We start from the raw sequence: 57,671 nt of genomic DNA, 5'->3' as shown, positions 1-57,671 counted from the left end.
ATTAGCTGACAAAACGATTCCACTGTGACGAGAGAAGAATTTTACAGGTTCGGTCGTCAGTGAGTCGAAGATTTGTCTGTAGGTTGCGGTTTGGTTCGCGGATGTTCGGTTCTAGCGGCAGGTCTATAGGGAACGAGTCTACATGGGCGGTGGCGATGATGCAATTGGGGTTGGCTTGAAAATAGTTATCTATCTTGATGTTCCAAGTCTTGGGCATAGTAAATCTAGCGATGAAATTAATAGGTTAAGCCTAATCTATCTCTAATTATTCTCTTTCTTGAGTCATCAGAAGCTACCAGAATAGCCCAATAGTTGTCACCAAGGCGAAAAGTTTTTTTGTTTTGAGGGAACCTACCCCCTTGGAGGGTTACATTTAATTCTGGCATACCCAAAGTTTTTAACGCCAAAAATTATATGTTTCAGCTGAGGCCACTTGAGACTAAAGACTGATTTTTCAATTGATTTCCACCAATAGGATTAGAAAATACCTACATTTTTTTGTCTAGAAAATAACAGATTTTTCAATTGTTACCATGTCCAATAGTGTTTTACCTCAAGAGGGTTCTCAACAACAAGTAACATCCCAAACTAAAGTAGTATAAGAGGACTCTGCTGGTGGACTAGATCCAGATAGATTCGATTGGCCTTTTAATCTGGTTTGGTTTGGGCAAGTTAGAGCAACAGTTTTATCAAGGAGGGGAAATCCCACCTAGAAATCTGCCAGGGTAAGACATATTTTTGCCTCAAGCAATAGAATTTTTCCACTACCGATTTTTTCAGATGCTTGAAGTCAACTTTAATGTTTGGGGTAACGGTTCTATCAATCGTTCTGGGCGCATTACTTCTGAGGCACCAACCTATATTGTTATTCATGGCTATCAAAGCACTGGTGGCAATGCAAGCAATAACTACAAAGCCGCTGACTGGATGGAAAATATAGCCCAAACCATTCGGCAACGCGAGTCAAATGCTAATATCATTCTGCTAGATTGGGAAGAAGGAGCTGGTTCCTTGTGGTATCCCACTTCTGTCGCTAAAACACGCGATGTCGCTAATCAGCTGACTACCTACTTAATAAAAAATGGTGTAGATCCTGATTACACCAACCTCATCGGGCATAGTTTGGGAGCGCACATTGCTGGATTAACTGGTTCAACCTATTGTGAATCTACAGGGTGTTCTCTTGCTCAAATAGTGGGGCTAGATCCAGCAGGGCCTGAGTTTGAAGGCAAAGCAGCAAGCGAACGCTTAGATCCAAACGACGCCAATCGCGTTGTATCTATTCATACTAGTGAATCTTTAGGCTATGATGAGCGGTTGGCTACCCTGGATATCTATGCCAACTGGAACGATCTATTCCAGCCTGAACAGTGGAATTTTGCTGGCAATCACGGTTATGCCAATACTCTCTATACAAAATTACTCCAAGGCAATAGCTTTACCCAGTCCAACGGGATTCTCCTGAACTTGAATACAGTAGTCAATGCTGAATTTACTGGGCACAACGATGCCAGCACAAAAAATAATTTGGCTATTGTTGCTTTGAATCTTTTGGGTACTGCTAACAACGACACACAAGCGGGTGGTGCTGCCAATGATACCATCCGTGGTAATGCAGGAACTGACTACATTACAGGTGGCGATGGTGACGATTCCGTGTTTGGGGACGACGGTAACGATCTTCTCTATGGTGGACGTGGGAATGATTCTGCTTTCGGCGGCACTGGGAGCGATCGCCTGTTTGGAGATGAAGGTGGTGACATACTCACAGGAACAGATACAGCAGCAAGAGGTGTTGCTGAAGTTGACCTTTTAACTGGCGGCGCTGGCAGCGATCAGTTTGTGCTAGGTATTACTGTCGGTGTCTTCTACAGCGATAGTAATACTAGTACTTCGGGACTGGGCGACTACGCTCTGATTGCTGATTTCAATGCCACCGAAGATATGCTGCAATTGTCTGGCTCAAACTCCAGCTATAGCTTGGGAGCAGTGCCAAATGGTTTGGCTACAGGTACAGCTTTATTCTTGAATGAAACTAGTCCTGAACTGATTGCAATCATTCAAGGTTCTAGCAACCTCACCCTTAGTGCCAGCTATTTCCTAACTGTCTAATCTGGCGCATCAATGCAAGCAAGGCGAAAGTCAAAACAATTCAAAATTCAAAATTATTAATTCAAAACTGCACTTCTAGGGAGTTTGAAACCCACTACTGATTTAAAAACCAGTGCTTGCTCCGACTTGAAGGATAATTAATTCAAATTTTTTATTTATTTTTAATTTTGCATTTTTAATTTTTAATTTTTAATTTCATTAATAGCGATCGCCTGCTCCACACTCTCCACAATATAAACATTTTCTGGCGACAGTTTGTTAAAGAAAAGTTGACTTTCTTCATCATTATTCAACAAAATTACTTGCTTATTTGCTTTCAAAGCTAGAGCAATTTGTGAAGCGGTTTCTGCACCCAGACCGCAAGCAATTATCACATCACTGGTAAGAACATTAATATTGTTTCTAGAATTACCCATGTCTGTGAAAATAGCAATATCTACCCAAGAGGAAATACCATCTTTATTCTCACCTGGAAGAATACCAATAGTTAAACCATCAGCAGATTTTGCACCTTTACTTACTGCATCCATTACCCCTACATTTCTACCACCAGTGAGTAAAATCCATCCATGTTTGGCAATAAGTTGACCTAGTATATAAGCATTTTGTAAATCATTTGCTGTCGCATTTTCTCCCCGGTCCATAACCCCAATAATAATTTTTCGCATAAAATTTCAGATGATACTGGTTTTGGGTGACAAGTCATCTCCAATTCGCTTTTTCCCAATGACGCTCCTTCGTCGCTAACGCTGCGCTAACGCAATTACCAATTTCTTTCCCCATAACTAAAGTTAGGGGCTTGGATATTGATACTACGTCTAAGAGATTTTTTCATAATTGAAATTAGGGGCTTATACCCTAAATGCAGCAATTATTCAATTACGTCCGCAATTGCGTTAGCGACGAAGGAGCGTCATTGCGAATTGTTCGGTCAAAGCTCTCTCCCTAAAAGGGCGATTGCCTGAGACGTTGGGAAGATAGCAATCGCGCTCTTGGGGCGACCGAATCCTTTAAACATGGCAATATTGAGTAAACGCTATTTTAAAATGCTCAAAAATGCAAGAGCAATGACACTTGTGTAACATCTGCAATTCAACACTCACGCTTAATCCCTCCATTGCCCCATGCTGTCTGAAGAACCTTCATAGATCACCTTTTACACATGAGACTTGAAGTTACTGCAACAGGCAAATTTACCTTCTGGGTCGCGCAGTTAACCGATAAATTCTCCGATATTTGGAAAAAGCACTGATGATTTTCGATGCTTCCTTTTTGTCACGTTGGTCTTTGCTGCTACAGCATCTACTACTTCACATGAGTTCATAAATTCACTCCAGCATTGTAAAGTCAAGCTAGGAGCGTTCGCAACTTCTAAAAATGCTATCACTCACACATTGACAAATAAAACTAACAATAACGTCCTAGCATATACCTGGTTCAGGAAATTCGGGTTGCTCCAGATTTCAGGCATCTGAATATTCTCATCTGCGGGTAAGATTGTAGAACTTTTCGTTGTTAGTGAAATACTTACGTTGAATGTGAATTAAATGTTGAACCCCTTGTAATTTCGTTGATAACTCTAAAAGCATAATTTGTGGCAATTCTCAAAACCTTACAGGATAAAAAACGTTTTTAATTTACATTAGTCATTATTTATAATGAAGAGAGGCGTTACGCTTTATGTAAGGAAATAAACTTAGTTAAGATCCCAAAATGTCCTCACCACAAATCCAATCCTACGGTTGTAACAACTCTCTAGACCAGCCTTTATCAACTCTGCCGTCGTGGAAAATCAAATTGCTGTATGACGGCCAATGTCCCTTGTGTCTGCGTGAGGTTAACTTTTTGAAAAAGCGGGACGCGGGTCGAGGGCTGGTGGCGTTTGTAGATATTGCAGCTGATGACTACAATCCCCAAGCACATGGCGGTGTTGACTATGAAACTGCAATGGGGCGTATTCATGCTGTGTTGCCAGACGGAACGCTAGTTAAAAATGTTGAGGTTTTCCATCGCATTTACGAAATTCTGGGGATGGGTTGGGTCTATGCTGCAACTTCCTTACCAGTTATCGGTGCTATTGCCGACTTCCTATATGGGATTTGGGCATCTTGGCGACTTTTTCTAACAGGACGACCAGATTTAGCGACTATTGTACGAGAGCGTTCTTCTCAACTTGCTTGCAAGACCCAAAGCCGTTGTCGCTTAATGGATGGAGATGACTAAGCCCAGTTTCACAATAAATGATGTTCTACTAAAACTGAAGTCAAAGGTGAACAGGTGTAGCGCATCATTGAGGCGCTGCTGGAAGAAAAATCAGCAAAGGTAGCATGGCGTAAGTTTATTTTCGTTGCATTCGCTTCAAACATATCGTCAGTGATTTACCGAACTTAAAGCCCCCTCGCAGGATAATGGATTGTGGAACCCGTTGGCGTTGGCGTTTGCGAACGTGAACACCAATGAAAAGCACCGTTGGCAGTAGTGTTTCTTCATAGAAGGGCTTTCAGAGCCTTAATCCAAAGTCTAGCTCAAAATATATTTGATCCGGTGAGTCCTCTGAATATAGACGGGTTGAGCACGTTCTCTTAACTGGCTTTCCCGTTGGGCTGGGCATTTCCTAGTCTGGAAGTGCCATAAGCCATCGCTTATCAAACGGGTTGAGCACGTTCTCTTAACTGGCTTTCCCGTTGGGCTGGGCATTTCCTAGTCTGGAAGTGCCATAAGCCATCGCTTATCAAAGAAAAAATCAGCCTTTGAGCGAATCAAAACAATAGCTATCCCTGTCATTCAACCTTTGGATTACTTCTCTAACCTTTTAGGTTTTGATTGACATCAGATGTAGAATTTTAGTCGATTCAAAGGGAAGTAGTAGTAAGCTGAAATTAGAGGCAGACTACTGAATTAGGGATTATCTCTAACCACAACTGATTCAGCACACTCAATTGAAATTGTGACTCGTGAAGGAGCAAGAACAGTGGAAGCTTTACTACAAAAAACTTGTGTTCCCTGTAGTGGTGATTCGCTGCCAGTATCTGAGGCTGAAATTGCTGAACTTCAGCCTCAGATACCTAATTGGAAGATGATTGAGGAGAATGGTGAGTCACATCTACAGCGTGTCTACAACTTTCCTGATTTTCAGACAGCACTAGCCTTTACTCAACTAGTGGGTGAAGAGGCTGACAAACAAGGACATCACCCCGCTTTACTGACCGAATGGGGCAAGGTAACAGTTACTTGGTGGACACACGCGATTCAAGCACTGCATCGCAACGATTTCATTATGGCAGCTAAGACTGATGATATCGCTACTGGGTTTACTAACTAGAGCGGTGGCGCTTCAATAAGATTGTGCTTTCTTAATATTGTGACAATAAAGTAGCAATATGAAGCCATTGTGGAGAACTGCCATAATTTTAATTGCGAGCGCTGGTGTTACCATCAGCGCTATCTCGATTTTCCAAAGAACTAACCAGCCATCCATCGCACTCACCGAAGAATGGACAGCTACACAAGTGATAGATGGGGACAGCATCACAGTCCGTCAAACCGATGGTAGCCAAATGTCAGTTGAGCTTTGTGGTATCGATGCCCCGGAATTGAAACAAGGTGAAGTCCCAGGACAACCATTGGCTAATGAAGCAAAACAGAAATTGCTTAAGCTAGTCGCAGCTGCCGATAATCAACTGATAATAATTCCGGTGGAAAAAGCACAACCACGGGCGAACTGTTGCTGAAGTGATGGCTCACGGACAGGGTGAGGCTGAGATTAGTTTTCAGGAAGAACTGCTTAAAAGCGGCTTGGCTAAAACGCGACTTGGCGGGATGGAATTGTGATTTGAACGATAATTTGGTTCTTGGCAACTTTTGGTGATCTAGGTTGGGGAAAGGCAGAAGGCAGAAGGCAGAAGTCGGAAGAAGGAAATTATAGATTCAAACTTTGAGTTTGTTTAAACTGGCAACTAATATACTTTGCATTTCCTCAACTTCATTTAATAGGGGAATAAAAAGGTTTTTATCTGCCAAATCTACTTCTTTAGCAATGATTAATTGTGTATCGAGTTCTCTTAAAGAGCCTAAAGCAATATGCAAAAACTGTACGTATTCTTGCTTTGAACGTCTTCCATATCCTTCGGCTATGTTGGATGCTACAGATACAGAAGAACGTCGTATTTGACTAGTTAGACCATACAATTCTGACTGATGAAATAGGCGGGTAAATTTATAACAATTGATAGCAAGTTGAACCGCTCTTTGCCAGATAAACTGATTCCTATAACTCATATAATCAAGTGTAAATTGTCAAAATTTTGTCCTCAAATAGCCAACAAAAACCGTCGATCCAGTAAATCTATTTTGGCGCGACCATACATCTGCCGCATTAACATTTTCAGTCGATTAATATGCCCTTCAACTGGGCCATTACTAACTGACATAGTTACACCTGCTTTCACAGCATCGTAGTCAGACTCTAAACTAACAGCAAAGGAGCGCAACAAAGAAACCGAGCTGTTTTTAGCTTTGTTTAACCAAGCATCGAGCTGCTCGCTCAGACGTTGACGCACAACAGATGCAAACTGTTGAGCTAGTTCAATAGCTGACTTCAAATCAGAATGGGCTGTTTGTAGTTGAGCGATGATTTCACGCTCATTAGCTGTATTAATTCTGGTCGTCGCAAGACTAAAGCTGTGACGCGACTGAGGGTGAGAGGACGATGGGAGGAAGAACTAACCCTGGGGAACGCGTTTTTCTTTGAACACTTTGCTGGCTCAAATCCGGGCAAGGTCTTGAGATAACGAGTGAAGCGAGCGACCGTGGCATAACTACCGATATAGCCGCAGGTGCGAATTTCTTTAAACAGTTCTTGAGTGTTGTGGTTCCCGCTATTCCAGCGACTGAGGAGGTAATCATGATAAGGGTTGAGAAGACTCAGACCGTGGTCGCTACGTTCACGACGTTCGGTAAAAGTTGAGCTACGCAAGTAATTGAATACGGTAGTTTTAGAAACTCCCAGCTCTTGAGCGATTGCTAGCCCTGAGAAGCCAACAGACCGCAGTCTCCAAACTTGCTCATGGATTTCCCTCCGTCTATCCCGTGCTTTGGCGGATTGAACTTTTCTTTTTAAAGATGTGTTTTGGGGAAACCTTGGCACAACTGGGCTCTTATTAGCCTCAGTAATCAGGGAAAGGTTATCGGGGAAAGGCAGAGGGCAGACGGCAGACGGCAGACGGCAGAAGGTTGGTTTGAGGGTTTTCCTGTGCAGCCAATCCGTCTGTATTCTCTGCCAAAAAGGGTTTAAGACTAGGCTGTTGACTCTGTACTCTTTAGCCCACAAGACTTCATGCAGAAATTGTGTTTTTTATTTTGGCGTAAAGATGGCTTTTGCGGGCGCTTTCACACAAGCAAAAACCAGCACAAATAATTTTTTGGTAATTCCCCAAAAAATAGCCAAAGTCAACAGCCTAGTTTAAGACCCCCGCCCAAGTTTTGAATTTCAGTGGTCTGCAATTGGGTGGGGTATGTATCCCCATCCAATTCCCGAATGCCTTCTTCAAGTGCTGTTTCCACCTCTTTTAGCACTTTAGTATCAGTACTAAATACTTGTTTTTCCACTTCTTTAAGTACTTTGGCATGAATACCAAAGACTTGATAGAGCGTTTGAGATAAGTTCTGCAATAAGTGAAAACGGTCTGCAACTTGAATAGCTTCTGGTGCGCCTTGACGAATACCACTTTCATAAGTTTTTGACCGATCTCGTGAGACGACTTTGACACCATGGTGCGCTTTTAACCATTCTGTCAAGGTTTCAGCCTTTGCATCTTTTAGTAGAGCAATTGGTCGGCTGCGTTCGAGGTCAATTAGTGCTGTCCCGTAAGTTTTACATTTACGAAAGCAGAAGTCGTCTACCCCAAGAGTATGTGGCGTTACGATGGGTGGCAGTGGGATTGAGCGGACTAAATTTAACAGTGTGTTGCGAGAAACTTTTATCCCCCATTGCTGTAAGAGTCTTTCCCCTGCTGCACCACCATTAGCTAAACCAATCACACTCAGTCGTTGAGCTAAACGTAGAGTTTTTCTCGCCCAAGGTGCGGTTACATTGGTCAGCCTTTCTGTAAAAATGCGTCGTTTACACAAACTATTGATGCAAAAAAACTTCCTTACCCGTAACTGTAAGGTAATGCTGTAATCAGCCCAGGGTAAGTCTGCTAATAAGCGTTCATAGCGACTATGAATTTTGTGAGTTGGTTGGTTACAAACTGGACAGTTAACTACTCTACTGATTGCGGAAACAATCAAATTTATCTGAGTTTTTATCTTGTCAAGTTGGCAATTCTCAAGTCTCAGATTGCTTGAATCTGGTAATAGGTGAGTTAGCACCGACATAGAACTTGCTGAGGCTTATACCTCAAATGTTTGAAGGAGTGAAGTTTGAAGTATCTCGATTATATCTTTCTTCCTTCTTCCTTCTGCCCTCTGCCCTCTGCCTTTCCCCAACCTAGATCACCAAAAGTTGCCAAGAACCAAATTATCCTTCAAAATCAAGGTTTACAGGCGATTACTGTTTGTCCCAAGACCAAACGATGTTCACTCGACCAGGCACTGACTGTGTGTAAGGCTTTTAGCTTGGATTCTCGGTCATATGAACCTCTATGAGTTTTGCCATCTATGGCTACTACTTCTACTCCCAACTTCTCAACCAATGATTGAACCCACTGCCGAAAAATTGCTCAAATTCTTTTGGGTTAATTCTTTCAAATACCCTCCTAAAAGTATCGGGGCTGGGTATTCCCAATGGTAGTTCCAAAAACGTTTTCAACCACTCCTGTTTACTGATTCCATACTCCTCAATATCTTCCCAACCTGACGCTCCTGCTATTACTGCCAAAATCGCTATGGTGATGATATCTGTGAGTAAATGATATCTTGTCCTTTCCACTCTGGGGTCTTTTATTTGTGTGAAGTATTCCTGAAACTTAGTGGTAATGTCTTTGCTATTTACACTGGGTGTAAAAGATGCTTTGGTTTTGCTTTTCTTGTTCTCAAATCCTGCTGGCATTACTCGAACCTTGCACCTAAATGGATTAAATCTTACCCTAGCCCGGATAGTGCCACTTTGTTTCTAACTTGATTGCTGATCAGGTAAGTCCGCTTGTCAATAGGGTTTGAGACGCGCTGACCCTGCTTTGCTGTGGATGGCTTAGTAATCGCTCTGATAGAGATGACTGAAAATTATAGCGTGAACATTTACTCCTGTTTTAAAGATGGTGAATTTAAGAAACCACTACTAACGAAATATGATAAGTATTTATCTAGGAGTTTAACATCCATTTGTGGACAAACAATTGCAGAATCTGCCAATCCATTGAGGGTATTCTGATAGTCATAATCAACTGTATTTTGATACAACTCCATGATTGTCAAAGAATTTTGATATACTTTTTCAGACATCATCGGTAAAAGCGGATGTAAAACATTTTCCTGAGAGTGCCTGAAATTTGCAATTAGCTCATCTTTCCACTGAGTATATGGTAACTTCTTGAGTTGATAACCATAAGAACAAATAAACTCAAAAAGCTCGATGAGTCCAATATTTTGGTCTGGTGGGGGTACTATATGGAAAGCTTTTCCTAGAGATTCTTGCTTTTTGGATAAATGGACAATTGCTCTAGCTGCATAATCCACAGGAAGCAATTCTTCTTTTTGATCTATAAGTTCTGGATAACTACCAAGCTGTATGCATCCTTTAATAATTCTCGGCACATAAGCATCTTTTGTATGAGCAACACCTGTACTGCTATGTCCCATGAGAAATCCTGTTCTGTAGATGCTAACAGGTATTCCCCTAGACTTGGCAACCCATACAAGATTTTCGGCTACCCATTTGGTTTGAGCATAGCCAAGATCCAGAGCAACATAGTCTTTACAAGACTCGATGTTGTCATCTTCATAAACTACTTTTTGTCCTGTAAAATGGCTGATTGCACCAAAAACAGCAATGGTAGAAATGTAATGCATTGGTTTAATTTTGCCCATACAAGCTAATCTGAGAACTTCTTGAGTTCCGAGAACATTGGATTCCTTGATTACAGAGTATGGTTTAGCAAAATTTACTTGGGCAGCACTGTGATAAATAGCATCAATTTGCAGAGCCAGTTTTTCAAACTGTTTGCTAGAAAGACCCAAGTATGGCTGTTCTAAGTCTCCCGTAATTGCAATCACATGAGAACTAAAATTTGTGTGATGAAGGGCATATTTTTCTAGGTTTTGTTGAATCTTTTTTAACCCTTCATGCTCGTTTTTGGAACGCACCAGGCAGTATATTTTTGCTTGAGTTTGATGTAGCAGTTCATCAAGTAAAAAAGCCCCCAAAAAGCCTGTAGCTCCTGTAAGAAAAATATGACGCAATTCATTGACCTGAGCAACAGGCCTTCCTTGAGCATTGATCGCGGGATCGAGTACTACCTCAGATTTTAGATCGATGGCACTGGTTAAAGCAGAAACGCCATCTCGACGCACTGTCTCTATTACCTGAGCCAGTGCTTCTATAGTAGATTTTTCAAACAAGCTTTTTAGAGGTAAATCTACTTGAAAGGTTTCTCTCACAAAAAAAATCAACCGAGATGCTAGTAGGGAATTACCGCCAAGCTCAAAGAAATTATCATGAATCCCAACTTCTTCGATCGCTAGAACTCTGCTCCAAATTTTAGCCATTTGTTCCTCAATCGGAGTAGGAGGTGCGACAAATGCTGCTTCCAAATCGCTTCTACCCATTTCAGGCTTTGGTAGACTGCGAATATCTATATTGCCGTTACATACTCGCTTAGTTTGCCGATCACTAGGGAATGTTAACAGGGGTAAGTTGGAAATTGTCTGGTCTGGGTTAGAGATAATACTCTGTAATAGAGTAGAAAAATTTTCCACCATCAGAACGATTGTCTCAGCTTTAAATAGGTCAGTATTATATTCCAAATTGCCCGATAGCCCTGCTGCTGTCTCGCGCAGTTCCAGGTATAGATCGAACTTGGATGTCCCGTTATTAATTCCTAGACGGTTCATTGTTAATCCGGGAACAGTTAGCTTAGGCATTGGGGTATTCTGAAGATTAAACATCACTGAAATCAGTGGATTTTGGTTGAAGTCCCGTTTGATCTGTAAAGCATCAACTAGCTTCTCAAATGGTAAGTCTTGGTGAGTATAACCCGATAAAGCTACTTCCCGGACTCGACCTAACAACTGCCGGAAACTTGGGGAGCCGGACAAGTTGGTTCGCAATACCAAAGTATTGAGCAAAAACCCAATTAGTCCTTCTAATTCAGAACGGTGGCGGTTGCTAATCGGAGCAGCTACTAAAATATCTTCTTGCCCTGTGTAGCGAAATAGGAGTGTCTGGAATGCTGCCAACAAGGTCATAAACAAGGTAGTACCTTCTTGGCGCGAGAGAACATTGAGGGCATCTGTTAAGGATTTGGGGATAACGACCGATTGACGCGCCCCCTGATATGTTGGTTCTAATGGTCGTGGATAATCGGTGGGCAATTCTAATATAGGTAGACTGCTACTCAAATGTTGCTGCCAATAAGCAAGCTTATTATCTAAAATTTCACCTTGCAGCCACTGGCGTTGCCAAGCTGCAAAGTCAGCATACTGAATAACTAAGTCAGGAAGGGGCGAAGGGTTGCCAGTGGAGAAAGCTTGATAGAGGACTGACAGTTCCTCGAACAAAAGATTTAAAGACCAATCATCACAAAGAATATGGTGCAGGTTGAGGAGGAATATATGTTCCTCTGAACTCAATTGCAGCAATGTTGTTCGCAGTAATGGCCCTTGAATTAAATCGAAAGGACTTTGGGCTTCTTCAAGGATAACCTGACGCACTTGAGATTCCTGATCGTATGGAGGCAGCCCTTGGAGATTCACAACTAAGAGTTTGATGGGAAAAGTTGAGTGGATGACCTGTATGGGTTGTCCGTTCAAACTGGAATAGGTAGTTCGGAGGATTTCATGGCGGTTGATAATTTCATTCAAACTCTGTTCTAATATTGTGGCGTTGAGTACACCTCTGAGGCGAAAGGCTTCGGGAACATTGTAAAAAGCATGGTTGGGTACTAACTGATTAAGAAACCACAACCGTTCTTGCCCAAAGGAAAGCGGTAAATCGCCATCGCGCCCAATGGATTGTACTGGTACTACACAACATCCTATGTCTTCCTGTTGTGCTTGTCTAATGCTGTCAGCTATTTCAGAGATGGTGGGCGCTTCAAAGAAATGCCGCATTGGCAACTCAACTTGAAAGATATCGCGGATACGACAGAGGATCTGAAAGGCTAGTAGGGAATGTCCTCCCAACTCTAAGAAATTGTCATAAACGCCAATGTTTTTTAGACCCAATACATTAGACCAAATTTCTGCTACTCGTTCCTCAATAGGAGTGCGAGGAGCAACAAACTTCTCATTTGCATTCAAACTTTGAACGGATGCTGGGAGCGCTTTACGATCGACTTTTCCGTTAGCTGTTAAGGGTAAAGCACTCAATTGCACAAAGCGAGAAGGGATCATGTAGTCAGGCAATTTCTGTTTGAGAAAACGGCGTAAATTACCAACATTCGTGTCTGATGATTCGCGCTTGATAACTACGTAAGCTACTAGGCGTTGGTCGCCAGGGGAAAATTCTTTAGCAATCACTACAACTTCTTGTACATCAGGATGTTGCCACAGTGCAGTTTCAATTTCTCCTAGCTCAATACGGAAGCCGCGAATCTTTACTTGTTGGTCAATGCGCCCAATATACTCAATGTTGCCGTCTGGTAAGTAACGGGCTAAGTCGCCTGTTTTGTAGAGGCGTTGTTTTTTAACCATTTGCTTGGTGTCTCCACCAGGCTCACTAATGAATGGGCTGGGGATAAATCGTTGATCTGTCAGTTCTGGACGGTTGAGATAGCCTCTAGCTAGTCCCTCGCCGCCAATGTATAGTTCTCCAGAAACACCTGTGGGTACTATCTGCATTTGTTCGTCCAACAGAAGACAGTATGTGTTGGCGATCGCACGACCAATAGTCACGATACTGTCACCTTTTTTCACCAAGGCAAATGTGGAATAGGTTGTATCTTCCGTTGGTCCGTATAGATTAAAGACTTTTTGAATATTATCCAACGCATATATCTGCTGCACCAAACGATTTTGCAGAGGTTCACCTGCTAAGTTAACGGTGCGAACAGAAGCAGGTATACCTTGAATTCTCAGTAACTCTGCGATCGCAGATGGCACTGTATTGATTAGAGTGACTTCTTGAGCGGCAAGTAAGGTAGGTAAATACAAGGCATTTTCTGCCAAAATCACCTTACCACCCCAACTAAGGGGAACAAATATTTCAAAAACTGAGAGATCGAAGCAAATAGATGTTGCGGCCAGCACTCCAGCTAGATCCTCTGTTGTAAAAACTTCTCTTGCCCAATGCAACAGAGCGACTGTGCTGTGATGTTCAATAGCCACCCCTTTCGGTTTACCAGTCGAACCGGAGGTGTAAATGATATAAGACAGGTTTTTATCTGTAACTAGGCTGGTAAGATTCTCCTGGTTGTGTTGAGTAATTGCTTCCCTATCACTATCTAGACAAACTATATGGGCCTGATGCTCTGGTAGCTTTGAAAGTAAATTTTGTTGTGTCAGCAGTATCGATAACTGTGAGTCCTCTAGCATTAAAGCTAGGCGCTCTGAGGGATAGGCTGGATCTAAGGGGACATAAGCTCCGCCTGCTTTGAGGATGGCTAATAGTCCAACAATCATTTCCAGCGATCGCTCTAGGCAAATACCAACTAAAACCTCAGGTTGGACATTCAGGGTTTGTAGATAGTGCGCTAGTTGATTAGCTCGCTGGTTAAGTTCTTGATAGGAAACTTGTTTGTTTTCAAAAATGACCGCAATTTGCTCAGGTGTTTTTTCTACTTGATATTCAAACAACTGATGGATACATATATCATTTACATAAACTGCTGGATTTTGATGCCATTCCAGAAGCAGTTGGTCTACTTCTATCTTGGGTAAACTGAGGTCTTGTTGAGAACTTTCAGTAGAATCTTTCATTGCAAAATAGTAACTTTTAATACTGTAATTTTATTTTAAAATACTTAAATTGACTAGTCACAATGAAAAGTTTCTACTTGGTATGAGTTTAGAGGAATGAAAGCAGAGTTGGCATTTCGTAAGAATTACAGCAGATTGCAACAGGCGTGAGGTACAGATGATCTGAAGGGCACAGCAGTGCTGTGCCCCTACGTAGCGGTCTGAATTCCCGAACAATTTTCCAAGTATTGAGTCCCTTATCCCCAGTCCCTTTTTCAATAGATAGGGAGAACAATCTCAAATTCAGTTCCCTCAGCGGGCTGAGAACGCACAGTTAAAGTACCGCGATGTTGTTGGATAATAGAGTAGCTAACAAATAACCCCAAACCTTGACCACGACCAACGGGCTTTGTGGTAAAAAATGGTTCAAAAATCCGCTCTTGCAGACTGACAGGAATCGTACTATCTGTGTTGGCGATCGCAATTCGTAACCATTCACGATTTATCACTCCAGTACAAATCCGAATTTCTGGATGTTCGCTGCTTTGGAGATTATCTCGAATCGCATCAATGGCATTATTAATAATATTCAGGAAGACTTGATTTAACTGACTAGGATAGCAAGTAACTAAAGGTAGATCCCCATACTCCTTAATGACGCGCACTTCGGGTTTATTTTCAGAAGCTTGTAAGCGATGTTGCAAAATTAACAAGGTGCTTTCAATACCACTGTGTAAATCTACAGCTTTAATTTCGGCTTCATCTAAGCGAGCAAAGTTGCGTAAACTCTGGACAATTTTACTGATGCGCTCGCTACCAATCTTCATCGATTCTAAGGTTTGATTGGCATCTTTAACCAGAAAATCAAGCTCAATTTCTTCCTTCATTGCTTGAATAGCTGGATTATGTTGGGGATATTCCTGCTGATAAAGTGTCAGCAAACGCATCATATCTTGAATGTAATTTTCTGTATGGGTAAGATTACCCTTAATAAAATTAACTGGATTGTTAATTTCGTGAGCAATACCAGCTACCAATTGACCGAGGGATGACATTTTTTCGCTATGAATTAATTGTCCTTGAGTTTGCTGCAATTTTTTCAAGGTCTGCTCTAAATCTTGAGCTTTTTGGTTAAGAGCTTGGGTTTTGTGTTCTACCTCTGCTTCTAGGATGTAAGAATAGTTTTCGGTTTTTTGATACAGACGGGCATTTTCTACAGAGATCGCGGCTTGACTGGTTAGGAGTTGGAGAATCTCGATGCGATCGCTGGTAAAAGCGCCTAAAGTTAAGTTGTTCTCTAAGTACAAAATACCGCTGAGTTTTCCTTGGCGACTAATGGGAGTACATAAAACTGATTTGGGCTGGTGAGTGATGATGTAGCTATCACTAGCAAATTGCACTGCTGTACTCAAGTCTTCAAACACAGCCGTCTCTTGAGTTCTTGCCACTGCATAAATCAAACTTTGGGGAATTTCTGGGTATTGCTCTAGGGGAATTTCTAAGGTTTTTACCAGTTGTTGATCGGCTTGAGCTACAACTAACCATTGTTCCTCTTGGCGGAGAACTAAATGACCGATTTGTGCGCCAGCATTGGCGATCGTAATCTCCATTAAGGTTGCCAACAGTTTCTCTAATTCAATTTCTTGAGAGATGGCTTGTGCGGCTTTCATCACCGCTTGCAAATCTAAGTATAAATTTTGCTTGCTAGAGCTTTTAGTTATACTTCTCATCAAAGTTGAGGCGATGGTTAGCCCAGATGCGATGGCAAGATTAGTCGGTTGGAGAATGGCTGTTAGTAGTTGCGGATATTGTTGTTCTAAATGGGCGACTTTCGCCTTTGCACCCCAATGGGCGTAGCAGTAGTAGGCTTCTTGGATATAGTCTGCGGCCATTTTCTCTTTGCTCCAAGCAAGGTAGAATTTGGCAGCAAGCTCATTGCTGAGTGCTTCTTCTTGGATATAACCGTTTTCTTTTGCCCCCTGAATGGCTTTTTCATAGTAGGTCATTGCGTCTAAATGACCCAAAATTTTTGCCCGCTCTGCTTCAACTAAATCGTATTTGTGTTGATGATTAGCGGGAGCATGGAACGCCCACTGACTCATCAGTTTCTGGTTTTCTGCAACTTTTTCTAGTGCCCATTGTTGCTCTGCCTCATTGCCATTTGAACAGGTAGCCAGGAGAGTAAGGGAGTAGTAGAAATTATGTTCCGCAAACTGCAAGAAGCCAACCATGTTTCCTTGGTATTTTTCGGCTTCTTTAGCATGGATGAGTGCCTGCTGATAGTCCTGAAAGATGAACAGAAGAATCGTCTTTGCTAGATGGAGCAGGAACAGGAGAGTTCCGTTCTGAGTTTCAATTAAAATCGGCAGCATTTTCCCCTCATCGAAACTCTCTCCAACGAATATTAGGGCATCTTCTGCTGCTCCCATCAAATTCAACACAAGCTGACGACAAATCTGCCCGAAGTAAATTTGATACTCTTGTTTGAATTTCAACAACAGATCAATATATTTTTGCTGTTGCTGATTCACCTGCTCCAGTGGTTCGCCGACGAAGAAAAGATAGTTGCAGTAGGAAGTAGCGTTGTAGCAGGCATACTCGACATCACCTGCTTCTAATCCAACCTGAATAGCTTCACGTAGGGGAGCGATCGTTTTGCGAGCGGGTTCCCGCCAGTGCCGCACAAACACATCAAAAATGTTAATCACTTTTGCATACAATTTCCTATCGTTGAAGCGCTCCAGTAATTTTAATCCTAATTGTCCAAACCGATAGCCTCTTTCAATTCCGGTTGGGCTACCACATAAAACCAGACCATAAAAGGTGTAGCCAAATGCCGAAAATGCCGAGTTGCCAAATTGAATCGATAGGTTCACTAGTGTGTAAGCAATCAGTGGTAACATATCTGGTTTAGCGTTCAGGCTGGGAGTGACCATTGCGATCGCAATTCGCATGGCTGCTAACTTGTGCGGATCGAGCATCTCTGGCAGGTTCATTAAATCCTCGATCGCTAACTCCAGTGGGGGTTCTTTAAACAGTGGTTCACTCAAAAACTCCAGCACTTGCAGACAGATGTCGATTGCTGCCAGCATTTGATTTTGAGCAATGTAGAAATAGATTTTGATTTCATACATCTTCACCTTTTGCAGCAAATCCTGGGCGTGCTGAAGAACAATTTCTGAAAGCTGTTCTGCCTGCTCGAAATGGGCAGTTAGGTACTCAATTTCAGCCGCTTCTGTATAAAGGGAAAGGGTTAGGTCATAATGATGTTCCCAACCGTTTTCTGGGAGCGCTGCCAGCCCTGCTGTGAAGTATTTACTTGCCGTCTCATAGGCGGTTGCTGCCTTGGCTTTTTGTCCTGCTTGCAAGTTCATTTGAGCCAGTTCATTCCGTTGAGCTAGATCCAATTTTTGCAGCCTAGAGATTTCGTCACCATTTTGTGCATTCAACAATCCGGGAGAACTTTTTTGAGATGTCAATCTCAGACCGTAATTCAATTGATTGACAATTTCAAAAATTTTGCCTTCTCGCTCTGCTTCAGGCGTATTTGCCCACAGTTGTTGCCCGATTTTGAAGTGGGTAGACTGTTTTTGATCTTCTGGAATCAGACTGTAAGCAGCTTGTTGAACGCGATCGTGCAAGAATTTATAAGGAACGACAATCTCACCATCGCGATTAATGTAGTCTGAATTATTTGATTGGAAGAACTTGTAGGTTTCACTAATGGGGAGAATCAGCCCTTCTTGTAACGCCTTCCATAGGTTGCTCGCTATCTCAATAAGTGATTTTTCAGAGACCATTGCCAAGGTCTTCAAATCAAATTGGTTGCCAATACAAGCCGCCAGTTTCAAAACCTCTTGTGTCTCCACCGGAAGTTTCTGTAACTGCAATGCCATGAACTCTACTACTCCATCGGTCAATGCCAATTGCCGCACCGAAGCCAAGTCACATTGCCAGTAACCCAGTTCTGGCTGGAACTGAATCCACCCCTCCTCGTGCAGTGCTTTGAGAAACTGGGTTGTAAAAAAGGGATTCCCTTTGGTTTTCTGATATACCAATTGTGTTAGGGGTTGAGCCAGTTCATTGGGACAACTTAAGGTGTCTGCCACCAATTGATTCACCGTTATTTCCACCAAGGGTTCCAGGGTAATCGTATTGACGGTAGCTTGGGCTTGCTGAATCTGTTCCAGCGTCAGCATCAAGGGATGAGTTGGAAAAACTTCATTATCTCGATAGGCACCCAGAATGAGTAAATATCCAGAACTGGCTTCACTCATCAATAATTGCAGCAAATTCAGAGAAGCCGAATCTGCCCATTGCAAGTCATCTAGAAATATCACTAGTGGATGCTCAGGGGTGGTGAAAACCTGGATAAATTTCTGAAAGAGCAAATTGAAACGATTTTGGACGGCATTACCAGATAGTTCCGGGACTGGCAGCTGTTGACCGATAATTCGCTCTAGTTCAGGAATCACATCAACGATCACTTGTCCGTTTTCACCTACAGCCGCCAAAATTTTCGCTTTCCACGTCGCCAATTGGACATTACTCTCACTCAGTAGTTGTCCCATCAAATCACGAAAGGCTTGCATAAAGGCACTGAACGGAATATTACGCCCGAACTGATCGTACTTGCCTTTGATAAAGTAACCGCGTTGTCTCACAATCGGTTTATGGACTTCATTGATCACCGCTGTTTTACCAATCCCGGAAAATCCTGCTACTAGCATCATTTCTGAATTGCTATTAGCGACGCGCTCAAAAGCTTTGAGCAAGGTTGCAACTTCTGTTTCTCGCCCATAGAGTTTTTCAGGGATAATGAAGCGATCGCACACATCTCGTTCTCCCAGGACAAAGGTTTCTATTCTCCCCGTTGCTTTCCATTGATTAAAACAGCGTTCTAAGTCATGCTTCAAACCCAAGGCGCTCTGATAACGATCTTCGGCATTTTTCGCCATCAACTTCAACACTATCTCTGAGGCGATCGCGGGAATTTCTGGATTGATGCTGTGTGGGGCGAGTGGGAGCTTGGCTAAATGACAGTGTACTAACTCCATTGGGTCATGGGACTCAAACGGTAATTAGTCCGGTCAAAAGTTCATATAATGTCACACCTAAAGCATAGAAGTCACTGCGGTAATCAATACCACGATTCATTCGTCCAGTTTGCTCTGGGGAAAGATAGGCAAGGGTTCCTTCCAGAACATTGGGATTTTGGATTTCCTGGTTTTCGCGCGGGAGGAGAGAGGCAATGCTAAAGTCAATCAGCTTAACTTGATGCGATTCTGGATGAATCAGAATGTTAGCAGGTTTGATATCTTTGTGGATAACTCGATGCTGGCACACATCATGGAGAATATCAGCAATTTGTCGGGCTATTTCTAAAATTTCCCGTAAGGATAGGGAATAATTTTGGGTATAATCCCGTAGGGAAATGCCGCCAAAGTCTTCCATCACTAAGGTATACCTGTTACCGTATGCTTCTAGGCTTAATGGATGGATTATGCCAGGAATGTTAAGATTTTTGGTGATTGTATACTGGTTACGAAACTGTAATAATTCGCTAAAGGTGGGGTAGTCTTGCCGTAATAGTTTAATCACCACTGGACGCTGACTTAACTCCTGCACTGCTCGATAAACTATTGTCTGAGAACCTGCATATATCTGCTCAACAATGGCATAACCAGGGATATAGGGCAATAGATTTGAATCGGGGATTGCTGCCAGTGTTGTCATAGCGTCAAGTTAAAATCTTTAGAAGAAGTTTATAACTTTAATATTTCCCAATAATTTGGCAGAATAAACATTCCGTAACTTGTATACATAATTAGGGTTTGCTGAAAAAGATAGGAAAAAAGCGATTAGAAAACAATTCCAATATTTGAAAAGAAACTTATCATAGTTTCCATGATTTTTTTAGGGTTGTTTTCAAAGTCGGGTAGCACTTGGAGGTACAGGGATCGGAATCCCAGTCGCTCAAACAACTTTTATTGTGTATGCAAGTAAATTTGGACTCAGCAATCGTAGCACTAAGGAGTAATCCATTAGTTTCAGTCCCTAACACCGTATTATCGCTCAATCAAACCCAACAGCTTCTCCTCCACAGCCGTCAGCCGTCAAATACGGCCGCTTCAGTTCCCCCAGATGCTTCAGCACAGCACTTGGGGCATCTTCCAATCTCTCGTTTTCCTGTAACCTACTGATACGTAGGCTAGTAAGAACCGCAGGCATCGCATATCTCCCGCATCTGCTCACACTCCGCAGGCAGGTAATTGTAAGATTTGAGGTGCTGCAACCCAACGGAGTATTCGCCATCCCAGACTCTCACGGTGCAACTGAACTCATTCACTGCGCTGACAATCCCTCAGCACCCACCCTTGCCCCTGAGTTCTGGGTTGTCTTTAACAAGGATTTGGCACACTTCGCCGATTTGGTAGGTATTGGGTACTTGGGTAAGCTCCATGATGCGTTGTACTACGTCTTACTTATAAGACACTCAACTTGGACAGATACATCAGGAAAGCAAAGGGGTGAAATAGTACCTGTGGTTAGTGTCAGTTCGGTTTTGTATTCCCCATTTTTTAGGTCACAAAATACTTTTAACTGCGGAGTGTTCAGGTTCACAACCCAGTATTCAACAATACCAGCCTCCGCATAAATGTCTTTTTTGTCACCTAAATCTTTGCTCAGGATGGCTTTGGAAAATTCAATAACCCAGAAGATATCTTCTGGGTAAGGATGGTGTTCTAAGTAGACCTCACCTAAAGGTTTGACAATCGCAACATCGGGAGCAGGTTCTGGGGCATTTTCCAAATTTTCACGGTTCTGCAATCTACTGATGCGTAAGCGTAGCCCAAAGCAGGCATCGCTCTTAGAGAAATGCCAGTTATCTACATCTTCTGAGATTCTATTGAGTTTTGTTAATTTCTAGCCAGTTGTAGAGTGGGAACTGAACTCTGTTGAGCGCTGTATGAATCATGTAGAGGGGTTCTACAGCACTAACTAAACAACTGGCATAGCTGGATGTCAAGAAGCGGGAAGTTTTATCTTTTCCCTCGTACAACTTCTTCACTGTCCCGTTGTGTTGCTAACTCCATTGAAACTGCAACCCAAAGCCATTGGATGCCAAATTGCCAAAATTGTTCAGGGTATTCTCCCATACTCCGACTCCAGAAGCGTCAATAATTTCTCTTCCACAGCAGTAAGATAAGCCCGATTTACCTTCCCCAACGACTGCAACAGACTTTTGACTGTCTCCTCCAGCGAATCGCAATACACCCGACTGATGCGATCCTAATCTCCTGAACCTGCTGACACTCCTGGGGCAGATAGTTGAATGATTTAAGATGTTGCAACCCAACGGCGTACTCGCCATCCCACATTCACATGCTGCAACTCAAGTCATTTACTGCGCTGACAATCGCCCAACAGCCACCTTTGCCTCTCAGTTCGGGATTGTCTTTTGAAAGGATTTGACACACTTTACCTATCTGGTAGGTGTTTGGTACTAAAATTCTCTCCATTATTTTTTGCACAATGTCTTTCACAATCCTACCAGTCGGCATTTTCCCACCAGCAAGTTCTACTGCTCTTAGCCACACTTCATGCTGTTGTTGAGGTTCCAGCTTGGTCATTGATCGGACTTGGCGCTCACTCATGGGCAGAATTTGTGATCCATTGGTCGTCAAATTCTCATCTGCCACATTTTGACAACCAATGGTTGTCAAATTTTCGTAAACACCAGCTGCGGCGATCAAATAATTTGATTGTTGCCGACTATGCCCAAAGCGATCGCAGCAGTATTCCTCAAATGTTTTATGCGTGGATCGATACAGTCGTCTATCCCTCAATTCCGTTAACGCCTTCCCTGCCTCAAAAAACGCTCTTTCTACACGGCGCTCTAAATGTAAGCGAAAGCGATCGCGCTGTTCTTCTTCTGTCAACTCTGGAACTTCAACAGCAGTAACAGGGCAACTCGCAATTCGCAATTATAATTAACTGCGAATTGCAAACTGCAAATTGGTAATTGTTTTGGTTGGCTTCTGATTAACTTTGGATTACAAAGTCTGATGCAGTTAGTGATATATTGCCAGTTAAATTGGCAAACTCTGACCCAGTTCCAAAGCCAGCCGAAATGCCATTTTGATTGTAAAAAAGCTCCCCACTGCTTTGGTTATAAACAATTTTGGCAGAGCTAATGGCAGCCCCAGTATTGCTACTAACTACGGCGAATTCATTAACAATACTAAACCCATTACCAGCCCTGCAAAGCAAGGCTGCAAACGTAGTTTTATCCAGGATAATTTTATCGCTGCCTTTGACGAAATCCGTAATTCGGTCAATGCCAATGGCTGCACTGGTAAAGGCAGCGTTTGTGTTGTAGAAGAAAAAATCGTTATTACCGCCACCTGTTAGAACGTCATCACCTGCCCCACCAATTAGGGTGTCATTACCTAACCCCCCAATTAAGGTATCCTTACCACTTCCGCCGTTGAGGGTATTATCTCTTGTGTTACCTGTCAGAACGTTGTCAAGAATATTGCCTGTTCCATTAGTAGCTCCTTCCAGCAGAATTAAGTTTTCTACATTAGCTTCTAGAGTATATCCTTGAGTAGAAATATAAGGTGCTTTAACGGTATCGATTCCTTCACTTGCGTTCTCAATGATAATTTCATCACCTACGCCACCCACCATGTAAGTGTCATTACCAGTGCCACCCTTCATTTACATCCGCGCCTAAATTGGCAATTAGAGTGTCATCGCCTGCATCGCCGTTCAGTGTGTCAGTACCATAACCACCATCAAGGGTGTCATTGCCTGCACCACCATTCAAGATATTGTTACCGACACCTTCACCAGTCAGTTTATTATTTAGGCTATTACCAGTTCCGTTACTTGCGTTTGAGCCTGTCATAATCAGGTTTTCTACATTGGCTGTCAGAGTGTAAGTAACGGAGGCTCTGACTGTATCAACTTCAGTACTGAGTGTAGAGGTTTCGGTGACGATATCTCCAATGCTGTCAACAATGTAGGTGTCGTTTCCAGTGCCACCAGTCATACTATCATTACCTGCACCCCCATCAATAGTATCGTTTCCCACACCACCGTTGATGGTGTCATTTCCACTGCCACCGTTGATAATGTCATTTCCACCGCCACTATTAATAATGTCGTTTCCACCAACAGTATTGATGGTGTCATCTTTGCTAGTGCCTGTGACTGTGAACTCCTCAATGTTATGAAAACCAACGAAATCCAAACGAGTGTTGTCTGTACTGCTGACTTGTCGTATAGCAGTGCCATAAGTACTACTACCATTGAAACGCATACCAGTACCAGTATCGCCAACAGAATAGTCCACTATTAGGCGGTCAATACCATCACCGCCATAAACAGTGTCACCATCATTAATACTTCTACCAGCTAGTCCAGCGTTAATGGTGTCGTTACCAGCCCCAGTTTTGATTAGGTCATTAGTGCGAAGAACAGCACCGTTAACAATTCCAGTATGGGTAACAATGTCGTTGCCACTGCCTGTAGTGATAGAAAATCCCTCAAAATTAATGGCAGTGACAACACCAGAAACATTGATATTTAAGAGATTGGAGAGATTGAGGTTAGCCGTTTGTGTGGAGAGGTCAAGCGTAAGGTAGTCTAAGCCTGAACCACCATCTAGAGTGCCAGCAACAGCAATCACACTATCATTACCAGCACCTGCTTTAATGACATTGTTTCCATAGTAAGTTTTGATGGTGTCATCTTTGCTAGTACCGATGACGGTGAATTTCTCAATATTTTTGAAGGCGATGTAATCCAATAGAGAACCGCTTTCATGTCGATTAGCAGTGCCTAAATTAGGGTTAACACCACTATTAAAAGACATACCGCCCCCCGTATCACCAGCAGAGTAATCTACAATCAGGTGGTCAAAACCGTCACCACCATCAACATAGTCATTTTTACCCAGTCCTGGGTTAATTGTGTCGTTGCCTGCACCAGTGCTGATAGTGTCATTGCTACGAAACACTGTACCATTAGCAAAAACTGGTCTGATAACAGTGTCGTTGCCGCTACCTGTAATAATTTCCATGATTTTCAGTGTGTGTCTTTAATGTGGGTAAACGCGATCGCTCAAATAGGAAATATCTATTCTGGTATCTTCCCTTGGGTTGGGATTTTACGCAAAATCCACGGGCAATTATAAAACTTTATTAATTTCCAACTAAGTTATCAAAAACAACAGCCGCATCCATTAAAAGATAGGACTGGCGACAACTATGACCAAATCTATCCCGGCAATATTCCTCAAATGTTTTGTGGGTCGAACGGTATCTGCAATCGCGTAATTCTGCCAACGCCTTCCCTGTCTCAAAAAATGCTCTTTCCACACGGCAGGCGCTCTAAATGTAGGCGGTAAGCGTAGCCATGCCGTCAGGCTTATCGCGTTGTTCTTCCTCCGTTAACTCTGGAACTTCAACAGCCGCAGGATGCATACCTGTCATCTCGACAAGCTTTAAAAAGCCACGAGTTAGTGGCAGCGAAAACAGAATCCAGAAGTCAGGAGCCAGTTAATATCAATTTACATTGAAGCTGCATAGAAAAGAGCCTCAAGAATAAAGTCATAAAAAGTTAAAGAAATAACACGTTCCGATGTGATTTTACTGAGAACCTCGTTGAGGCGATCGCGAAGTTCTTCAAGGGTGTTGAATACCTGACCCTTAATTTGAGATTTGAGAAAAAGCCAAAACCTTTCAATAGGATTGAGTTGGGGACAATAGGCAGGTTGGCAGATAGGAATAATATTTTCAGTCCATTTCAACTCCTTAACGGGTGACAACATGGTTAAACCGCTTGTTTCATAAGGGATAGAGCCTGAAAGCCACGTTGAAAAAATAGGCGTTTGTGAGGCTTGAGAGCCATTAACAAGAGAGCTAAATCAGCCCATAATTCCATACCATATATCCATAGTTGTCCGTAAAGAGCAAAGCTAAAATCGCTGTGGCGAGGGGTCTGGTCATTGTGTTCTTTAATACGTCCGGCATAAGTTTCTATGCCTAGATTTTGCATCTGTTGACCATGCATTGTAGCTAAACTATAAGCAATTACAATCAATAATACTAAAGCTAAAAAACGAGTTTCATTCACTTTGGTATCTTCTAGGTTATAACCACCCGTCTTACAATCTTTGAAGAATTGCTCAATCCCCCATCGGCAGCGATAGAGGCATAAAGTTTGTTGAAGAGTTGGTAAATTCGTTAAGATGTACCAAGGCTGTTTTGAGCCATTATTGCGGTATTTCCTTTTCCAATAAACAGCGATGTTAAATAAACCCAATTCATCCGCTTTACCACATTTAACCCCCACATAAAACTTTGACATTCCTGGCTGAAAACCTTGGTCTTTAAGTACCTGATATTCAAGTCCTGGTTGTGACTGGAAGTGAAGGTCTTTTTTCTGACGTAAAGCAAAGTAGATTCCTTTATCATCAAGCCATTTAGCGAGTTTAGGACTATGAAATTCTCTGTCTGCCAACACCACAACTCGACATTTTTTCAACAGCTTCATCGCCGTATTTATCAATCGTTTTTGCGTTTGTAAATTACTGTTTCCCACATGATTTAATGTTTCCCAATATAGTGGTAAGGCATGAGTACCCCATACCAATGTCACCATAAATACATTCCGCCCAATCCAAAAGAGTTCTATCCAGTGCCACCATCCAATAACCATATTTTTGATGCTTTTTCTTGTCGAAATAACGTCGCTGTTCTCGATTTAATTTATGTCCTGTTCTCTGTTGTCTGATCCAATATTTGATCAGGGGAAACCACAATAATTTCACGCAGAGATTACCTCCCACTAAAAATCTTTGTAGATTGCGTTTTCGACTTTCATATGTAATTGCTTGCGGAAATAAGCTGGCCAATGTTGACAGCTTTACTTGTCGATGAGCTTGTATCAGTAACAACAATAACTCTAGTGTCAGATACTGCTGTTCACTCAAGTGCTTGCGGAAGATAGTTTGATATGATTGTGGTAACAGTTTATTTTTTTGTGGGGGTTTACTTCCCCCTATTTTTTTACCACCTTATTTTCTCAAATTCTTACCACATCTCATCTTGAGCCACCTTGTCACCCGTTAAGGAGCTTGACCATCGACGCTGGGAGCTGTGTAGCCAACTTTTTTAGAACCATCATTATTAATCGCTGAGGCCTTGATAATAGCGTGAATACAATCTCTATCAGCGATCGCATCCTCTAATCGCTTTAAGACTACAATCCCTACACCTTCACCGATGACAGTTCCTTTTGCCTTGGCATCAAAGGCACGGCAATGTCCATCGGGAGACAAAATTCCTCCTTCTTGATAAAAATAGCCAGATTTTTCTGATCCAGATATGCAAACTCCACCCGCCAAGGCCAGATCGCATTCACGATCTAGCAAACTTTGACAGGCTAAATGTACAGCGACTAATGAAGTAGAACAACCAGTTTGGACAGTGATTGCTGAACCATTTAGATTTAATTTATAGGCGACTCGTGTAACTAGGTTATCTGGGCGATTACTATGTCTAATTTCGTCAAAACCGACAAGTTTTATTAGGTCAGGGTTAGAAAAAATATTCAATAAAAAGTAACTGCTAACGCTGGCACCACCATAAACACTAATTCTACCTTCATAGGTTTCAGAATTGTAGCCAGCACTTTCGAGCGCCTCCCAAGCAACTTCTAAGAAAAGGCGTTGCTGCGGATCGATGATTTCTGCCGCTCTGGGTGAATAATTAAAGAATGAAGCATCAAATAATTCTACATCTTCCAGTTCAGCGTTTGCTTTAACATAGTTAGGGTTATTCAGAATACTTTTGTCTACACCCGCAGACTCCAGTTCTATATTGGAAAAAACCGAAATTGATTCCACCCCATTCTGTAAATTATGCCAAAATTCCTCCAGGTTTTTGGCTTTTGGGAAACGCCCATTTATACTTACAATGGCTATCTCATTAAAAATTTCTGAAGCCTCTAAATTGTTTTTCATTTTTCAGTCCAGATTTTTTAATTTAAAGTTTTTGCCGAAACTGGGTTCTTAGTTGTCTTTCATTCATCCGACTTCTAGCTCTGTTATGGCTTTCTTCTAAAGAAGATTCTTCGCTTTTTTCTTTATTCAATAACTTTACTAAAGAACTGATAGTAGGATGTTCAAATAAATCAGTTATGGATAAATCTTGATTAAAAAGTTTTTTCAGTTTGCTATGAATTTGCACAATGAGTAATGAATGTCCACCGAGTTCAAAGAAGTTATCATCAATGCCAACTTTTTGAACATTCAGTGCCTCTTGCCAGATAATAGCGATCGCTTCTTCTATCTCAGTTTGAGGTGGCTGATAAGTTGCTTCTAATTCTGGGCGATAACCATCTGGTTCTGGTAACGCACTGCGGTTCACCTTTCCATTTGGCATTAGTGGCAGCACTTTGAGAATCACGAAAGCCGAGGGCATCATATATTCCGGCAGTTTTTCTCTCAGAAACCTGTGCATATTACTAACACTGGGTGTCTGTTTTTGCTTAGGAACAATATAGGCAATCAACCGCTTATCTTCTCGCAGCAAAACCACAGCTTGTTGTACTTCTGGATGTTCACACAGCACCGTCTCAATCTCGGAGAGTTCAATCCGGAAGCCCCGGATTTTTACCTGATGATCTAGCCGTCCGATAAATTCAATGTTGACATCAGGTAGGTAACGTGCTAAATCACCAGTTTTGTAAAGGCGATCGCATTTTGAATTTCCAAAGGTGTTGGCTAAAAATCTCTCTGCTGTTAGTTCGGGTCGATTTAAATAACCCCGAACTAAAGAGGCTCCACCAATATACAATTCACCTGGTACACCAATGGGTACGGGTTGCATCTGCCGATCTAACAGATAAATCTGTATATTCGCCAGTGGACGACCTAGTGGAACTGTTTTTGAATTATGACTAGCTTGGTTATTCTGAACGGCGAAGGTAGTAACACCCACGGTAGCTTCTGTTGGGCCGTAGTGATTGAAGATCGAGCAATCTGGTGCTTGCTGCTGAATCTGCTCGATTAAATCCCAAGTTGCAATTTCACCTCCCAGGATCAGTCTTTGGCGAGGCAGAATGGACTGAGATGGAGCAGATGCTAGGAGACTGGCAAGGTGGGAGGGGACAATTTTCAGGCAGTCGATGGAATGTTGGCGGTTGTATTCAGCTAAAGCTGCTGAGTCAGCAACTCGCTGGGAGGATATGATATGCAAAGTGCCACCTGTGCAAAGAGAAGGAAAGATAACGGTGTTACCCAAGTCTGCGGCTAAGGTGGAAACACTAGCGAAGCTAGGTGCTGCGGGTAGATTTAATCTTTCTGTGATGCTATTGAGGTAATTAACTAGTTGCTGGTGTTCAATGGCTACTCCCTTTGGTCTGCCAGTGGAACCAGAGGTAAACACTACATAGACTAAATTCTCAGTCGTTACCTCACTGTTGGGATTATCATCGTCGTACTGAGCAATCATGTTCCAATCAGTGTCTAAATTAATGACCAATGACGCTTGAGCATCCTGCAACCGGAAATCAAGACTTTCCTTTGGTAATGTTGGGTCTAGTGGTAAGTATGCTCCACCAGCCTTGAGGATGCCCAAAAGTCCAATAATCATTTCGAGCGATCGCTGCAAAGAAACCTTTAGCTACATATCACATCGAGTGTGGCAATACCTTTGGCGGTGGTCTAAGCGTAGACACCCCAGCAAAAATACAAAGTGGATTCGCAAGCGTTACTTTAAAACCATTAAAGGTAACAGATGGACGTTCGCTTGTACAACAAGCGACCGCAGACGTAAGGATAAAGAACTTATCTTATATCAAATAGAAAAAACGACCATCGAACGCCATATAAAGGTAAAAGGCGACGCAAGCCCCGACGACCCTTCATTAAAAGAGTACTGGGAAAAACGCCACCAAAAACATGGTAAATCTCGCCTTGATAAAGCCTCCAAGCCATACAAGATAGCGGAAAACCAGAAATGGAAATGTCCATTATGTGGCGAACCTTTATTCAATGGAGAGGAAATCGACATCCATCACATAGTACCTGTGGCAGAAGGAGGAACAGATGACATGGAAAACCTTCAGCACCTGCACAAAGCGTGTCATAAGCAGATACATAAAACCCAAGTAAACGAATCTGTTTCGCATTGGACAAGAAGCGTTAACCAATGCATTTAAGTATGCAAATGCCAGCGAAATCTGCGTTGAGTTGCGGTATGAGCAATGCCTGCGACCGGCGGAGCGATGCCTGCGGCGGGCTACGCCTACGCAGATCGTCTTGCATATCAAAGACAATGGGCAAGGATTTGAAGGCAGTAGTCTGTCGGTCGGTCGGGGCTTTGGATTACTCGGAATGACCGAACGCGCTCAAAGAATTGGGGCAGAATTGACGATTCAAAGCCACCTTGGGCAAGGAACAGAAATCATTGTGAGAGTAGAAACACTATGACCGAATGGCACTAAGAAAAGCTCTAAGCTATGCAGGATAAGCACTACAGATTTTAAAGCTATTGAAGAATGAATAAAAGTCTTGGGATGGAAGAGGTGAAAGTTTAGGATGCAATGCCTGCGTAGCTTGCCGCCGTAGCCATCGCTCGCAGAATGAACGTTGAGAGTACGCTTTGCTTCCGGTGAACTGCATAGCTACCGACTCATGGCGGGTACACCATCGCTGTGCCTGGCAGAGACTGTGGAATCAAATGTACGGTTTGCCCAAAATTTATTTTAGATAGGAAAAGCTTACTCGTTCATGAAATACTTTCTTGAAGACGAGCAAGCCAATATAACTACTACTACTGTGACACTACGAGTAAAAATCCTCAAGGATAAATTTAATCAAAGTTTGGGATTGCCTTTTAAAGAGCTATTACCAGCAAGTGTAATTGAGGTAAGGATTCAGGTGGCAGAGTATTGACAAGGAGGACACTTGAGGGTGAGTATCACAAATATGAACCAAAGCCAGCCTGAAGAATTAGACCGAGAAAGTTTGAGCCAGTTGCCCAAAGAAGAACTGGTGGAGATGCTTATTCAGCAGGCTCAAGTGAACAGAAAGTTACTCGAATCTATCCAAGAACTCAAACAAGAGATAGAAAAGCTTCGTGTCATAGCTAATCTAGATAGCAAGACTTCATCAAAACCACCATCAACTGACCTGCTCAAAAAATCAGAAAAGAACAAATCCAAAACTGAATCATTGACAGATAGCCCGAAACGCTCTCCAGGGGGGCAAGTAGGACATAAAGGGAAGACCCATAAAGGGTTTGACAGAGTAGACCGTTATGAAATACTTCGCCCACAAATATGTTGTTGTGGTCAAGCAGAATTTATCCTCCAACCAATAAAAGTTGATTTTCAACAAGTAGCACAGTTGGTGGAATGTCCAATAGAAGTAGTGGAGTATCATCGCCATACTTTATTGTGTCAGTATTGTGGGACATTACAAAGCGCTGACTGGTCGCCTGAGATCGTACCAGGACAAGATTTGGGTGTGAGACTTCAAGCATTTTTAGGATGGATGGGTAATTACGCACATTTGCCTTACGAAAAACAACAAGAGATGTTGTGGGAACTGGGTCAAATTGATATTGGAGTTGGGACTCTAGTTCGCACCAATGAGCGAATTACTCAAGCCATTGAACCGAGTATTTTGGAGTTGAGAGACTGGGTACAGCAGGAGCAACCGAATATCCATGTGGATGAAACTCCGTGGCCAGTTAAAGGTTTAAAAGAATGGTTATGGGTAATTGCTAATCCGCATTTTTGTTTATTTACTGCTGCTGATACACGCTCTCGCGCCGAGTTAGAAGCCATCTTAGGAACTGAGTATCAAGGGGTACTCAACAGTGACGATTTTAGTGTTTACAATGGTTATCCAGTTAACGCTCAACAGAAATGTTTGGCTCATCTACGTCGTCACTTCAAAAAATTAATCTTAATTCCAGGACTTCACAACCAAGCTATTGGTGAAGCGTTTGTTAATTTGATTGATGAAGCTTTTATAAATTATGCTCAGTGGTTTGAGACTCTTGACTCAACCAGTTACAACGATTGGGTCAATCAATTCAAATCTAAGTTGCAATCCTCACTCAATCAGTGGATTGGCAAGGCAGGAGCTACGGCAGGAAACCTTTTACGTTCTTTACGAGATAAAGCTCATCAGTGGTGGTATTTCCTTGACTATCCTGAAGTTCCTCCTGATAACAATCAGGCTGAACGATCGCTTCGCCTAGCTGTCACAAAACGTAAAGTCAGTGGCGACTCTCGTTCAATGGAGCGATTTCAACACACTGCCGATTTATTGACGGTGGTGCAGACTTGTCGTCGTCAAGGCAAGTCTATTATTGATTTTTTTTGTACAAGCACTACTGGTTGATTCTAATAATTATCTGTCTCCCCCATCTCTACTTCCTAAATATTAGACCTGAATCCTTACTAATTGAGGAAGCGATGAAAGAGCTAAAAATTAGATATTATCAGCGATTATTTGACCCAATAGTAACAGTCTGGGCATTTTTATCTCAAGTTTTAGATAGCGACAAAAGTTGCCATCATGCAGTGAGTAAAGTCATTGCTTATTTGGCAGGGGAAAGAGTATAAATTCCATCAACTGATACAAGCGCGTATTGTCAAGCGCGGTCTAGATTACCAGAAAAGTTGTTAGAAAAACTTTTTATTCAATCTGGAGAAAGCTTAGAAAAAAGGGTAGTAACAGAACATTTATGGCGTGATCGAAATGTGTTGGTAATAGATGGTTCAACTGTGTCCATGCCTGACACTGTAGAGAACCAGAAAGAATATCCTCAACCTTCTACTCAAGCATCTGGATGTGGATTCCCAATTGCGAAAATCAGTGTGATATTCAGTTTAGCTACTGGAGCCGCTATTGCACTATGCATAGATGTTCTGAACACGCATGATATAAAATTAGCTAGGAAGTTATATCAGTTTCTTAATCCATTAGATATTCTTTTGGGAGATAGAGCATTTTGCGCTTATGCCGATTTTATTTCTATTAAAAATATAAATAGTGATGCAGTTTTTAGGAAACACCAAGCCCGAAAAACCACGATGCGTAAAGGCAAAATTATTGGGAGTTGTGACAAGATGGTAACTTGGTATAAGCCTAAAAAATGTCCACAAGGATTGAGTAAAGATGAATTTTATGCTTTACCTTCAAACAGAACGGTGCGAGAGATTTATTATTACATTGTTGTTCCTGGCTTTCGTACTGAACAAGTTAGTTTAATTACTACTCTCCTAGATAAAACAACTTATTCTACTTTGGATATTGTTGGGCTTTACGGTAAACGTTGGGATGTTGAACTAGATTTGAGACATCTAAAAACTACTCTAGGAATGGATGTTTTGCGCTGTAAAACTCCTTCTATGGTACGTAAATAAATTTATGTTTATTTGCTGGCTTACAATCTACTTCGTAGTTTGATGTGGTCGGCAGGTACTACTTATGGCACTTCTCCATTACGCAAATCGAAAGCAAGGTACTCGCCATCATTTAAATAACTTTATTCCCCAATTGTTAGCCGCTTTTTCTCAAAAACGTCTTCAAATTTATTTCACTTTACTTAAAGTTATTGCTCACAAGGCTGTGAGCGATCGCCCCGCAAGAAGTGAACCACAAGTTCGGAAACGTCGCCCAAAAGCTTATCCCTTGATGACCAAACCCCGGCATGAATTACGCAAGCAATTGCAAACTGCTTAAACCACAAGTGTTTTGGCTTTTCTTAGTGCCATTCGGGTCAAGATCCTTAAACTCCAGCTCACTGCTACGAAGGCTACCCCGCTAGATTGAAGCGATCACAGGTGGGCCAGAGCAGAAGCTAGAGCAAGCCAAACAGATGATCAATGGGAAATCTGTCAAGAAGTTCAAGTCAAGTTGATCGTAACCGTTCGATGTCTCGCATCGGTGGTGCACCGAACAAGCGGGAGTATTCTCGGCTGAACTGTGAGGGACTTTCGTATCCAACCTGATAGGCAGCAGAGGTGGCATCGCAACCTTCCGTCAGCATCAGGCGACGGGCTTCTGACAGTCTTAACTGCTTTTGATATTGAAGTGGACTCATTGAGGTCACTTGCTTGAAATGCTGATGAAACGACGAAGTAGACATTCTCACTTGCTTTGCTAAGTCCTCGACTCGCATCGGCTGAGTAAAGTTAGATTTGATCCGTTTGATCGCTGAAGCAATCCGCTGCATACTGCTGCCGGATGTAGCAATTTGGCGCACGGCTTCACTTTGTTCTCCCATTAGCAGACGGTAGTAGATTTCCCGAATCATCATCGGTGCCAGCATGGGAATATCTTGGCGTGTATCTAAGAGCTTAGTGAGTCGAAGGGCACAGTCGAGCAACGTGGCATCAGCGTTGCTTACAAATAAGCCTCGGACAGAGTTTTCTTTCTTCCCCGAACTGAAATTCATTTGAGCAACCATCTCACAGAGCTGCATTGAATCTAGAGTCAGCTTTAATCCTAAATACGGTTGATCGGGTGTCGCCTCAACAATACATCTACCGAGGGGAAGATCAACTGAGACAACAAAACATTGCCCTGCCTCATAAGTATACGTTTCTTTCCCCAACACCATGTCTTTCTTGCCTTGAACGAGAAGGGCGAGACCCGGTTGATAATCTTGGTAGATGATGGTAGAGGATGCATCCGATCGCGAAAGGCTCAAGGGTGCGATCGCAGTTGGATAGATCCGGATGCCATTGGGTTCGGTGTGCCGCGCTACTAATGTCGCCAGCGCTTGGCACTGCTCTGCAACGACATCAGAATTGGGAATTTTGACTGTCATGGTAAAACCTCAATTCATTCAACGCCCTACACGATTATAGAATGCCTTCAAGTTATCCACGTTGGAGAAATAGGCAAAGATTAAAGAGCTTTAGGCATTGGAAACGCTGGATCAAATTTGTAGGATGAAAGCATCTCAAACGTTACAGAGTCCAACAGAACAATGCCGCATTGCTTTCCTTAAACGATTAAAAACTTTTTGGAGAAAATGGCAATTCGTCCAAACAAACTTTGTTAGCAGTTTTACGCCTCTAAACCAATCAATAACAACTCAAGCAATTAGCAGGAGAACCTATTTATGCAAAATACTCCCCAACAAATGAAAGCAATGGCGGTTGACGAGTTCGGTCATGCTGACAAGCTGACGTTGCACACCTTACCCGTGCCTACAGTAGACGCGGGCGAAGTTTTGATTCGCATCGAGATTGCCGGAGTTGGCGGCTGGGATGCGCTGGAGCGGGAAGGTGAACTGGTGTATAACAAAGTTCACTTTCCGCGTGTACTGGGCGGCGAATGTGCAGGCACTATTGTTGCGATTGGCGATGGCGTAGAGCGTTTTGCTGTTGGCGATCGCGTTTACGCCCAGAGCTTCATGAACGACAAGGGCGGTAGCTATGCAGAATACGTCGTCGTCTCTGAAGAGACGGTCGCGCCGATGCCCGATGGTCTCGATATGTTGATGGCGGGCGGGCTACCCATTGCTGGTGTAACGGCACTCAGTAATTTGCAAGTGTCGGGGACAGGCAACAAAACCAAATTGATGCTGTGGGGCGCGAGCGGTGGCGTCGGTCACGTTGCGCTACAACTGGCTAAACGCATGGGCGCGAACGTTTTCGCGATCGCATCGGGTGCAGACGGTGTAGCTTTGGTTAAGCAGTTGGGGGCGGATGAAGCAGTAGACGGACATAGCGACGACGTTGTGCAACGCGCCCGTGCCTTTGCGCCCGATGGCTTCGATATCGCGCTGGTGCTGGTGGGCGGCGACACCGTTCAATCCACGCTGAGTTTGGTACGTCAGGGCGGAACGATCGCCTTTCCTAATGGCGTGATGCCCGAACCATTAGCACCCGACGGTGTGGAACTCAAGAAAGCAAATGGGTTCGCCAACCGGATGTTGTTAGATCAACTCAACCGATTGATCGATATGGGTGAGTTTCAAGTTCACATCGCGCAGACATTTGGGCTGGAAGAGGCCGCACAAGCGCAGTCAGCGATGAAACAGCACTATCTGGGCAAAATCGTGTTGCGCGTGAGCGGCGAATAAGAGTTGATTGAATTTCCAGCTTTTACAATAACTCTACTCTCAACAAACCCTGTACAGAATGAAAGCATCTCAAGAAAACCCTCAAAAAGTCAGGGAGATGATGCTGTATTGCTTTCGTTAAATCACTAAAAAATTCTTGGAGAAAGTAACGATATGTCTGAGCAAACGAACCTTGGCGGCAATTTTACGCTGCCGAACACCTCAATCACAATGAAGCGCATAGGCTATGGTGCTATGCAACTCGCGGGTCCGAATGTATGGGGTGCGCCACGAGATGTGGATGCAGCCGTTGCCGTTTTGCGCGAAGCGATCTCACTTGGCATTAATCACATCGATACGAGCGACTTCTACGGACCTCACATCACGAATCAGATTATCCGACAAGCGCTGTATCCCTACCCCGAAGATTTGGTAATTGTAACCAAGGTTGGAGCGCGTCGTCCTGAAGATGGCTCATGGGTTCTTGCAATGTCGCGGCAGGATCTGACTGAAGCGATTCACGACAACCTGCGTAACCTTGGACTCGATACGATCGATGTCGTCAATCTCCGCTTGATGGGTGACGGTCACGGACCATCGGAGAGTTCTCTGGTCGAGCCGCTGACGACTTTAGCCGAACTTAAGAAGCAGGGATTAATTCGTCACCTCGGTTTGAGCAATGTCACGCCTACGCAGTTGGCAGAGGCGCAAACGATCACGCAGATTGTCTGTGTGCAGAACCAGTACAACGTGGCACACCAGGAAGATGACGCTTTCATTGACGACCTCGCACAGCAGGGCATCGCTTATGTGCCGTTCTTCCCGCTGGGCGGGTTCACGCCGCTACAATCTTCGGTACTTGAAAGCGCCGCCAAGTCTTTAGACGCAACACCGATGCAAGTAGCGCTGGCATGGTTGCTTCAGCGCTCCCCCAATATCTTGCTGATTCCCGGCACGTCATCGGTTGAGCATTTACGTCAGAATGTCAAAGCTGCGGTGCTGCAACTGGAGCAGCAAACGGTGGCTGACCTGAACGCGATCGCAGCAAAACCGCTGGCAGATCGCTTCAGTTAGTAATTTGAGCTTTGACACAAACTGCTTGACAAACTCTTGGCACAAGAAGGATACCAATATTTACCGAACGTACTCATATGGACACTGAAGCACCTTTATATTGAGTTCGACAAGGTATCACGATCGCATAGCACTTTCATGAAGGCAGCTATTTCGCCAACGCCTGACTCGCATTCGTATTCGTATGAACAAAATCAATTTTGGTAGTGAGGTGACGTTTAGCGATATCCCCAAGCTACATCACCTACACCCCCACTAGCCAATTGCACACCACAGACCTACAGTCGCTCCCAAAGTTAACCCAAAAAGAGCCACTGCCCCAAATACCCATTCCAGTAAGGTGAGTCGCAACTCTTGGAGACGCTGCGCGAACGCTCCAATTCAAAATTCAAAATTAGTAATTCAAAATTAATTTTGCATTTTGAATGGGAGCATTTTGAATTAAAAAACCTCAGCCTCGCCTTCCTTGGAGACTAACTCAGTGTAGAACTGACCAGCGCTGTCCAAACCTTGCTGCAATTTCAGCTTCAGCCCCTTCCACCCCTGAACAGCCTCATCTAATGTTTGGGGAATATCAAGAGATTCCGTGTCAATACCTGGTGTTTGTAACTCTATATTGTCCGTGACTGACACCGACTCACTAAGAAACAGTTCGTCCCGATTTAACCACTGCCAAAAAATCGAATCACGCTGGTTATCAGGGGCAACGAATTGATAAACACACTCCCGATTTTCACGCTTGCCCAATCGACCGACATAATCCAACTTCAAATCAATTTTGGCAAGTAACTTCTGAGCGATGTCTACGACGGGCTACGCCTACGCTATGGAAGTAAGTTTTTCCGAGATAGTCACATTCAAGTAATTTTTGATAACGTGCCGATGCTTTACAGCCAGCGCTTTAAACTCCACCATCTTCTCGTCACTGCCCCGCAATTGAACGTCTGGTGTAAGAAACTGCAACAGATTCAAATTTTCGAGTAACAGTACAGCAGGTAATAACTGTGTAATTTCCTTACCATTAAACTGAAAGTGAGACTCGCCAAGATATTTATAAGTAAGCTGATATTTCTCATTTTGCTTATCAGTTACTCTTTGATGAAATAAATAACAATTAACATCTAAACTCCCAAACAATTTAGTTTCTCAACAACTAAATTATTTGGCAGTATTCCTGATTTTAATTGTTCCAGAATTGGAAACATTATACTTGAGTTGATGTCTACTTTAATATATTAAATTAAGGCTACAGATTTTATTAAAATTATTGAAAAAGTTAATTTGTTTAACTATATCACCTGTTTATAAGAACGGTAAAAAGTATTAACAGAGATTAGAATAAAAGTAGTATTAAGTTACTGAATCGTTCGCTTGATAAAAAACACTTATAGTGTGGCAATGTCCAAAAACAAATCAGCCAAAAAACAAAAATCAAGTGCATTTGACAGCCAATTTCAACAATTAACCGTTGGGCAGTTTTATCGCTCAATGTCTAAAAAATATGGAATTGGTTGCGTTGTAATTAATTATTTAGCTCACCCGACAACACGTACTTTACTTAAAGTAGCAAGCTACGCATTGCCGACAAGTAATGATTTACTGCCAATGGATAGAATTGTTGTGGCTGGACTCAACCCAGAAGAAACTATCGCATACGTCCGCTTAACTAGCATCAAAGAAGAATCAGTTTTAGCTCTCACGCACATGAGCGCCCGAATTATGGATGAGGTCGTAAATGTCCACAAAAACGATGAGATAACGCTTTTTAGATAGTCATTAGCACGATGAAGAAGTCATGGGTACAGGGGGTGCAGAGGAAAATCCTTGTATAAGTTCTTTCCCCTCTGCTCCTCTGCTCAACACCATACTAAATTTGCATCCAAGCCGCATTTATTTTTTGTAAGCTATGCAAATCAGCAATAGTATTTGCGAGGTTGCCAATACTCTCAAAATCACCATCGGGCGCTCTGACTATATTTATAATGCTCTCAAGTGCGCTATCGTGCCATCCTGACTCAAGTTGGGCTACAGAATCTATCTTTAAAAACCTCCGTTAACACTTTGTCTTTTAGTTTGACATGGTATAAGAGTTTTAATTGGTCAGAATCTGCTCTTGGTTTTTTCTCGTCCCAAATCAAGACACTAGTCCAATTGAGATCCAGGTTGCTCCCGTAACTTGTATGTGAACGCACGAAAGTGGGTGTATTTGTTTGAGATTATGAAGTTGAATATACAAGTAAAAAAGTTAGTTTTTTTTGCTTGGGAGGAACTGACCTTTTAGCGATCGCAATCTGTGCCGAAAAATCACCCCATCCATTCAGTCCACTGTGGGGCATCTGTCACCAGTTGAGCAAATATTGTCAGGGTCAAGACGACCCTCAAACTCCAGCATCACGCCGCAACGCTCATCAATAGTGAGGGTACTGAGTAATTCTTTAACCTATAAATTATCAGCAACTATATCAAATCCTTATTGTTAGGTTCTTTAGAGACATACAAATTTTCTCTAAAACCCTTACACAAAAAGGGTTATATATTTCTGGACATGTCTAATAATTGCAGAATAAATTGGAGTGGAATTTTTACCCAATCAGAGCGATTATTTAGTTCATAGCCTAGTGCATCAATTGCTTGTTCTAGAAGATAGGCAAAAAGCAGCACATCTAGTTCTTCTCTTGTGTTTGGAAGGAAAGATTCTTGATTAGCAGTTTCTAAATAAGAGTTCAAAAAGCTAGTACTGACCCAGGTATACCAAAACTGTCCCCATTGTTCTATAAGGGGTAAATTTTCAGGCAGGATCATCCCAGATTCTTTTTGATAGCCCAGAGCCTCGTTAATTGCATAGTTGAAAGATAGCAACATTCCTGCTACATCTTGTAGAGGCGATCGCTTGATGCGTCGTTCGCTTAAACTGCGATCTGCTTTGCCTTCAAAATCAGTAATCAAAAAGTCTTTTCCTGTGTAAAATACTTGCCCCAATTGGTAGTTTCCATGATAACGAGTCCGCAATGCAGTAATTTTTTGTCTAACAACTGACTGAAAGCGTTCTAAAATTTCCTGTTGTCTATTAAGAACTTCTAATGCTAATGGTTGAGTATTGTTCGGCAAGCGCTCTATTCGTTCTTTTAACAAGCGAAATACTTGCCCGGTTAGGTTACGTGCATTTTGATATATCGAACGTTGATATAGCGATGAAAAAGATTCTGGAGCAAAGTCTGAGCTATCTATATTTGTAGCCAGCGCTGTATGGAATTGGGCTGTGGATTTACCCAACAGTTCAACACTTTGTAGGTAAGAAGTGATAGTTGCAATTGCCAATTCTGGAATTTCAATTCTCTGTAAATCCAACAAAGAACCCGATGTCAGAGGTACTTCGGTAATAGTGGCGTGTTCTGTGGTCACTAAATCAAAATACTTTTGCAAACTGTCAAGAGTGTAGTCCCAGCCACTACGGGTATCTAAAATAAATTCTTGTAATATGCCTATAGTTGTAGGTAGGGCAGTGTTATTGCCTGTTTTTCTTGCACGGCGGTACTCTAAAGCACCAGCTAGCAAAACTGAGTGTTGCAAGCGTTTTTTCTGGTATAGGAAACGCCGGATTTCTAAATCTGGGTGCAAACCCTCCTCGACTTTACGGAAGAGTTTCAGCAACAAGCGATCGCCATAAACTATATAAGTGTGTTCTTCTTTATTTAGGACAGTCGGCTCGCTATTAGTTAACTCTTGGCGCAATTGGGAGAATGAATCTGTAGTAGTGCCAAATAATTCTCCGGTTATCCCTTTATAAGAGTGATGATTAGCGATCGCATCTAGCAGTGAGGTAAGAAAGTTTTTGTCTGCTAAAGCATCAAATAAAATTCCAACTTCTTGAGTATTGGATGGAGGAGTATCTATTTTGCCTTGCGCCGCAAGCCGTGAAATCACAGCTTGCGGCATTTCTGCCAAAAGATGTTTTGCTTGCTCACCTTCTGCATAAGCGAGAAACAACAGATATGTTTCGCGGTTTCCCTGGATATAATCTACCTGCAACCAAACAATTTGAGCTATCTGCTGGTTATAGGGTAAAGAAATCGCTTCAATGATTTGTACTGATTGTACAGTCTGAGTTTTACCGCCAAACCAGCTATAGGTATAGAGGTAATCCCGCAGTGTTGATTCTAGAATGGTTTTTGACTCTCGTTGCCCAATCACATTCTGCCATGAACCATTTACCGACAGAGTTGCTAAGTCTGCTTGGGGTTTAAGAGATTGAGTCAAGCTAGGTTTACGTTGTAAGGAGAACCAGTAAAACCCGTAAGGACTTAAGCTGAGGAAATAGGGCGATTCTGTAATCGCTGGAAACTCAGTGGAACCAAAAATTTCTATTGGTATTAGCCCATTGAAGGTTGATAAATCTAACGCCACCGTTTGCACATAACGAGATAAATTTGCGACTACCAAGACATATTCTTCAGAAGCAATCCGGCTGAAGGCAAAAACTTTGCGATTATTAGACTGTACCAATTCAAAACGCCCTTCACCCAATGCCGCAAACCGTTTGCGAGTAGCGAGTAAACGTTTCATCCAATACCAGAGAGAATTGGTATTAGTCCGTTGTGCCTCGACGTTGAGTGCTTCGTAGTGATATTCTGAGTCAACGATGACGGGTAGATATAAGCGTTGCGGGTTGGCGCGACTAAAACCAGCGTTGCGGTCAGAACTCCACTGCATAGGTGTGCGAACACCATTGCGATCGCCTAGATAAACATTATCTCCCATGCCAATTTCATCACCGTAGTAAAGTACGGGAGTTCCTGGCAAAGATAATAGTAAACTATTGAGTAACTCAATTTGGCGGCGGTCATTGCCCAAAAGCGGCGCTAATCTGCGGCGGATGCCTAAATTTACCCGCATCATTGGGTCTTGTGCATAGGCCCCATACATAAAATCGCGGTCTTCATCTGTCACCATTTCTAGAGTCAGTTCGTCATGGTTGCGGAGGAACAATGCCCACTGACATTTATCAGGAATCGATGGAGTTTGCTGGAGAATATCTACAATCGGAAAATTATCTTCCATCCGTAGTGCCATAAACAAGCGCGGCATTAGGGGAAAATGAAAGTTCATGTGACACTCATCACCCGCACCGTAATATTGAGCTGCATCTTCAGGCCATTGGTTCGCCTCAGCTAGTAACATCCGGTTAGGAAATTTCGCGTCGATGTGCGATCGCAACTCCTTTAAAAACGCATGGGTTTCGGGTAAGTTTTCGCAGTTCGTTCCTTGCCGTTCGTATAGATAAGGCACAGCATCCATGCGTAGCCCATCTACACCCATCTCCAACCAAAAATCTAAAACATCAAATACTGCTTGGCGCACCAAGGGATTGTCATAATTCAAATCCGGCTGATGGGAATAGAAACGATGCCAGCAATAAGCTTGGGCAACTGAATCCCAAGCCCAGTTAGATGTCTCAAAATCTTGGAAGATAATTCGCGCTTCTTGGTATTTCTCAGGAGTATCACTCCAAACATAAAAATCTCGCTCCTGACTGCCTTTCGGGGCGCGACGTGCCCTTTGAAACCAAGGATGTTGGTCAGAGGTATGGTTAATAATTAACTCAATAATTACACGAATACCGCGCTGATGAGCAGCCCTCAAAAACGCTTTAAAGTCTTCTAGCGTGCCATAGATAGGATTGATACTAGTGTAATCGGCAATATCGTAACCATCATCTCTGAGTGGTGAAGGGAAAAAAGGTAACAACCAAATGGCAGTAATACCTAAATCTTGTAAATAGTCTAGTTTTTCTGTCAGCCCTGGAAAATCACCAATACCATCACCATTACTGTCTGCAAAGGTGCGAACACCTAGTTCGTAGATAATTGCATTTTTGAACCATAAGGAGTCATCTTTGAAGTTGGAGTTTGGCATTTTAAGAAGATATGCGATCGCATATCTAATAGAACTATATTTTTACTTGATACGATGGCTAAGATTATCAGCTGATTTAACTTACACGAGTAATATATACATTTTCTTACTAAAGTTATAAAATTACCAAACGAGCGATATTTAGTATTTAGTGATAAATAATCATACAACCTGTGTATATATACATATCTATATTTTATTTAAAATTTTAGGTTGCAAAGCTGTAATACAGCAGATCCCCTGCTAGAACAAATCCCAAAATTGGAGAAAATAACAGAGAACTAAAAATTTTCCAGACGTGAATAAAATTAACTCTAAAACTGGTCTGACGCATCAACCAGGAAGTAGAATTATTCTTCAGTCAGTACATAGAAATGGCCAAGCGATGCCGAACGCGCAGAGCGTCTCCAAGAGTCGCCATTAGTATGAAGAGGGAAGCAGTTTTGTGAGTGTTGGTACCGAGAGCCAGTCGTAAATCCGTTCCAGAACAGTTCGTCATAGTGTAGGTTTCGACGCTTGCTTGGCGTATTCTTCTATCAGGGAAGCATAGTCTTCTTCTTTGGGCAGGGTCTCGAAGCTATGAACCGCAGAGGTCGTCGCCCATAGCAGCTTTTCCCTCGTCCAGGTTTCGATGAAAGGCGTGAACCATGAGGCATCGTCTAGCATCGTCGCACGAAGGTTAACGAACTCGTCCATTCCTTCAGGCCGAGTAAATATCCAACTCATGCAGTGTGGGCAGAAGTAATGGCGAGTCGCGCTATGCAAACCGCCGATGGTCGGCTGACCTTTCAGTACGGAGAACCCTATGCTTGGAATCGCAACGCTTAAAGAAAAAGCGCTGGCAGTCATTCGCTGGCAACCTGTGCAGTGGCAAGCCATCGTCAGCAGAGGCGGGGCACTCACCTGAAGCCGTATCTGTCCACAACGACATCCGGCCTCCCAAGGCAAATTCCAGTCGTTCACGATCTGCCGCCTCCGTTCTCTATTTATCTTCATTCTTAACTAACAATAATATTTGATGAATTATCTGCAAATACAAAAAAAGGAAGAGAAAGCAATATGGAATCAAATACTGTTGTCGCAAATCGTGCCCAAAATTGGGAAGTATTTTGCAGCAAACCGAGGGGTGTTTTTTTGGTGCTTGTTAGGCAACCCTACAGGCAGAAAACAACGCTTGACGGTGCTGTTCTTCTTAAACCCCGATCGGGTGTAATTGGGCGATTGCCTACACAGCAAATCCTCAAGTTGTACCTTGGTTGTTACCAGTTTTAGGTTTTGGCTCAGTCGCTTATGCGCTAGACGGTTATTTTCTAGGGTTGACTCAAGGTCATACACTTCGTCAAGCTATGCTGAAAGCCACTGTAATCGGTTTTTTTCCATCAGCAATTACAGCAAGGTATTTCCATAATAGTCATTTACTATGGCTATCAATGTCTTTATTTATGGCAACAAGAACAATAACTTTGGCATTGTGCGTACCAAAATCATTTTGTAAAAAACAGTGAGGGCAGGATGTTGGAGGTAGATTATTAAATGTAGTATTTAAGACAATTAAATGCGAGTATGTCACATAGTACAACATCTTCTTAATTCTCTACACTCTTTCATCCAGGAATACAAGGGATTTACGCTTTTATTAGTGCCATTCACCCCTGCCCCTTTGCACCTCTGCCCAAGAGCTTGCCACCACGCAAAGTTTGTGTGGTGAAGCACTAAGTGTTACGCAGTACAACTATATTGCCCAAACGGGCATTTTATTTCTTGGATTTCCCTTAAGTGGGGGCTTGACATGATCCAATAGTACATTTAACCTAGTAGTTAATTAACCATTAGGTTAAATAAAAATGTCTACCGAGCAACTGAGCCTTACCTTTGCTGCCCTTGCTGATCCTACGCGGCGTGCAATTCTGGCTCACCTCGCCAAAGGTGAGGCATCGGTAAGTGAGTTAGCCAAGCCTTTTAAGATGAGTCTTCCTGCAATCTCCAAACATATAAAGGTACTAGAGCGTGCCGGACTGATTGTGCGGGGTCGCGAAGCTCAATGGCGACCATGCCAGATTCAAGCACAGCCGCTCAAAGAAGCGGCGGATTGGATTGAGCAATATCGCCAATTATGGGAACAGAGGCTCTCTAGGCTTGATGATTACCTGCAAGAATTACAAACCCAGGAGGAACAAGATGAGTAACAAAAATGATTCCATTGATGCTCAATCCCAACGTGAGCTCGTCATTACTCGCATCTTGAAAGCGCCGCGCGAAGTTGTGTTTAAAGCATGGACTGATCCGAAACATATAGCGCAGTGGTGGGGACCCAAAGGTTTCACAACCCGTGTGATTGAGATGGATCTGCGCTGCGTCCAGGCGGGAAATGGCGCTACGTGATGACTGGCCCAGACGGCAGGGAGTACCCGGCCAAAGGTGTTTTTCGCGAAATCGTACCCTTTGAGAGGATTGTTACCAGTGATGAATTTGATGAAGGCTTTGAAAAAGTCGTAAATACTGATTTACCAAAGGGAATGGTTGTAACAGCCATTTTCGAGGATTTAGATAGCAATACCAAACTCACGCTCCAGATTATGCATCAGTCTATTGAGGATCGGCGTAAGCATGAACAGATGGGTGTGATCGAAGGGTGGAACTCCACTTTTGACTGCCTAGATGAGTTTTTGGCGAAAGCTTGAGTCTCTCTTACTAGGGATGAGGTGCTTGTATGTTTATCTTCATCAAGCGGAGAAAAAGTTGATGCGATGGTTGCTCCCTGCATTTGCCGCCAGTGGAGCAACCTACAATGAACCACAAGACCACAGTTTTATGTACGGACACGGGTTTGCTGAGTTAAACCGTCATATTTGGGAAATTATTTACATGGAGCCAAGCGCAATAAAGCGAGGTTGAAAATGCGATGTGTTGTGACTTGAGCATTACCTATATCCGGTCGCATCAGCAGGTTTACCCGCGTCCTGCACTTCATGAATGTAGCGCCACGCATCGGGTTGAGAGCCATCAAGATCGGTAAAGTCATAAACCTGTGCTAGTTGCCCACTGGAAAGCGATTGGCCATTCCAGCGCACTACTTGTGGATCGCCAGCTAGATAAGCAACTGCACGCCCAACATAGCGGGGCGTTTCAGAAATGATGAAGTGCGGTTCCTTTGCTGTTGCGTCTTGCCAGTTGGCTTTACTCACACCAAAATGATCGAGCATGAGTTCCGAGCGCAACCAGCCCGGAGTCAGCGCTACGGCAGTACATTGATGCGGTTTAAGTTCTTGCGCCAATCCGCACGCCATGCGAATTACCGAGGTTTTAGCAAGATCGTAGAACAGCGACAGCCGATAGTTTTTGCCGTTATATTCGGCAGTACCATCGGTAATTTCGACCACCAATCCACCGGGTTTCTGGATCAACAGCGGCAATGCAAAGTGGCTAGCGATCAGGTGGGTGTCGATCGCTAGTCTTAGCATCCGTAATCCTCGCTCCAAAGAAAGCTCCCACACGGGCTTGTTGAACTCCGCCAGATATTCTGCACCAATATCGTTGACTAGAACATCCAGACGACCATGCTCCTGCTCAACACGAGCAACAAGCGCCTGTACCTGTTTTGGGTCTAAATGATCGACTACAACCGCGATTCCTTTCCCACCTGCCTGGTTTACCAATTCCGCCGTTTCTTGGATCGTTTCAGGGCGGTTGTATTCCGAACGCACAGTAAGAGTGGTGCGTCCGGTGACATAAACGGTTGCCCCTGCTGCACCAAGTTCCACAGCAATGCCACGACCTGCACCGCGTGTTGCCCCAACTACAAGCGCAATTTTATTCTTCAATAGCTGCATAATTGACCTCCTTAAATCCTGCGAGGTAGCTTAAAGAAATCGATGACTCCAAACCATCTTTATGCAGCATAAGCTGAACTTCCTGACATCCCTTGTCATATTTAGGCAGTAAAGTAAAAAGTAGTTTCGATTGGTCTTGGGATAGTTATGCGTGCCGATCGCCTCCTCTCGATACTGATGTTGTTGCAGGTTTATCGTCAGCTAACAGCGCGAGATTTAGCAGAACGATTGGAGGTATCTGAGCGCACCATCCATCGTGACATGGATGCCCTCAGCAGTGCCGGAGTTCCGGTGATAGCAGAACGCGGTAAAGGAGGTGGTTGGAGTTTACTCGACAGCTATCAAACTACGCTGACAGGACTTAACTTGGCAGACGTTGGTCTTTCAGAACATTACTTGTAGTTAAACTGCTCAGAGCTAAACTTGTTAATTTAGATTGGCGTAAATTTATGCCAATTTTACCAAAGTAATATGTTAGCCGTTCTATGCGTTTTAGGCTGATATTTATGCCCCAATCAATTAATTTTGTCCGCGCTGCCTCAAACGAGTCAGCAATTGCACCATATTGGGCAATAGTCGATAAAACGTTAGGGGTTAACCCCTCAGACATTCCCAAATATCTTAAAAAGGGACAAAATCCTTCATGTAAAGATTTCTTATTTTTCTTTGATTGAGTTTTACGTTCAACTACATAGGGTAATTTTTAATTTACTTTCACATTTCCAATTGTTAATATTTGTCGTTTTTTACAACCATGCTTTTGTGTGTTTATTTGCCACCAATAAGAGTGTCTCCTGCTCTGCTTTATCCAAAAAATCTTGAGATTTTGACAGATTATGGAGCAACAAAGCTGTACATTCTCCAGCCATTATTAAGGCAAATTCTCTAATTTTTTGCTCACGTTCTCTGAAAACACGTCCATCCCATTCTGAAATATTCTTTAGTTCTAAAAGTTTCGTAACTTGTTCTTGAAAGTTTTCTAATGATTTGCTTAAATCGAAAGTAGAATATATATGATTTTTCATAAGCGTGTAGGCACTCCCTGTTTTGATGTCAGATATCAAAACCTTTACTCCAAAGGGAATCCTACCTTTTTTTTGCCACAAAAACGAGTCATCTTCAGACCCTACAAGAGAACTGGAAATTTAAAGCAGTGTTAATACTACTTTAACTGTATAAATATTTATACTGTACTTAAGTATATTTATTAGCGATGGCTACGCCCGCCGCAGGCATCGCACCTTTTTCACCCAACCTCACAAAATCGCGTTGCTCCCGCAGGACTAAAGCTGTGACGCGCCTGGGGGTGAGAGGACGATGGGAAGAAGAGCTTACCCTGGGGGAAGCGTTTTTTCTTGAACCTTGTCGCGGTTCAAATTTGGGCAAGCTCTTGAGATAACGAGTGAAGCGAGAGACCGTGGCATAACTACCGGTATAGCCTGCTTGTCGAATTTCCTCAAACAGTTCTTGGGTGTTGTAGTTACCGCTATTCCAGCGACTGAGGAGGTAATGTTGATAAGGATTGAGAAGACTGAAACCTTAGTCGCTACGTTCACGACGTTCGGTAAAAGTTGAGCAACGCTTGTAATTAGATACGGTGTTTTTAGCAATTCTCAGTTCTTAAGCGATTGCTTGTACTGATAAGGCAATAGACCGTAAGCTCCAAACTTGCTCATGGATTTCCCTCCGTCTGGCCCGTGCCTTGGCGGATTGAACTTTTCTTTTTAAAGATGTGTTTTGGGGAAACCTTGGCACAACTGGGCTCTTATTAGCCTCAGCAATCAGGGAAAGGTTATGTGCTGTTTCTACCTCTTTTAGCACTTTATTATCAGTACTAAAGACTTGTTTTTCCACTTCTTTAAGTGCTTCGGCGTGAGTACCAAAGACTTGTAAGAGCATTTGAGATAAGTTCTGCAATAAGTGAAAACGGTCTGCAACGTGAATGGCTTCCAACAAAGCTCTTAGTTTGAGATAGATATTTTTTGATTAATCTACCTTACAGATCGATATAGTAAGCTGTTAAGCATTTAATTTGCACATTGAGATTGCAGGGGGCAGGGAGTAAGGGAGAGGGTTTGAAGCTTTTATTACCATAAAAATGATGCAATTTAAATAGCGATTAGCTTATGTTTAGGCATGGGTTTAAGGTGTGTTGACTAGGTATTTAAATAAATCATCAATTACGGCATTTATCGCTAGAACATCAAAAGCATACCAATGATCAGAATCGACAAAATAAACCCGATTTTGTTGAACCACCTTTAGCTTTTGCCACAAAGGAGATTTCTGCAACTTTTCCAAATTTTTTTTAGCATCTCCTTTTGTGTAAGAAAGGAACAAAACGTCACCATCAATTTCAGATAAATTCTCGTAAGAAATGTTGCTTCTGGTGAAAAAATCTCCGCTTTGTCCAGGTGGGCGTTGTAACCCAATATCACTCAAAAGTCTACCAGTAGGATGTTTGCTTCCATAAGTGAATATTCCATAGGTTTGATCTACTGTGGCAACTGATACTTGCATCTGAAGACGGCGATTTTCCTTTGGAGAGGCTACGTCAACGCCCAAAGCTTGTTTAAGTTGTTCAATTCGCTGCCAATAGTCCTTAATTAACTGTTTACCTTCCTGTTCTTTATCGAGAATCTTGGCAATATCTTCTAAAGTTTTCTGCCAAGAAGCAGGTGGAGATGGATGATTTAATGCAACTGTAGGGGCAATATTGGTTAGCTGCGTGTAGATATTCTGCAACCGAGTATTTGACAAAATTAAATCGGGTTTCAGTAGCAGGAGCCTTTCTAAATTTGGCTCAAATCCAATATTTTCAACCCCGTCTGCTTTGTCTCCCAGATGTTTTGGGAAAGATTCACCTGGAGACCATGCAGATGCAATGGGTTTAATACCCAATGCTAAAGCAGTACGAAAAGTACCCATCCATAAAGTCACAATTCGCTGAGGATTTTGAGGAATGCACGTTTCACCCGTTGCGTATTGCACCTTTCGGCAATTTTCTGTTGGCTGTTTTGAGCTTGTAACACTGTGGTTAATATTTAAACTACAAGCTAAAGCGAGTGTAAAGGTCAAGACTCCCAATAATAAATAAGTCAGGTGACGTAAAGGTATTTTCATGAACGCCTACTTCACACAATATAAAAAGTGAATGCTCTACGCTTCATCTTGACGGATAGAAGCGTAGGATATCAGGGGGTTTGCTCAAAACTGCCAGGAAATTGTGCCCTGTATTGTCAGGGGGTCGCCAGGTATAATCCGATTTACGTTTTGTGCAGAGACAAAATAATCAGTGTCGAACAAATTCTTGATATTGATCGCAGCTCGGTAATTGTCCCGCTTGTAATAAATAGCTGCATCTGTGCGTACATAACTCGGTAACTCAACTGTGTTGGCTAAGTCAGCTTGCCGGTCTCCGTAGTAAAAGGCTCCTAAACCGAAGCCTAATCCTTTTAAACTGCCGGATTGAATTTCGTAAGTTGTCCATAGATTGAGTGCGTGTCTGGGCACATTATTCAGTTGATTACCCACTGTCGATGGATTGTCTCTTGTGATTTCTGCATCAGTGTAAGCATAACCAGCAATGATGTTCCACCCTGGCGAGATTTCGCCAGAAATATCAAACTCAATCCCACGACTGCGCTGTTCCCCAATTTGAATAGTTCGTCGTGAATCATTTGGATCTTGGGCTGAGAGATTGGTGCGAGTCAAATCATAAAATGCCAAGGTTGTAGATAATCGATCAGTCAAATCTGCTTTCACTCCGATTTCATACTGCGTTCCTCGCTCCGGTTCCGGTAGGGCAGCACCGAATACAGATGTCGCCTGGTTGAATGAACGGCTATAGCTGGCGTAGAGTGAGATCGGTTGAATGGGCTGGTAAACAATGCCAACGCGAGGGCTAAAAGCTTCTGTTTGCTTAAAGTCGGTTGTCTGGTTCAATAAATCCTGAAACTCTTGATTGGCAATATCAAAGCGTCCACCTAAAAGTACTTTGAAGTTTTCTGCTAGGGTAATTTGATCCTGAAGGTAAAAACCTAATTGTTGCGCCGTATTTTTGATATCAAAATCTGGAAGACTAGCTTCTGTAGCACTTCCGTACACAGGATTGAAAACATCGAGAGGAGTAGTGTCATTGAAAAGAGCTTTGGAATTAGTATCTGTTTTGCTCAGGTTAAATCCAGCGACTAGCTCATGCTTGATACTACCTGTTGTCAACTTACCGACCACATAATTGTCTAGATTATAAGCATTTTCATCGTAGTCAAAATCCTCAACGCCTCTTTCTAATGTACGCAAATCATCTTGTAATCCGAAAGGAAACACAAGATTTCGTCTGAGGCGAAACAAATAAGTCTGAAAAACGCTCCGCGCTTGCCAGTCATCGCTAAAGCGATGTTCAAAATTATAGCCAATCCGAAATGCACCGTTAGAAGCGTCATTAAGATTAGGCTCACTCACAAAACGATTACGAGGAATTTTGCCATTGGGGTTAGGCAGGACACTTCCCTGTGCCGGTATCCCAAAATCATAGGGCCCCTCTGCAAGGGAATAGCTTGCTTCTAGAGTCAGCTTTGTTCTGTCACTAATTTGCCAGCTTAAAGTAGGTGCAATTAGATATTGCTGTTGGTCATAGAAATCAATAAAGCTTTCGTTTTTTCCAGCAGAAGCATTCAGGCGATACAATACCGTTTTACTGTCATTCAACGGGCCAGATAAATCAATTGCACCGCTATATAAATTGTAGCTACCAACAGAAGTTTCCACGGAGTAGAACGGATCGCTCAATGGTTGCTTCGTGACTAAGTTGACCTTGCCACCTAGTCCACCTTGACCGAATAGAACCGAAGCGGGTCCTTTGAGAACTTCAACCCGCTCAATATTTTAGCCAAACCCGACACTCTGGATTGAACGGTCTTGTATCCCATTGAGTAGAGTATCTGTACCAGCATCAAAGCCCCGAATTTTGATGATATTGAGAGGATCGCGAGGGCTTCGACTTCCTACCACTACACCCGGCGCATTTTTTAACACGTCTGTTAGGCGAGTTGCTTGCTGGTCTTTAATGACCTGTTGCGGTATGACCTGAATCGACTGGGGAATATCACGTAAGGGTGTGTCGGTTCTCGTAGCAGATGAGGTATCGGGAACGCGATACCCATCCTGTTCACCCGTCACCACCAACTCAATCGGTTCATCCTGCTGTGCTGTGGGTTCCTCCGGTTTTGTCTCATTCGTCGGCTCCTTTGGTGGCTGCATCGCAGTTTCAGCAGATACTACCCCAAAAACCAAACCTGCATTATCATCAAATAACTCAACCGTTGGCAATCCGGCTTCACCTGTGACTGTCACCTGTATAGTATTAGCATCCAGATTTGTAACTGTTATTTCAGTGATTCCCGCAACTGGTTTTTCGGAACGGAATGTGAAAGCATCGCCATTGGGTAAACGCAATTGAGCATTAGGAATATCAGCGATAAAGTTATTCTCGGCACTGCGATTGGTGATTTGGAGTTGTTCTCCTTGAGTCGTCTGTAAAATCACCTCCACACCTTTATCTGTAGGATTAGCTTTCACTCCCGTCACTTGTGTAACCTCACCCCCCAGTTTCCCCCCTTGGTAAGGGGAGCCAGCGCCTTGCGGGGGTTCCCCCCGTTGTGGCGACTGGCGTGGGACGGAAGGGGGGTTAGTTGGTGTTGGTGATTGGGAAAGCAAACCTTTAATATTAGAGGCTGGAAATTTAAGCTCACTTAATCGAGGGATCTGTGTAGTTAATTTTTGGTTATCTTGAGCCGCAACAGGCACACTAACAGCAAAGTTGAAAATGTATCCTATCAAGCTGGGTAATAGCCAGGAATTTTGTTTGTGCAGAAATATCCAACTTTTCATCTTGCTCATCACACCACAGTTACTAAAATTCAAATAAAAATCTGACTTATTGCATATATTTATTAATTGCAATAAGGCATAGTGTAGAGAAGTGTCGGTGTGAGAGTCTATTCCAAAACGGCATTACAGTCGCAAAACGGCATTAAGAAGCTAAAATATTTCTCTTTCCTGACAAATATTCTCTAGGCGTAATACCAAATTTTCTTTTAAAGGCAGCAGCAAAGTGTCCTTGTTGGGAATAACCACTCAAATTGGCAACTTCAGCAACACTCAGCTTACCTGCTCGCAAAAGTTGCTCTGCTTGCTGCATACGGATACTAGAAAGATAACCAAACACTGTTGTGCTAAACAATTCTTGAAATCCACGCCGTAAAGTGCGATCGCTCACCCCAACAATCTGCGACAATTCCAGCAATGAGGGTGGATTCTCAAACCTAGAGCGTAAAATTTCCTTAGCCAGATGAATCCGGGCTATGGTATCTGGCTTCAATCGTGGTGATCGCTGTAGTTGATCTTGAGTAGATAATATAGGAGCTAACTGCAACGCCATTAGTTCCAACACCTTCGCTTGTAAATACATCCGCTTCATCATTCCCTGGAAAGGACAGTTAATAATTTGCTGGGCGATTCCCTCAATAGCCGTTGTAGTTTCTGGGTAGAGCAAAGTCTGCCAATCATTCCCCTTTACCAACAGACGCAACTGCTGGGGAATTTCTCCTGTTTCATCGGGGAAAAAAGTTGCCAGCAAGTCAGGAGGCAGATGAATGTCAACGCCTACACGTCGAGATTTGGTGGATTCTGAAATCATTTGGCGTTGCACTCCGCTACCCGAAATACACGTGTATCCTTGCCCTAATTGCCCACCGTATTCGTCTATGACTTTGCCGGAAAGGTAGACGCAAAATTGCAATGGGTGATCCCATTCAGGGATTTTCATTAACACATCATCGTGATATTCACAATCCCAAATCGTCAGCCAGAGTTCTGGATGCACCTCAATATCACGCACATAGCCTTTACCCAGTTGCTTAGGCATTTCACTGATGATTTCAAATGGCTCTTTTACTGGTGTTTGATAGCTATTTTGGTTAGCTTCCCCCCACAGTTCCCAATTCTCTTTCATCGTCAGGGTAATGGTCATGACTGGTGTTAATTATTGATATTTATTATCAATAATTTTACCGTGATTTGCCCTAACTCTTGATTTCATCGGCACAACAGTGGGGTGAATTTCCTAGAGGGATCTTAACTGACCAGTCTCGAGAGGCGATCGCAGGTGCAACTACGCTTCCAGATGTGGGACTTGGGCGAAAATAGCCGACTGTAAAACTTGCGGAAGCTTTTCCAAAACTACATTACCTTTACGGCTTTTGATATATAGTTGCATAAATTCTATTAAGGCGGTTGCGCTTTCTTCTCGAGTGAGATTGACAAAGACAGGACTTACGCACTCAGATCCCCTAACCCCTTTTTAAGGGGGCTTTAGAAGTTCCCCCCTTAAAAAGGGGGGCTAGGGGGGATCTAGGTTTCAGGCTTCAGTGCGTAAGTCCTAAAAGAGATAAGTGAGTTTCTCATCGCTTAATACAGCTACAACACAGCTTTGACTGCACGCCCACAAATTTTTGCCATCATCAGTTAATGTTCCCACAAACATGACATCACCATCAGCTTTATCTAATTCTTCTAGAGAAAAATAAATTTGTGCATAAGTTACTATGGGCGAAGCCCCACCTTCGGCGATCGCCTTTTGCGCTTTGGGACGTTGCAGCCCCACATCCCCAAAAATAGAATTGGGAAAGATTATTTCCCTTCGCTGAACATTACGCCGGGAGCCAAAAAGAGTGTAGCCTTATCGCACTCTTGTTACATAATATTTTCTGTTGCGTAGACGCTCTTAGGGCTTGTCGTAGACATCACTCTCCATTCTAATAGATACTATTTCTCAACTACTTGTTGACAATATTATCATGACCATTCGTCTAAGTGGGACAGAAGACTTTGGGGAATTTTGCAAAGATGTGCAGTTTAATGACTATGAAGGAAAGGCAGAATTATCTACTTGCTTTGGTCAAAGCAGTTTTCGCTGGACTTTTCTTCGCCATAATCTTGAGCTAGTAATCTGTGACGATGAGTTTTCTCAACCAGTGATTATGCAGCAGGAACATGATAATTCACATGAGCTTATATCTAAGTTTTTTCTATCGGGTGCTGTCAAAACTGTTACACCGAATGTACCAGGAGTCAGTGACGATTATGAAGAAGTCGCAGGTTATAACTACTTATTTTGCTTGCCTGATGTTCGGGAGTTTGAGTATTTTAATGCAAATCAGCACTCCCAAAATATTAAAATTTATTGGAATGCTGATTTGCTTTCTACTTTCCAAAGCAGCTTTGAGCAATTGCCGGCTTTGCTCCAGCAGTTGAGAGAAAATCCGATTACACAGAGGTTTCATCAGCCATTAGGAGTTACCACACCGACAATGCAACTGCTGCTGAGACAAATATTGCAGTGTCCGTACCGAGAAACACTTAGGACTCATGTAAAAATAACTTGAACAATTGGCCGAATAGTTAGAGTATCAGAATGTAACGGAATTAAAGCCTTATATGTCTGATAACCAGGTAGTTGAAAGCATTCAAGATAAGTATGATTCGTTATTGCCCTACTTGAACGAGAAAACACGGCGTATTTGGGCAGCAATCGAAGCCCGAAGCCTGGGACGGGGAGGTGTCAGTCAGGTTGCGATCGCAACTGGGCTATCCCGCACTACAATTCATGCAGAGATGCGTTTGCTGTCAGAACAAGATGGGGTAAAAACAGAAGACGACATTACTCGAATTCGTACTAATGGTGGTGGAAAAAAACTACTAGAAGAACAAGACGCAATGCTGCTATCAGATTTAGAATCACTAATTGAACCAATGACGTTAGGAGATCCAGAGTCTCCTCTAAAATGGACTTCTAAAAGTGTGGTGAAATTAGCAGGCACTCTAAATCGTGGGGGACATAGAATTAGCGCTAAAAGTGTTTACAACTTACTTGAATCCCTGGGCTACAGTTTACAATCGAATCGCAAAACCCGTGACGGCTCATCTCATCCGGACAGGGATGACCAGTTTTTACATATTGCCAACCAAGTTAAACATTTCCAATCGCAGAACGAACCTGTAATTTCAGTTGATACCAAAAAAAAAGAGCAGATTATGAATTAATTATAGATAGCTATGAACAAGCTAGGGAAAGGTCTAGAGACAATAAGGAACAAGAAAAATATTACTCTGGTAAGGCAAGTAAACATACATTTATAAGTCAGATAATTATCTTGCCAGATGATGCCCCAATCGCTGTAGTACTTTTCGCGGGTGGTGGCGGGATAGAAGCGGGGATGGTGCAAGCCGGGATTCGTCCCGTTATTGCAGTGGAGTTTGATCCAAGCAAACCAGAACTGAGTAAAGCGATCGCCAAAACCCATCACCAAAACTTTAGCGAGTATGGCTGTAGAATAATTCAACTAACAGTTCAAGAAGTAGCACAGTTAGGATTTTTAGGTTTTCCTCGCCGCCCCGATTACCTCCATGCCTCCCCAGTATGCGCCAACGTAAGCCTTGCCCACACAGCTAAAGCCTTGGTGTAGCGATATTCTTTATTTCCCCCTGGAATGAAGCAATTATGAGCCTCAGTTAACTTTCCAGGTATATACTCTTTATCATGTATCGCTTGGCAAACATACAGTTTCTTTGCATTCTGACTGCCACCAACAACAGCATTAGTAGGGATATAGTTATTGGTTTTTTTCTTTTCGTAATTTACCCATGAAACACTCGCCAATGCAGGTACTGCTATAGAAACTGCTATTCCAGTTGCTAGAAGTGTAGCGATGCGACTGAATTTCAGCAAACTTACTTTTGTAAAGTTGGTGTTCATCCTTTTATCCTCACTAAGCATTCGTTGCCACTGATTGTTTTTATGATTCTTGGGTTTCATAGGAATTCCTCCCCAATTGGGGTAACGAATTATTGACTACAGGACATGGCAGAGGGAATGAACGAATGAACTTCTCTGCACATCACTCTTTACGACAACTTTTAGTTTTTATGCACTGAGAATAGAAAATTTGGAAAAAATCTGTAAAATCCTTACGCAGCAAGGAATTAGCTTTTGTCCCTATGGCTGTATAATTAAAATCAGCTATGTTTCAAACAGCGGCAAGTATTCCATGCAACCCCGACAGGGCATTGTTGAAATCTTTTCTACCTTTGTGCAATTTGATGTAGACCAATTTAGTGGTTGGGCAACAGATGCCAAACTGCGACGCAGTATGAAAGTTTGCCTAGAATCGTCAACTGAGAAATCAGATCCTTTTGGGCACTTTACTGGTATAGAGTTTGGCAGACTCAATCTAGTGCTGTGGCACTTGCACTATACAAGTACTGCAAATATTATCTACAGCGATCGCATGAAGCACTGCATGAGGGCAATCACTCCTTAACCTACTCTCTATCACTGCCGCTATCTCTTGACAGCATAGGTCATATTCGTGCGTTGCCCCTGGGACTCTTCTTGGGCAGCGATCGCTACGCAAGAGAAATCAACTTCTCATTTTCGCTTTTGTATAGCAGAGGAGAAAAAGTCCTAATTAGCAGGGATAACGACATTGTTTCGATTAATTCGCCTCCACACAGTTAGTGGAGGCAATAAGTCTAGCTGTGAAAATTACGGATTTGCAAGGAGCCTGCACAAGAATTGAGAATTTAGCTTTCACTTTCTCGCTTATTTGCCGACCATTGGTCGGCAAATATGTTTCGATATGCGAGTAGACAAAATCATAGCTATTGTTAAATCCGTTTCTACAACGGGCTATTAGGCATCACACTCCGCTCACGTGCCCAAAAAGCAATCCACACCCATACAACTTTCTGGCAAAATGCCTCTGATTTCCTGATAACTTACTGTATTCTGGGATATCCGTTCTTTGTGGAGAGCCGAATGATTCCTAGAGATATGCAACGACTCATCAAAAAAACCTCTAACCCAGTTCGCAAGAAAACAGAAGTAACTCCACAACCCACTGAACCCATTGAGATGCTTGAGAGCCAAAATATTCCTGAAACAGTGATTGAACCAAATGCACCTGTATACATTGAAGACTACGTTTCTGAATCCAAATACATTTCTGAACACTATCGCCCCCTACGCTCTGTGGGTAACTCCGGGTGGCAACCGTCTGATGTGTGGCGCGAGTTGAGAGTTGATGATTTGTGTCGGTGAGCAGCATCTAAAACTTGTATAATCCTACTATTGCTGATTCGCCACCCACGCTCCCTTACCAATTGATCTACGTGAGACAGTAAAATCAAACTGTCAGCGCCTGCCCACTGGGAATCAGTAGGTGGAAAGTAATGACCAATATCTCCCAAACTTAAAGCCCCCAACATTGCATCCATAATAGCGTGGGTTAACACATCAGCATCACTGTGACCCAACAACCCCAATTCATGTGGTATTTCCACCCCTTCTAAAATCAGAGGGCGGTCTACAACTAAGCGGTGGATATCGTAACCGTTGCCAATCCTAATATTCATGAATTCGCTACCCAATGGCTAAAGTTTTTGCCCCATAATCCAAGGTCTGACTTGCCATCAAAACTTCCTACCTAGCCCATTGATCTGCAGTAATAATGTCATT

Annotated in this window: 54 protein-coding genes and 11 pseudogenes (2 of these 65 cut by a window edge); 25 read left to right on the top strand and 40 right to left on the bottom strand. The window is 42.8% G+C overall.

Annotated elements, in window-relative coordinates; all coding sequences use genetic code 11:
• A pseudogene (locus HWQ43_RS27325) lies at positions 1-217 on the bottom strand (AIPR family protein) (its annotated part extends 24 nt beyond the left edge of the window); the annotation flags it as partial.
• 563 nt (positions 218-780) lie between these two features.
• Between HWQ43_RS27325 and HWQ43_RS27320 the strand changes: the two are divergent.
• Entirely contained in the window at positions 781-2,112 is a 1,332-nt protein-coding gene (locus tag HWQ43_RS27320; RefSeq protein WP_292739486.1) for a hypothetical protein, read from the top strand.
• A gap of 182 nt (positions 2,113-2,294) precedes the next feature.
• Here the strand turns inward: HWQ43_RS27320 and HWQ43_RS27315 are convergent, their stop codons facing one another.
• A complete protein-coding gene (locus HWQ43_RS27315) occupies positions 2,295-2,780 on the bottom strand; it encodes a cytochrome (RefSeq protein WP_292739484.1) in 486 nt (161 codons plus the stop codon).
• 1,045 nt (positions 2,781-3,825) lie between these two features.
• Here HWQ43_RS27315 and HWQ43_RS27310 point away from each other — a divergent pair.
• Positions 3,826-4,335, top strand: coding sequence for a thiol-disulfide oxidoreductase DCC family protein (locus tag HWQ43_RS27310; RefSeq protein WP_292739482.1), 510 nt, complete (start codon positions 3,826-3,828; stop codon positions 4,333-4,335).
• A gap of 8 nt (positions 4,336-4,343) precedes the next feature.
• On the opposite strand, the gene HWQ43_RS27305 is transcribed toward HWQ43_RS27310, so the two are convergent.
• Positions 4,344-4,478, bottom strand: coding sequence for a hypothetical protein (locus tag HWQ43_RS27305; protein WP_292739481.1), 135 nt, complete (start codon positions 4,476-4,478; stop codon positions 4,344-4,346).
• A gap of 605 nt (positions 4,479-5,083) precedes the next feature.
• Between HWQ43_RS27305 and HWQ43_RS27300 the strand changes: the two genes are divergently transcribed.
• Positions 5,084-5,434, top strand: a complete 351-nt coding sequence (locus tag HWQ43_RS27300; RefSeq protein ID WP_366932919.1) for a 4a-hydroxytetrahydrobiopterin dehydratase — start codon at positions 5,084-5,086, stop codon at positions 5,432-5,434.
• 58 nt (positions 5,435-5,492) lie between these two features.
• A complete protein-coding gene (locus HWQ43_RS27295; RefSeq protein ID WP_292739477.1) occupies positions 5,493-5,843 on the top strand; it encodes a thermonuclease family protein in 351 nt (116 codons plus the stop codon).
• Between the two features lie 196 nt (positions 5,844-6,039).
• Here the strand turns inward: HWQ43_RS27295 and HWQ43_RS27290 are convergent, their stop codons facing one another.
• The 19 genes and pseudogenes from HWQ43_RS27290 to HWQ43_RS27205 form a co-directional block, all read right to left on the bottom strand.
• Complete coding sequence (locus HWQ43_RS27290) at positions 6,040-6,390, bottom strand: four helix bundle protein (RefSeq protein ID WP_292739475.1); 351 nt, start codon at positions 6,388-6,390, stop codon at positions 6,040-6,042.
• A gap of 32 nt (positions 6,391-6,422) precedes the next feature.
• Positions 6,423-7,300 (bottom strand): annotated as a pseudogene (locus tag HWQ43_RS27285) (transposase); the annotation flags it as partial.
• A gap of 260 nt (positions 7,301-7,560) precedes the next feature.
• Positions 7,561-8,490: an ISL3 family transposase gene (locus HWQ43_RS27280; protein WP_292739473.1), complete on the bottom strand. Its 930-nt coding sequence runs from the start codon at positions 8,488-8,490 to the stop codon at positions 7,561-7,563.
• 179 nt (positions 8,491-8,669) lie between these two features.
• A pseudogene (locus HWQ43_RS27275) lies at positions 8,670-9,163 on the bottom strand (ISAs1 family transposase); the annotation flags it as partial.
• 188 nt (positions 9,164-9,351) lie between these two features.
• Complete coding sequence (locus tag HWQ43_RS27270) at positions 9,352-14,187, bottom strand: non-ribosomal peptide synthetase (RefSeq protein ID WP_292739471.1); 4,836 nt, start codon at positions 14,185-14,187, stop codon at positions 9,352-9,354.
• Between the two features lie 254 nt (positions 14,188-14,441).
• Positions 14,442-19,223, bottom strand: coding sequence for an AAA family ATPase (locus HWQ43_RS27265; RefSeq protein WP_366932917.1), 4,782 nt, complete (start codon positions 19,221-19,223; stop codon positions 14,442-14,444).
• A gap of 13 nt (positions 19,224-19,236) precedes the next feature.
• Positions 19,237-19,902, bottom strand: a complete 666-nt coding sequence (locus HWQ43_RS33915) for a serine/threonine-protein kinase (protein ID WP_366932916.1) — start codon at positions 19,900-19,902, stop codon at positions 19,237-19,239.
• Between the two features lie 339 nt (positions 19,903-20,241).
• On the bottom strand, positions 20,242-20,397 hold the full coding sequence (locus HWQ43_RS27260; RefSeq protein WP_292739470.1) for a hypothetical protein: 156 nt from the start codon (positions 20,395-20,397) through the stop codon (positions 20,242-20,244).
• Positions 20,398-20,640: 243 nt separating this feature from the next.
• The gene (locus tag HWQ43_RS27255; protein WP_292739501.1) at positions 20,641-21,072 is read right to left on the bottom strand and encodes a Uma2 family endonuclease; all 432 of its coding nucleotides are present in this window, start codon (positions 21,070-21,072) and stop codon (positions 20,641-20,643) included.
• Position 21,073: 1 nt separating this feature from the next.
• Positions 21,074-21,238, bottom strand: coding sequence for a hypothetical protein (locus tag HWQ43_RS27250; RefSeq protein WP_292739468.1), 165 nt, complete (start codon positions 21,236-21,238; stop codon positions 21,074-21,076).
• Positions 21,239-21,253: 15 nt separating this feature from the next.
• Positions 21,254-21,541, bottom strand: a complete 288-nt coding sequence (locus tag HWQ43_RS27245) for a hypothetical protein (RefSeq protein WP_292739467.1) — start codon at positions 21,539-21,541, stop codon at positions 21,254-21,256.
• 7 nt (positions 21,542-21,548) lie between these two features.
• On the bottom strand, positions 21,549-22,154 hold the full coding sequence (locus tag HWQ43_RS27240; protein ID WP_292739465.1) for a hypothetical protein: 606 nt from the start codon (positions 22,152-22,154) through the stop codon (positions 21,549-21,551).
• Between the two features lie 58 nt (positions 22,155-22,212).
• Positions 22,213-22,890: a hypothetical protein gene (locus tag HWQ43_RS27235; protein WP_292739463.1), complete on the bottom strand. Its 678-nt coding sequence runs from the start codon at positions 22,888-22,890 to the stop codon at positions 22,213-22,215.
• Positions 22,871-24,256, bottom strand: a complete 1,386-nt coding sequence (locus HWQ43_RS27230) for a calcium-binding protein (RefSeq protein WP_292739461.1) — start codon at positions 24,254-24,256, stop codon at positions 22,871-22,873. The genes HWQ43_RS27235 and HWQ43_RS27230 overlap by 20 nt, the downstream gene beginning before the upstream one ends.
• Positions 24,257-24,389: 133 nt before the next feature.
• Positions 24,390-24,647: pseudogene (locus tag HWQ43_RS27225) on the bottom strand (hypothetical protein); the annotation flags it as partial.
• A gap of 98 nt (positions 24,648-24,745) precedes the next feature.
• Positions 24,746-25,006 carry a transposase gene (locus tag HWQ43_RS27220; RefSeq protein ID WP_292739459.1) on the bottom strand — a complete coding sequence of 87 codons (261 nt, stop codon included), beginning with the start codon at positions 25,004-25,006 and terminating at the stop codon, positions 24,746-24,748.
• 2 nt (positions 25,007-25,008) lie between these two features.
• Positions 25,009-26,209, bottom strand: a pseudogene (locus HWQ43_RS27215) (IS4 family transposase).
• A 102-nt stretch (positions 26,210-26,311) separates the two neighbouring features.
• Positions 26,312-27,202: pseudogene (locus HWQ43_RS27210) on the bottom strand (polyketide synthase); the annotation flags it as partial.
• A 22-nt stretch (positions 27,203-27,224) separates the two neighbouring features.
• Positions 27,225-28,835 carry a non-ribosomal peptide synthetase gene (locus HWQ43_RS27205; RefSeq protein ID WP_292739457.1) on the bottom strand — a complete coding sequence of 537 codons (1,611 nt, stop codon included), beginning with the start codon at positions 28,833-28,835 and terminating at the stop codon, positions 27,225-27,227.
• Here HWQ43_RS27205 and HWQ43_RS27200 point away from each other — a divergent pair.
• The 7 genes and pseudogenes from HWQ43_RS27200 (at position 28,813) to HWQ43_RS27170 (ending at position 32,944) form a co-directional block, all read left to right on the top strand.
• Positions 28,813-29,403, top strand: coding sequence for an HNH endonuclease (locus HWQ43_RS27200; protein WP_292739455.1), 591 nt, complete (start codon positions 28,813-28,815; stop codon positions 29,401-29,403). The genes HWQ43_RS27205 and HWQ43_RS27200 overlap by 23 nt on opposite strands.
• Positions 29,363-29,674, top strand: coding sequence for an ATP-binding protein (locus tag HWQ43_RS27195; protein ID WP_366932918.1), 312 nt, complete (start codon positions 29,363-29,365; stop codon positions 29,672-29,674). The genes HWQ43_RS27200 and HWQ43_RS27195 overlap by 41 nt, the downstream gene beginning before the upstream one ends.
• Before the next feature lie 300 nt (positions 29,675-29,974).
• Positions 29,975-30,139 carry a hypothetical protein gene (locus HWQ43_RS27190; RefSeq protein WP_292739453.1) on the top strand — a complete coding sequence of 55 codons (165 nt, stop codon included), beginning with the start codon at positions 29,975-29,977 and terminating at the stop codon, positions 30,137-30,139.
• A gap of 33 nt (positions 30,140-30,172) precedes the next feature.
• A pseudogene (locus HWQ43_RS27185) lies at positions 30,173-31,643 on the top strand (IS66 family transposase).
• A gap of 28 nt (positions 31,644-31,671) precedes the next feature.
• A complete protein-coding gene (locus HWQ43_RS27180; RefSeq protein WP_292739451.1) occupies positions 31,672-31,821 on the top strand; it encodes a hypothetical protein in 150 nt (49 codons plus the stop codon).
• Between the two features lie 57 nt (positions 31,822-31,878).
• Positions 31,879-32,625, top strand: a complete 747-nt coding sequence (locus HWQ43_RS27175; protein WP_292739449.1) for an IS4 family transposase — start codon at positions 31,879-31,881, stop codon at positions 32,623-32,625.
• 64 nt (positions 32,626-32,689) lie between these two features.
• Entirely contained in the window at positions 32,690-32,944 is a 255-nt protein-coding gene (locus HWQ43_RS27170; RefSeq protein WP_292739447.1) for a hypothetical protein, read from the top strand.
• Positions 32,945-33,113: 169 nt separating this feature from the next.
• Here the strand turns inward: HWQ43_RS27170 and HWQ43_RS27165 are convergent, their stop codons facing one another.
• Positions 33,114-33,914, bottom strand: a complete 801-nt coding sequence (locus tag HWQ43_RS27165) for an AraC family transcriptional regulator (RefSeq protein WP_292739497.1) — start codon at positions 33,912-33,914, stop codon at positions 33,114-33,116.
• A 417-nt stretch (positions 33,915-34,331) separates the two neighbouring features.
• On the opposite strand from HWQ43_RS27165, the gene HWQ43_RS27160 reads away from it, so the two are divergent.
• Positions 34,332-35,297, top strand: coding sequence for an NADP-dependent oxidoreductase (locus tag HWQ43_RS27160; RefSeq protein ID WP_292739445.1), 966 nt, complete (start codon positions 34,332-34,334; stop codon positions 35,295-35,297).
• A 153-nt stretch (positions 35,298-35,450) separates the two neighbouring features.
• Entirely contained in the window at positions 35,451-36,350 is a 900-nt protein-coding gene (locus HWQ43_RS27155; RefSeq protein ID WP_292739443.1) for an aldo/keto reductase family oxidoreductase, read from the top strand.
• A gap of 441 nt (positions 36,351-36,791) precedes the next feature.
• Here the strand turns inward: HWQ43_RS27155 and HWQ43_RS27150 are convergent, their stop codons facing one another.
• Entirely contained in the window at positions 36,792-37,121 is a 330-nt protein-coding gene (locus HWQ43_RS27150; protein WP_292739441.1) for a hypothetical protein, read from the bottom strand.
• Positions 37,122-37,169: 48 nt separating this feature from the next.
• The gene (locus HWQ43_RS27145; RefSeq protein WP_292739439.1) at positions 37,170-37,487 is read right to left on the bottom strand and encodes a hypothetical protein; all 318 of its coding nucleotides are present in this window, start codon (positions 37,485-37,487) and stop codon (positions 37,170-37,172) included.
• Positions 37,488-37,748: 261 nt separating this feature from the next.
• On the opposite strand from HWQ43_RS27145, the gene HWQ43_RS27140 reads away from it, so the two are divergent.
• Positions 37,749-38,123 (top strand): hypothetical protein, encoded by a 375-nt coding sequence (locus HWQ43_RS27140; RefSeq protein ID WP_292739437.1) that lies wholly within the window; start codon positions 37,749-37,751, stop codon positions 38,121-38,123.
• A 486-nt stretch (positions 38,124-38,609) separates the two neighbouring features.
• A complete protein-coding gene (locus HWQ43_RS27135; protein WP_292739435.1) occupies positions 38,610-38,765 on the top strand; it encodes a hypothetical protein in 156 nt (51 codons plus the stop codon).
• Positions 38,766-38,879: 114 nt separating this feature from the next.
• Here HWQ43_RS27135 and treS read toward each other — a convergent pair whose 3' ends face one another.
• A complete protein-coding gene (gene treS / locus HWQ43_RS27130; protein WP_292739433.1) occupies positions 38,880-42,263 on the bottom strand; it encodes a maltose alpha-D-glucosyltransferase in 3,384 nt (1,127 codons plus the stop codon).
• A 495-nt stretch (positions 42,264-42,758) separates the two neighbouring features.
• On the bottom strand, positions 42,759-43,112 hold the full coding sequence (locus HWQ43_RS27125) for a GFA family protein (RefSeq protein ID WP_292739495.1): 354 nt from the start codon (positions 43,110-43,112) through the stop codon (positions 42,759-42,761).
• A 210-nt stretch (positions 43,113-43,322) separates the two neighbouring features.
• Between HWQ43_RS27125 and HWQ43_RS27120 the strand changes: the two genes are divergently transcribed.
• The 5 genes from HWQ43_RS27120 (at position 43,323) to HWQ43_RS27100 (ending at position 45,158) form a co-directional block, all read left to right on the top strand.
• Positions 43,323-43,535 carry a hypothetical protein gene (locus tag HWQ43_RS27120; protein ID WP_292739431.1) on the top strand — a complete coding sequence of 71 codons (213 nt, stop codon included), beginning with the start codon at positions 43,323-43,325 and terminating at the stop codon, positions 43,533-43,535.
• A gap of 572 nt (positions 43,536-44,107) precedes the next feature.
• Entirely contained in the window at positions 44,108-44,449 is a 342-nt protein-coding gene (locus HWQ43_RS27115) for a metalloregulator ArsR/SmtB family transcription factor (RefSeq protein ID WP_292739429.1), read from the top strand.
• Positions 44,442-44,645 (top strand): SRPBCC domain-containing protein, encoded by a 204-nt coding sequence (locus HWQ43_RS27110; RefSeq protein ID WP_292739428.1) that lies wholly within the window; start codon positions 44,442-44,444, stop codon positions 44,643-44,645. The genes HWQ43_RS27115 and HWQ43_RS27110 overlap by 8 nt, the downstream gene beginning before the upstream one ends.
• Positions 44,645-44,944 carry an SRPBCC domain-containing protein gene (locus tag HWQ43_RS27105; protein WP_292739425.1) on the top strand — a complete coding sequence of 100 codons (300 nt, stop codon included), beginning with the start codon at positions 44,645-44,647 and terminating at the stop codon, positions 44,942-44,944. Before HWQ43_RS27110 ends, HWQ43_RS27105 begins: the two co-directional genes overlap by 1 nt.
• Positions 44,945-45,005: 61 nt before the next feature.
• Complete coding sequence (locus HWQ43_RS27100; protein WP_292739423.1) at positions 45,006-45,158, top strand: hypothetical protein; 153 nt, start codon at positions 45,006-45,008, stop codon at positions 45,156-45,158.
• Between the two features lie 26 nt (positions 45,159-45,184).
• Here HWQ43_RS27100 and HWQ43_RS27095 read toward each other — a convergent pair whose 3' ends face one another.
• Positions 45,185-46,093 (bottom strand): SDR family oxidoreductase, encoded by a 909-nt coding sequence (locus HWQ43_RS27095; protein WP_292739421.1) that lies wholly within the window; start codon positions 46,091-46,093, stop codon positions 45,185-45,187.
• A 147-nt stretch (positions 46,094-46,240) separates the two neighbouring features.
• On the opposite strand from HWQ43_RS27095, the gene HWQ43_RS27090 reads away from it, so the two are divergent.
• Positions 46,241-46,495, top strand: a complete 255-nt coding sequence (locus HWQ43_RS27090; protein WP_292739419.1) for an HTH domain-containing protein — start codon at positions 46,241-46,243, stop codon at positions 46,493-46,495.
• On the opposite strand, the pseudogene HWQ43_RS27085 reads toward HWQ43_RS27090, so the two are convergent.
• From HWQ43_RS27085 to HWQ43_RS27045, 9 genes and pseudogenes are all read right to left on the bottom strand, one after another.
• A pseudogene (locus HWQ43_RS27085) lies at positions 46,464-47,118 on the bottom strand (ISLre2 family transposase); the annotation flags it as partial. The gene HWQ43_RS27090 and the pseudogene HWQ43_RS27085 sit on opposite strands and share 32 nt — an antisense overlap.
• Before the next feature lie 169 nt (positions 47,119-47,287).
• A complete protein-coding gene (locus HWQ43_RS27080) occupies positions 47,288-47,479 on the bottom strand; it encodes a hypothetical protein (RefSeq protein WP_292739417.1) in 192 nt (63 codons plus the stop codon).
• A 234-nt stretch (positions 47,480-47,713) separates the two neighbouring features.
• Positions 47,714-48,049: a hypothetical protein gene (locus tag HWQ43_RS27075; RefSeq protein ID WP_292739415.1), complete on the bottom strand. Its 336-nt coding sequence runs from the start codon at positions 48,047-48,049 to the stop codon at positions 47,714-47,716.
• Between the two features lie 186 nt (positions 48,050-48,235).
• On the bottom strand, positions 48,236-49,216 hold the full coding sequence (locus HWQ43_RS27070) for an iron-siderophore ABC transporter substrate-binding protein (RefSeq protein ID WP_292739414.1): 981 nt from the start codon (positions 49,214-49,216) through the stop codon (positions 48,236-48,238).
• Between the two features lie 84 nt (positions 49,217-49,300).
• A complete protein-coding gene (locus tag HWQ43_RS27065) occupies positions 49,301-50,977 on the bottom strand; it encodes a TonB-dependent siderophore receptor (protein ID WP_292739493.1) in 1,677 nt (558 codons plus the stop codon).
• 3 nt (positions 50,978-50,980) lie between these two features.
• Positions 50,981-51,985, bottom strand: coding sequence for an AMIN domain-containing protein (locus HWQ43_RS27060; RefSeq protein ID WP_292739412.1), 1,005 nt, complete (start codon positions 51,983-51,985; stop codon positions 50,981-50,983).
• A 142-nt stretch (positions 51,986-52,127) separates the two neighbouring features.
• Positions 52,128-53,126 carry an AraC family transcriptional regulator gene (locus HWQ43_RS27055; RefSeq protein WP_292739410.1) on the bottom strand — a complete coding sequence of 333 codons (999 nt, stop codon included), beginning with the start codon at positions 53,124-53,126 and terminating at the stop codon, positions 52,128-52,130.
• A 141-nt stretch (positions 53,127-53,267) separates the two neighbouring features.
• A pseudogene (locus HWQ43_RS27050) lies at positions 53,268-53,426 on the bottom strand (DUF1636 family protein); the annotation flags it as partial.
• A gap of 108 nt (positions 53,427-53,534) precedes the next feature.
• Positions 53,535-53,759, bottom strand: coding sequence for a hypothetical protein (locus HWQ43_RS27045; protein WP_292739409.1), 225 nt, complete (start codon positions 53,757-53,759; stop codon positions 53,535-53,537).
• A 193-nt stretch (positions 53,760-53,952) separates the two neighbouring features.
• On the opposite strand from HWQ43_RS27045, the gene HWQ43_RS27040 reads away from it, so the two are divergent.
• The 3 genes and pseudogenes from HWQ43_RS27040 to HWQ43_RS27030 all read left to right on the top strand — a co-directional run bounded on the left by HWQ43_RS27040 (position 53,953) and on the right by HWQ43_RS27030 (position 55,620).
• A complete protein-coding gene (locus tag HWQ43_RS27040; protein WP_292739407.1) occupies positions 53,953-54,540 on the top strand; it encodes a hypothetical protein in 588 nt (195 codons plus the stop codon).
• Between the two features lie 52 nt (positions 54,541-54,592).
• A pseudogene (locus tag HWQ43_RS27035) lies at positions 54,593-55,183 on the top strand (ISAzo13 family transposase); the annotation flags it as partial.
• A 125-nt stretch (positions 55,184-55,308) separates the two neighbouring features.
• On the top strand, positions 55,309-55,620 hold the full coding sequence (locus HWQ43_RS27030; protein ID WP_292739405.1) for a DNA cytosine methyltransferase: 312 nt from the start codon (positions 55,309-55,311) through the stop codon (positions 55,618-55,620).
• On the opposite strand, the gene HWQ43_RS27025 is transcribed toward HWQ43_RS27030, so the two are convergent.
• Positions 55,554-55,970, bottom strand: coding sequence for a DM9 repeat-containing protein (locus tag HWQ43_RS27025; protein WP_292739403.1), 417 nt, complete (start codon positions 55,968-55,970; stop codon positions 55,554-55,556). The two genes, HWQ43_RS27030 and HWQ43_RS27025, sit on opposite strands and share 67 nt — an antisense overlap.
• Before the next feature lie 232 nt (positions 55,971-56,202).
• On the opposite strand from HWQ43_RS27025, the gene HWQ43_RS27020 reads away from it, so the two are divergent.
• Positions 56,203-56,475 carry a hypothetical protein gene (locus HWQ43_RS27020; RefSeq protein ID WP_366932915.1) on the top strand — a complete coding sequence of 91 codons (273 nt, stop codon included), beginning with the start codon at positions 56,203-56,205 and terminating at the stop codon, positions 56,473-56,475.
• 691 nt (positions 56,476-57,166) lie between these two features.
• Here HWQ43_RS27020 and ispF read toward each other — a convergent pair.
• Together ispF and HWQ43_RS27010 are read right to left on the bottom strand one after the other, a co-directional pair.
• Entirely contained in the window at positions 57,167-57,568 is a 402-nt protein-coding gene (gene ispF / locus HWQ43_RS27015) for a 2-C-methyl-D-erythritol 2,4-cyclodiphosphate synthase (protein WP_292739401.1), read from the bottom strand.
• Between the two features lie 67 nt (positions 57,569-57,635).
• Positions 57,636-57,671 (bottom strand): annotated as a pseudogene (locus HWQ43_RS27010) (1-deoxy-D-xylulose-5-phosphate reductoisomerase) (it continues 1,096 nt past the right edge of the window).

The sequence above is a fragment of the Nostoc sp. JL31 genome (assembly GCF_017114965.1).
In the GTDB taxonomy this organism is placed as follows: domain Bacteria; phylum Cyanobacteriota; class Cyanobacteriia; order Cyanobacteriales; family Nostocaceae; genus Nostoc; species Nostoc punctiforme_A.
The sequence above is the reverse complement of the archived record's forward strand: the minus strand, read 5'-3'. Positions and strand labels throughout refer to the sequence as shown.

Coding starts and splice junctions, on each gene's coding strand:
- HWQ43_RS27205 (WP_292739457.1), bottom strand. CDS start 28,835: ATGATTATTGGACTTTTGGGCATCCTCAAGGCTGGTGGAGCATACTTA.
- HWQ43_RS27160 (WP_292739445.1), top strand. CDS start 34,332: ATGCAAAATACTCCCCAACAAATGAAAGCAATGGCGGTTGACGAGTTC.
- HWQ43_RS27070 (WP_292739414.1), bottom strand. CDS start 49,216: ATGAAAATACCTTTACGTCACCTGACTTATTTATTATTGGGAGTCTTG.
- HWQ43_RS27095 (WP_292739421.1), bottom strand. CDS start 46,093: ATGCAGCTATTGAAGAATAAAATTGCGCTTGTAGTTGGGGCAACACGC.
- HWQ43_RS27230 (WP_292739461.1), bottom strand. CDS start 24,256: ATGGAAATTATTACAGGTAGCGGCAACGACACTGTTATCAGACCAGTT.
- HWQ43_RS27120 (WP_292739431.1), top strand. CDS start 43,323: ATGGAATCAAATACTGTTGTCGCAAATCGTGCCCAAAATTGGGAAGTA.
- HWQ43_RS27180 (WP_292739451.1), top strand. CDS start 31,672: ATGAAAGAGCTAAAAATTAGATATTATCAGCGATTATTTGACCCAATA.
- HWQ43_RS27060 (WP_292739412.1), bottom strand. CDS start 51,985: ATGAAAAGTTGGATATTTCTGCACAAACAAAATTCCTGGCTATTACCC.
- HWQ43_RS27020 (WP_366932915.1), top strand. CDS start 56,203: ATGCAACCCCGACAGGGCATTGTTGAAATCTTTTCTACCTTTGTGCAA.
- HWQ43_RS27090 (WP_292739419.1), top strand. CDS start 46,241: ATGCGTGCCGATCGCCTCCTCTCGATACTGATGTTGTTGCAGGTTTAT.
- HWQ43_RS27125 (WP_292739495.1), bottom strand. CDS start 43,112: ATGACTGCCAGCGCTTTTTCTTTAAGCGTTGCGATTCCAAGCATAGGG.
- HWQ43_RS27290 (WP_292739475.1), bottom strand. CDS start 6,390: ATGAGTTATAGGAATCAGTTTATCTGGCAAAGAGCGGTTCAACTTGCT.
- HWQ43_RS27200 (WP_292739455.1), top strand. CDS start 28,813: ATGCCCAAAAGTCCAATAATCATTTCGAGCGATCGCTGCAAAGAAACC.
- HWQ43_RS27110 (WP_292739428.1), top strand. CDS start 44,442: ATGAGTAACAAAAATGATTCCATTGATGCTCAATCCCAACGTGAGCTC.
- HWQ43_RS27055 (WP_292739410.1), bottom strand. CDS start 53,126: ATGACCATTACCCTGACGATGAAAGAGAATTGGGAACTGTGGGGGGAA.
- HWQ43_RS27280 (WP_292739473.1), bottom strand. CDS start 8,490: ATGTCGGTGCTAACTCACCTATTACCAGATTCAAGCAATCTGAGACTT.
- HWQ43_RS27170 (WP_292739447.1), top strand. CDS start 32,690: ATGGCACTTCTCCATTACGCAAATCGAAAGCAAGGTACTCGCCATCAT.
- HWQ43_RS27040 (WP_292739407.1), top strand. CDS start 53,953: ATGACCATTCGTCTAAGTGGGACAGAAGACTTTGGGGAATTTTGCAAA.
- HWQ43_RS27320 (WP_292739486.1), top strand. CDS start 781: ATGCTTGAAGTCAACTTTAATGTTTGGGGTAACGGTTCTATCAATCGT.
- HWQ43_RS33915 (WP_366932916.1), bottom strand. CDS start 19,902: ATGACAACACTGGCAGCAATCCCCGATTCAAATCTATTGCCCTATATC.
- HWQ43_RS27245 (WP_292739467.1), bottom strand. CDS start 21,541: ATGGCGAGTACGCCGTTGGGTTGCAACATCTTAAATCATTCAACTATC.
- treS (WP_292739433.1), bottom strand. CDS start 42,263: ATGCCAAACTCCAACTTCAAAGATGACTCCTTATGGTTCAAAAATGCA.
- HWQ43_RS27305 (WP_292739481.1), bottom strand. CDS start 4,478: ATGTTTGAAGCGAATGCAACGAAAATAAACTTACGCCATGCTACCTTT.
- HWQ43_RS27220 (WP_292739459.1), bottom strand. CDS start 25,006: ATGTTGTCACCCGTTAAGGAGTTGAAATGGACTGAAAATATTATTCCT.
- HWQ43_RS27155 (WP_292739443.1), top strand. CDS start 35,451: ATGTCTGAGCAAACGAACCTTGGCGGCAATTTTACGCTGCCGAACACC.
- HWQ43_RS27315 (WP_292739484.1), bottom strand. CDS start 2,780: ATGCGAAAAATTATTATTGGGGTTATGGACCGGGGAGAAAATGCGACA.
- HWQ43_RS27025 (WP_292739403.1), bottom strand. CDS start 55,970: ATGAAACCCAAGAATCATAAAAACAATCAGTGGCAACGAATGCTTAGT.
- HWQ43_RS27140 (WP_292739437.1), top strand. CDS start 37,749: ATGTCCAAAAACAAATCAGCCAAAAAACAAAAATCAAGTGCATTTGAC.
- HWQ43_RS27260 (WP_292739470.1), bottom strand. CDS start 20,397: ATGCCTGCGGTTCTTACTAGCCTACGTATCAGTAGGTTACAGGAAAAC.
- HWQ43_RS27310 (WP_292739482.1), top strand. CDS start 3,826: ATGTCCTCACCACAAATCCAATCCTACGGTTGTAACAACTCTCTAGAC.
- HWQ43_RS27265 (WP_366932917.1), bottom strand. CDS start 19,223: ATGGAGTTAGTACACTGTCATTTAGCCAAGCTCCCACTCGCCCCACAC.
- HWQ43_RS27105 (WP_292739425.1), top strand. CDS start 44,645: ATGACTGGCCCAGACGGCAGGGAGTACCCGGCCAAAGGTGTTTTTCGC.
- ispF (WP_292739401.1), bottom strand. CDS start 57,568: ATGAATATTAGGATTGGCAACGGTTACGATATCCACCGCTTAGTTGTA.
- HWQ43_RS27100 (WP_292739423.1), top strand. CDS start 45,006: ATGCGATGGTTGCTCCCTGCATTTGCCGCCAGTGGAGCAACCTACAAT.
- HWQ43_RS27235 (WP_292739463.1), bottom strand. CDS start 22,890: ATGAAGGGTGGCACTGGTAATGACACTTACATGGTGGGTGGCGTAGGT.
- HWQ43_RS27270 (WP_292739471.1), bottom strand. CDS start 14,187: ATGAAAGATTCTACTGAAAGTTCTCAACAAGACCTCAGTTTACCCAAG.
- HWQ43_RS27115 (WP_292739429.1), top strand. CDS start 44,108: ATGTCTACCGAGCAACTGAGCCTTACCTTTGCTGCCCTTGCTGATCCT.
- HWQ43_RS27295 (WP_292739477.1), top strand. CDS start 5,493: ATGAAGCCATTGTGGAGAACTGCCATAATTTTAATTGCGAGCGCTGGT.
- HWQ43_RS27190 (WP_292739453.1), top strand. CDS start 29,975: ATGAAATACTTTCTTGAAGACGAGCAAGCCAATATAACTACTACTACT.